General features: G+C 33.3%; 46 protein-coding genes and 1 other RNA gene (2 of these 47 cut by a window edge). 34 read left to right on the forward strand and 13 right to left on the reverse strand.

The window, feature by feature from the left end:
- The 6 genes from abc-f to secA form a co-directional block, all read left to right on the forward strand.
- On the forward strand, positions 1–876 hold the 3' portion of the coding sequence (gene abc-f, locus Q361_RS07250; protein WP_103726061.1) for a ribosomal protection-like ABC-F family protein. Its footprint begins 987 nt before the window's first position; only the last 876 of its 1,863 coding nucleotides appear in the window; its start codon lies beyond the left edge, outside the window; its stop codon occupies positions 874–876.
- Positions 877–933: 57 nt separating this feature from the next.
- Positions 934–1,713 (forward strand): O-methyltransferase, encoded by a 780-nt coding sequence (locus Q361_RS07255; protein WP_103726062.1) that lies wholly within the window; start codon positions 934–936, stop codon positions 1,711–1,713.
- Between the two features lie 77 nt (positions 1,714–1,790).
- Positions 1,791–2,489, forward strand: a complete 699-nt coding sequence (locus tag Q361_RS07260; protein WP_103726063.1) for an ABC transporter ATP-binding protein — start codon at positions 1,791–1,793, stop codon at positions 2,487–2,489.
- Positions 2,490–2,626: 137 nt separating this feature from the next.
- Complete coding sequence (locus Q361_RS07265; protein WP_103726064.1) at positions 2,627–3,196, forward strand: cob(I)yrinic acid a,c-diamide adenosyltransferase; 570 nt, start codon at positions 2,627–2,629, stop codon at positions 3,194–3,196.
- A gap of 129 nt (positions 3,197–3,325) precedes the next feature.
- Positions 3,326–3,547 carry a DUF2795 domain-containing protein gene (locus tag Q361_RS07270; RefSeq protein WP_073362738.1) on the forward strand — a complete coding sequence of 74 codons (222 nt, stop codon included), beginning with the start codon at positions 3,326–3,328 and terminating at the stop codon, positions 3,545–3,547.
- 85 nt (positions 3,548–3,632) lie between these two features.
- Positions 3,633–6,986, forward strand: coding sequence for a preprotein translocase subunit SecA (secA, locus tag Q361_RS07275; protein ID WP_103726065.1), 3,354 nt, complete (start codon positions 3,633–3,635; stop codon positions 6,984–6,986).
- Between the two features lie 67 nt (positions 6,987–7,053).
- On the opposite strand, the gene Q361_RS07280 is transcribed toward secA, so the two are convergent.
- Positions 7,054–8,292, reverse strand: coding sequence for a porin (locus tag Q361_RS07280; protein WP_103726066.1), 1,239 nt, complete (start codon positions 8,290–8,292; stop codon positions 7,054–7,056).
- A gap of 91 nt (positions 8,293–8,383) precedes the next feature.
- Here Q361_RS07280 and prmA point away from each other — a divergent pair, with 91 nt between their 5' ends.
- Positions 8,384–9,217: a 50S ribosomal protein L11 methyltransferase gene (gene prmA, locus Q361_RS07285; protein WP_103726067.1), complete on the forward strand. Its 834-nt coding sequence runs from the start codon at positions 8,384–8,386 to the stop codon at positions 9,215–9,217.
- A gap of 34 nt (positions 9,218–9,251) precedes the next feature.
- Positions 9,252–9,527 carry an ATP-dependent Clp protease adaptor ClpS gene (locus Q361_RS07290; protein WP_103726068.1) on the forward strand — a complete coding sequence of 92 codons (276 nt, stop codon included), beginning with the start codon at positions 9,252–9,254 and terminating at the stop codon, positions 9,525–9,527.
- Between the two features lie 24 nt (positions 9,528–9,551).
- Here Q361_RS07290 and Q361_RS07295 read toward each other — a convergent pair whose 3' ends face one another.
- The 3 genes from Q361_RS07295 to Q361_RS07305 form a co-directional block, all read right to left on the reverse strand.
- Entirely contained in the window at positions 9,552–9,821 is a 270-nt protein-coding gene (locus tag Q361_RS07295; RefSeq protein WP_103726069.1) for a heavy-metal-associated domain-containing protein, read from the reverse strand.
- A gap of 73 nt (positions 9,822–9,894) precedes the next feature.
- The gene (locus Q361_RS07300) at positions 9,895–10,308 is read right to left on the reverse strand and encodes a DUF6691 family protein (RefSeq protein ID WP_103726070.1); all 414 of its coding nucleotides are present in this window, start codon (positions 10,306–10,308) and stop codon (positions 9,895–9,897) included.
- 7 nt (positions 10,309–10,315) lie between these two features.
- The gene (locus Q361_RS07305; protein ID WP_103726071.1) at positions 10,316–10,873 is read right to left on the reverse strand and encodes a YeeE/YedE family protein; all 558 of its coding nucleotides are present in this window, start codon (positions 10,871–10,873) and stop codon (positions 10,316–10,318) included.
- A gap of 89 nt (positions 10,874–10,962) precedes the next feature.
- Here Q361_RS07305 and Q361_RS07310 point away from each other — a divergent pair, with 89 nt between their 5' ends.
- From Q361_RS07310 to Q361_RS07325, 4 genes are all read left to right on the forward strand, one after another.
- Positions 10,963–11,406, forward strand: a complete 444-nt coding sequence (locus tag Q361_RS07310; RefSeq protein ID WP_103726072.1) for a 2-dehydro-3-deoxyphosphooctonate aldolase — start codon at positions 10,963–10,965, stop codon at positions 11,404–11,406.
- Between the two features lie 82 nt (positions 11,407–11,488).
- Positions 11,489–12,307, forward strand: a complete 819-nt coding sequence (gene kdsA, locus Q361_RS07315) for a 3-deoxy-8-phosphooctulonate synthase (RefSeq protein ID WP_103726073.1) — start codon at positions 11,489–11,491, stop codon at positions 12,305–12,307.
- Positions 12,308–12,369: 62 nt separating this feature from the next.
- On the forward strand, positions 12,370–13,215 hold the full coding sequence (locus Q361_RS07320; RefSeq protein WP_103726074.1) for a hypothetical protein: 846 nt from the start codon (positions 12,370–12,372) through the stop codon (positions 13,213–13,215).
- A 64-nt stretch (positions 13,216–13,279) separates the two neighbouring features.
- Positions 13,280–20,062: a choice-of-anchor L domain-containing protein gene (locus Q361_RS07325; RefSeq protein ID WP_103726075.1), complete on the forward strand. Its 6,783-nt coding sequence runs from the start codon at positions 13,280–13,282 to the stop codon at positions 20,060–20,062.
- A 334-nt stretch (positions 20,063–20,396) separates the two neighbouring features.
- Here Q361_RS07325 and Q361_RS07330 read toward each other — a convergent pair whose 3' ends face one another.
- Positions 20,397–21,764, reverse strand: a complete 1,368-nt coding sequence (locus Q361_RS07330; RefSeq protein ID WP_103726076.1) for a M28 family peptidase — start codon at positions 21,762–21,764, stop codon at positions 20,397–20,399.
- Between the two features lie 87 nt (positions 21,765–21,851).
- On the opposite strand from Q361_RS07330, the gene Q361_RS07335 reads away from it, so the two are divergent.
- Genes Q361_RS07335 through creD form a run of 6 tightly spaced genes read left to right on the forward strand, consistent with a single transcriptional unit; the run spans position 21,852 to position 25,569 of the window.
- Positions 21,852–22,457, forward strand: coding sequence for a hypothetical protein (locus Q361_RS07335; protein WP_103726077.1), 606 nt, complete (start codon positions 21,852–21,854; stop codon positions 22,455–22,457).
- 33 nt (positions 22,458–22,490) lie between these two features.
- On the forward strand, positions 22,491–22,787 hold the full coding sequence (locus Q361_RS07340) for a winged helix-turn-helix domain-containing protein (protein WP_103726078.1): 297 nt from the start codon (positions 22,491–22,493) through the stop codon (positions 22,785–22,787).
- 42 nt (positions 22,788–22,829) lie between these two features.
- Entirely contained in the window at positions 22,830–23,327 is a 498-nt protein-coding gene (locus Q361_RS07345; protein ID WP_103726079.1) for a hypothetical protein, read from the forward strand.
- A gap of 1 nt (position 23,328) precedes the next feature.
- Positions 23,329–23,988: a DUF1361 domain-containing protein gene (locus Q361_RS07350; protein WP_103726080.1), complete on the forward strand. Its 660-nt coding sequence runs from the start codon at positions 23,329–23,331 to the stop codon at positions 23,986–23,988.
- Complete coding sequence (locus Q361_RS07355; protein ID WP_103726081.1) at positions 23,972–24,274, forward strand: hypothetical protein; 303 nt, start codon at positions 23,972–23,974, stop codon at positions 24,272–24,274. Before Q361_RS07350 ends, Q361_RS07355 begins: the two co-directional genes overlap by 17 nt.
- Positions 24,275–24,291: 17 nt before the next feature.
- A complete protein-coding gene (gene creD, locus Q361_RS07360; RefSeq protein ID WP_103726082.1) occupies positions 24,292–25,569 on the forward strand; it encodes a cell envelope integrity protein CreD in 1,278 nt (425 codons plus the stop codon).
- 103 nt (positions 25,570–25,672) lie between these two features.
- Here creD and Q361_RS07365 read toward each other — a convergent pair whose 3' ends face one another.
- The 3 genes from Q361_RS07365 to Q361_RS07375 all read right to left on the reverse strand — a co-directional run bounded on the left by Q361_RS07365 (position 25,673) and on the right by Q361_RS07375 (position 29,645).
- Positions 25,673–27,511, reverse strand: a complete 1,839-nt coding sequence (locus Q361_RS07365; protein ID WP_103726083.1) for an MFS transporter — start codon at positions 27,509–27,511, stop codon at positions 25,673–25,675.
- A gap of 23 nt (positions 27,512–27,534) precedes the next feature.
- Entirely contained in the window at positions 27,535–28,374 is an 840-nt protein-coding gene (locus Q361_RS07370) for an endonuclease/exonuclease/phosphatase family protein (RefSeq protein WP_146046990.1), read from the reverse strand.
- A 68-nt stretch (positions 28,375–28,442) separates the two neighbouring features.
- A complete protein-coding gene (locus tag Q361_RS07375; RefSeq protein WP_103726085.1) occupies positions 28,443–29,645 on the reverse strand; it encodes an NAD(P)-dependent oxidoreductase in 1,203 nt (400 codons plus the stop codon).
- Between the two features lie 264 nt (positions 29,646–29,909).
- On the opposite strand from Q361_RS07375, the gene Q361_RS07380 reads away from it, so the two are divergent.
- A complete protein-coding gene (locus tag Q361_RS07380) occupies positions 29,910–31,109 on the forward strand; it encodes a serine hydrolase domain-containing protein (protein WP_103726086.1) in 1,200 nt (399 codons plus the stop codon).
- Positions 31,110–31,193: 84 nt separating this feature from the next.
- Positions 31,194–31,592: a transfer-messenger RNA gene (ssrA, locus tag Q361_RS07385) on the forward strand.
- 50 nt (positions 31,593–31,642) lie between these two features.
- Here the strand turns inward: ssrA and Q361_RS07390 are convergent.
- Positions 31,643–31,954: a rhodanese-like domain-containing protein gene (locus Q361_RS07390; protein ID WP_103726087.1), complete on the reverse strand. Its 312-nt coding sequence runs from the start codon at positions 31,952–31,954 to the stop codon at positions 31,643–31,645.
- A 109-nt stretch (positions 31,955–32,063) separates the two neighbouring features.
- Here Q361_RS07390 and Q361_RS07395 point away from each other — a divergent pair, with 109 nt between their 5' ends.
- The 8 genes from Q361_RS07395 to Q361_RS07430 all read left to right on the forward strand — a co-directional run bounded on the left by Q361_RS07395 (position 32,064) and on the right by Q361_RS07430 (position 39,167).
- A complete protein-coding gene (locus Q361_RS07395) occupies positions 32,064–32,522 on the forward strand; it encodes a MarR family winged helix-turn-helix transcriptional regulator (protein ID WP_103726088.1) in 459 nt (152 codons plus the stop codon).
- 8 nt (positions 32,523–32,530) lie between these two features.
- The gene (locus Q361_RS07400; RefSeq protein WP_103726089.1) at positions 32,531–33,163 is read left to right on the forward strand and encodes an NAD(P)H-dependent oxidoreductase; all 633 of its coding nucleotides are present in this window, start codon (positions 32,531–32,533) and stop codon (positions 33,161–33,163) included.
- A 29-nt stretch (positions 33,164–33,192) separates the two neighbouring features.
- On the forward strand, positions 33,193–33,756 hold the full coding sequence (locus Q361_RS07405) for a YceI family protein (RefSeq protein ID WP_103726090.1): 564 nt from the start codon (positions 33,193–33,195) through the stop codon (positions 33,754–33,756).
- Positions 33,757–33,831: 75 nt separating this feature from the next.
- A complete protein-coding gene (locus Q361_RS07410) occupies positions 33,832–34,413 on the forward strand; it encodes an anthranilate synthase component II (RefSeq protein WP_103726091.1) in 582 nt (193 codons plus the stop codon).
- A 114-nt stretch (positions 34,414–34,527) separates the two neighbouring features.
- The gene (locus Q361_RS07415; protein ID WP_103726092.1) at positions 34,528–35,148 is read left to right on the forward strand and encodes a TetR/AcrR family transcriptional regulator; all 621 of its coding nucleotides are present in this window, start codon (positions 34,528–34,530) and stop codon (positions 35,146–35,148) included.
- Positions 35,149–35,168: 20 nt separating this feature from the next.
- Positions 35,169–36,491 carry a TolC family protein gene (locus Q361_RS07420; RefSeq protein WP_103726093.1) on the forward strand — a complete coding sequence of 441 codons (1,323 nt, stop codon included), beginning with the start codon at positions 35,169–35,171 and terminating at the stop codon, positions 36,489–36,491.
- 3 nt (positions 36,492–36,494) lie between these two features.
- Complete coding sequence (locus tag Q361_RS07425; RefSeq protein ID WP_103726094.1) at positions 36,495–37,580, forward strand: HlyD family secretion protein; 1,086 nt, start codon at positions 36,495–36,497, stop codon at positions 37,578–37,580.
- A 3-nt stretch (positions 37,581–37,583) separates the two neighbouring features.
- Positions 37,584–39,167 (forward strand): MDR family MFS transporter, encoded by a 1,584-nt coding sequence (locus Q361_RS07430; RefSeq protein ID WP_103726095.1) that lies wholly within the window; start codon positions 37,584–37,586, stop codon positions 39,165–39,167.
- A gap of 2 nt (positions 39,168–39,169) precedes the next feature.
- Here Q361_RS07430 and yaaA read toward each other — a convergent pair whose 3' ends face one another.
- Positions 39,170–39,931: a peroxide stress protein YaaA gene (yaaA, locus tag Q361_RS07435; RefSeq protein ID WP_103726096.1), complete on the reverse strand. Its 762-nt coding sequence runs from the start codon at positions 39,929–39,931 to the stop codon at positions 39,170–39,172.
- A gap of 228 nt (positions 39,932–40,159) precedes the next feature.
- Here yaaA and Q361_RS07440 point away from each other — a divergent pair, with 228 nt between their 5' ends.
- The 3 genes from Q361_RS07440 (at position 40,160) to Q361_RS07450 (ending at position 47,433) form a co-directional block, all read left to right on the forward strand.
- The gene (locus Q361_RS07440) at positions 40,160–40,696 is read left to right on the forward strand and encodes an IS1096 element passenger TnpR family protein (RefSeq protein WP_103726097.1); all 537 of its coding nucleotides are present in this window, start codon (positions 40,160–40,162) and stop codon (positions 40,694–40,696) included.
- A 49-nt stretch (positions 40,697–40,745) separates the two neighbouring features.
- On the forward strand, positions 40,746–41,804 hold the full coding sequence (locus tag Q361_RS07445; protein WP_103726098.1) for a nucleoid-associated protein: 1,059 nt from the start codon (positions 40,746–40,748) through the stop codon (positions 41,802–41,804).
- A gap of 544 nt (positions 41,805–42,348) precedes the next feature.
- Positions 42,349–47,433 (forward strand): T9SS type B sorting domain-containing protein, encoded by a 5,085-nt coding sequence (locus Q361_RS07450; RefSeq protein WP_103726099.1) that lies wholly within the window; start codon positions 42,349–42,351, stop codon positions 47,431–47,433.
- Between the two features lie 39 nt (positions 47,434–47,472).
- Here the strand turns inward: Q361_RS07450 and miaE are convergent, their stop codons facing one another.
- Positions 47,473–48,054, reverse strand: coding sequence for a tRNA-(ms[2]io[6]A)-hydroxylase (miaE, locus tag Q361_RS07455; RefSeq protein ID WP_103726100.1), 582 nt, complete (start codon positions 48,052–48,054; stop codon positions 47,473–47,475).
- A gap of 84 nt (positions 48,055–48,138) precedes the next feature.
- On the opposite strand from miaE, the gene Q361_RS07460 reads away from it, so the two are divergent.
- Positions 48,139–49,359: a glycosyltransferase gene (locus tag Q361_RS07460; protein ID WP_245874616.1), complete on the forward strand. Its 1,221-nt coding sequence runs from the start codon at positions 48,139–48,141 to the stop codon at positions 49,357–49,359.
- Here Q361_RS07460 and Q361_RS07465 read toward each other — a convergent pair.
- Positions 49,351–50,640, reverse strand: coding sequence for a UDP-N-acetylmuramoyl-tripeptide--D-alanyl-D-alanine ligase (locus Q361_RS07465; RefSeq protein ID WP_103726101.1), 1,290 nt, complete (start codon positions 50,638–50,640; stop codon positions 49,351–49,353). The two genes, Q361_RS07460 and Q361_RS07465, sit on opposite strands and share 9 nt — an antisense overlap.
- 103 nt (positions 50,641–50,743) lie before the next feature.
- Positions 50,744–52,462, reverse strand: coding sequence for a gliding motility lipoprotein GldJ (gene gldJ, locus Q361_RS07470; protein ID WP_103726102.1), 1,719 nt, complete (start codon positions 52,460–52,462; stop codon positions 50,744–50,746).
- Between the two features lie 189 nt (positions 52,463–52,651).
- Here gldJ and porU point away from each other — a divergent pair, with 189 nt between their 5' ends.
- The gene (gene porU / locus Q361_RS07475; protein WP_103726103.1) at positions 52,652–56,506 is read left to right on the forward strand and encodes a type IX secretion system sortase PorU; all 3,855 of its coding nucleotides are present in this window, start codon (positions 52,652–52,654) and stop codon (positions 56,504–56,506) included.
- 35 nt (positions 56,507–56,541) lie between these two features.
- Positions 56,542–57,671, forward strand: the 5' portion of a protein-coding gene (porV, locus tag Q361_RS07480) for a type IX secretion system outer membrane channel protein PorV (protein WP_103726104.1). The gene runs 34 nt beyond the window's last position; the window shows 1,130 of its 1,164 coding nt (coding positions 1–1,130); its start codon is at positions 56,542–56,544; its stop codon lies beyond the right edge, outside the window.

Below are 57,671 nucleotides of genomic sequence, written 5' to 3' on the forward strand. Positions count from 1 at the left end.
AGTTTTGATTACACTTTTAATCGTAACGAACGAGTAGGTATTATTGGAAAAAACGGAACAGGAAAATCTACGTTTTTAAATATACTAACACAAACGATAAAACCCGATTTGGGCAAAGTTGTAGTTGGCGATACTATAAAAATAGGCTATTATACCCAAAGTGGCATTAACCCAAAACCACAACAAAAAGTAATTGATGTTATTAAAGAATTTGGCGAATTTATTCCACTTACCAAAGGGCGAACTATTTCGGCAGGCGGACTTTTGGAACGCTTTTTATTCGATAGAAAAAAACAACACGATTTTGTAGAAAAATTAAGTGGTGGAGAACTTAAACGCTTGTATTTATGCACTGTTCTTATCCAAAACCCAAATTTTCTAATTCTTGATGAGCCAACCAACGATTTGGATATTGTAACATTAAATGTATTGGAAAGTTTTTTATTGGATTATCCTGGTTGTTTGTTGGTGGTGAGCCACGACCGCTATTTTATGGATAAAATTGTAGATCATTTATTTGTTTTTAAAGGCAATGGAGAAATTGAAGATTTCCCTGGCAATTATTCCGATTGGCGTATTTATGAAGATTCTAACGAACCTGTTGGTTCCAATGCAACAGAAAATAAAGAGAAAAACAACTGGAAAGAAAAACAAGTAAAAGACGGATTAACATTTGCCGAACAAAAAGAATTCCAAAAAATAGAACGAGAAATTAAAGATTTGGAATACCAAAAAAAACAAATTGAAAATCTTTTTGCTTCAACTGAATTAAGCCATGAAGAAATCGAAAAAAAATCGACCGAATTACAGAAAATAATTCAATCACTTGAAGAAAAAGAAGAACGTTGGTTTGAACTTTCGAGCAAAATGGAATAAAATAACCACTAAATATGAACCAAAAAATGGTATTTAGTAAGTGCTAAATATTGGAAAATGTTACAAAATATTAAATCATATATACACTTTCTTTGGAACTCCAAAAACCATCACGGGGTACACTCTCCATTTGTTTTTAATTTGGTAACAAAGTGTTTTTATGATAAAAAAAAATATGAAGAATATACTGTTTTAAATAAGTATCGAAAATCATTTTTACTAAATAAAGACAGCCTAAAAGTAACCGATTTTGGTGCTGGTTCTAAAGTTTTTAAAAATGATATAAGAAAAATTTGTGCTATTGCAAAAAATGCTGGAATTTCGAGAAAAAGAGCGCAATTATTATTTAGACTTACACACTATTTCCAACCCGAGCGTATTCTTGAAATAGGCTCTTCTTTGGGGTTAGCAACCTCGGCTATGGCTTTGGGAAACCCAAATGCAAAGATTACAACACTCGAAGGTTGCTTTCAAACAAGTCATCTATGCGAAATTCAATTACAAAAATTTCACATCAATAATGTTGAATGTATACACACAAAATTTGAAGATTATCTAAATTCTTTCGACTTTCAACTTTCGACTTTCAACTTCATTTATTTTGATGGAAATCATACCAAAAAAGCTACATTAGACTATTTTAACTTGCTTTTGCCAACAATTACCAACGATACTGTTTGGATTTTTGATGACATACATTGGAACAATGACATGCAAGAAGCTTGGCAAATAATAAAAGATAATCCAAAGGTAAAAGTTACTATAGATACTTTTCAATGGGGGATTGTTTTTTTTAGAAAAGAACAAGAAAAAGAACATTTTACAATACGAGTGTAACAAAAGAATTGTATCTTCTACTAATATGTAAATAGTACAATTTGTAAAAGTAATTTTCTTGTAATTCATACTAAAAAATGGCAGCATTAATTGATATTTCAAATATAAAACGTGATTTTCAACTCGGTACAGAAACTATTCATGTTTTAAAAGGCATTGATTTACAAATAAATAAAGGTGAATATGTTGCTCTTATGGGACCTTCTGGTTCTGGAAAATCTACTTTAATGAATCTTTTGGGCTGTTTAGACACACCTACATCAGGAAACTATATATTAAACGGTAAAGATGTTTCGCAAATGCACGACGACGATTTGGCAGAAGTGCGCAACAAAGAAATTGGTTTTGTGTTTCAAACCTTTAATCTTTTGCCAAGAACAACTGCGCTAGACAACGTAGCTTTACCTATGATATATGCTGGCTATGGCAAGCAAGAACGTACCCAGCGCGCTCAAGAAGTACTTACGCAAGTAGGACTTGGCGATAGAATGGATCATCAACCCAATCAACTTTCGGGTGGACAGCGTCAGCGTGTTGCCGTTGCAAGAGCGTTGGTAAACAAACCTTCTATTATTCTTGCCGATGAACCTACAGGAAATCTAGATAGTAAAACTTCTATAGAGATTATGAAACTTTTTGGCGATATACATGCCCAAGGAAATACTGTAATTTTAGTAACACACGAAGAAGATATTGCTGCGCATGCTCACCGAATAATTCGCTTAAAAGACGGACTTATAGAAAGTGATTATCAAAATACAGATATTGCAAAGTAAAATCGAAATCATCTTTCATCTCAAAATATTGCTATGCTGTTTATTGGCTCTAATCAATAAAAACCAGTAGAATAGATAATTGGATTGGTAAACCACTTTCTTTGTATTACCTTTGAGGCTAATTTTTCTATAAAACCATGAAAATATATACCAAAACTGGCGATACAGGCACTACAGCACTATTTGGAGGCACAAGAGTTCCTAAACATCACATTCGTATAGAAAGCTATGGAACTGTAGACGAACTTAACTCACATATTGGGCTTATTCGTGACCAAAATATAGCATCAGATTATAAAACCGTTTTAGTTGAAGTTCAAGATAGATTGTTTACTGTTGGAGCCATTTTGGCTACTCCTCCAGAACAAGAAACTTTAAAAAATGGAGAAAAAAGACTACAAAATTTAGGCATAATACCTTCGGATATAGAATTTCTCGAACAAGAAATTGATAAAATGGATCGCTCTTTACCACCTATGACAAACTTTGTGCTACCTGGAGGCCATACCACTGTGTCATATTGTCATATAGCACGCTGCGTATGCCGTAGAGCCGAGCGATTGGCTGTGCATTTGAATGACATAGAACCTGTAAATGAACTGGTAATTGCTTATTTAAACCGACTTTCTGACTATCTTTTTGTATTGGCACGAATGTTGTCCAAAGACTTAGAGGCACAAGAAGTATTGTGGATACCTAGAAAATAAAATTTTAACAATATTCTATTTTAGAATTTGAATAATAAAACGTTCTTAATTTTAATAAAAAATAATTATTTTTTTCTTGACTTTTTCAGTTAAAAATTTATTTTTGCATAAACCAAAATCAGAAAGAAGATGTATTGGACTCTAGAATTAGCATCATATTTAAGTGATGCACCATGGCCAGCAACAAAAGATGAATTGATAGATTTCGCAATAAGAACAGGCGCTCCACTTGAAGTAGTAGAGAACCTACAGTCTATTGAAGACGAAGGCGAAATTTACGAATCTATGGAAGAAATTTGGCCCGATTATCCAACTGACGAAGATTACCTTTGGAACGAGGATGAATATTAAAAAATAAAAATAACACTAGAAAAAAAGTCTCCTTTGGGGCTTTTTTTTTATGTAAATTTGCACACCATAATTAAAATTACACAGTATGAGTATCATAACTAGTATACTTAAAGTTTTTGTAGGCGATAAGTCGCAAAAAGATATAAAAGCTATTCAGCCAATTATTTCTAAAACAAAAAGTTTTGAAAACGAATTTCAAAGTTTGTCAAATGATGAATTGCGAGCAAAAACTACAGCTTTCAAAATAAAAATAAAAGAAGCACGCGCCGACAAAGACAATAAAATAACTGCTCTTAAACAAGAAGCCGAGCAAACGGAAGATATAGATAAAAGAGAAGCCATTTACAATGAAATAGATAGTCTTGAAAAAGAAGCTTATGAGATTTCAGAAAAAGTGCTAAATGAAATTCTTCCAGAAGCTTTTGCCGTAGTTAAGGAAACAGCTCGTAGATTTAAAGAAAACCCTCTTATTACAGTTACTGCAACACCAACAGATAGAGAATTATCTGCAACAAAAAGTTATATCACACTAGACGGCGATACCGCTATTTGGGCAAACCAATGGAACGCTGCTGGTAAAGAAATTACTTGGGATATGATTCATTATGATGTGCAACTTATAGGTGGTGTGGTATTGCATCAAGGTAAAATTGCCGAGATGCAAACTGGTGAAGGTAAAACCTTAGTAGCTACCCTACCATTATACCTCAATGCACTTACTGGAAATGGAGTACATCTTGTAACCGTAAACGACTACCTAGCCAAACGTGATAGCACTTGGAAAGCACCTCTTTTTGAATTTCATGGATTAACCGTAGATTGTATCGACAATCACTCTCCAAATACTGCCGAAAGAAGAAAAGCATACGAAGCAGATATTACTTATGGTACAAACAATGAGTTTGGTTTTGACTACCTTCGTGATAATATGGCACATTCGCCAGAAGATTTGGTACAACGCAAACATAATTTTGCAATAGTAGATGAGGTAGACTCTGTATTGATTGATGATGCTCGTACACCACTTATTATATCTGGGCCTGTTCCCGATGGCGATCGTCATGAATTTAATGAGTTAAAACCAAAAGTTGAAAACCTCTATAATTTACAAAAACAAATTTCCAACGGATTTCTAGCCGAAGCAAAACGCTTGTTTAAAGAAGGAAATATGAAAGATGCTGGCTTTAATTTATTGCGTGCGCATCGTTCGCTTCCAAAAAACAAAGCCTTAATTAAGTTTCTTTCGGAAGAAGGTGTAAAACAATTACTCCAAAAAACCGAAAATCATTACATGCAAGACAACAACAGAGAAATGCCAAAAGTTGATGAAGCCTTGTATTTTGTAATTGAAGAAAAAAATAATCAAGTAGAACTTACCGATAATGGTATTAAATACCTATCGCACGATACAGCCGAAGACTTCTTTATTTTACCAGATATTGGTACAGAAATAGCCAATATAGAAAACAAAAAACTTTCTAAGGATGAAGAAGCCGAAGCAAAAGAACATTTATTCCAAGATTTTGCTGTAAAAAGCGAACGTATACATACCCTTACTCAATTACTTAAAGCTTATACACTTTTTGAAAAAGATACCGAGTATGTAATTATGGACAATAAAATTTTGATAGTAGACGAACAAACAGGTCGTATTATGGATGGTCGTAGATATTCCGATGGATTACACCAAGCCATAGAAGCTAAAGAAAATGTTACTATCGAAGCAGCTACCCAAACTTTTGCAACCATTACTCTCCAAAATTATTTCCGTATGTATAATAAATTAGGCGGAATGACGGGTACTGCTGTTACAGAAGCTGGAGAGTTTTGGGAAATATACAAACTTGATGTTGTAGAGATCCCTACCAACAGAGGTATTTCTAGAATGGATAAAGAAGATTTAATATACCGCTCGGTTCGTGAAAAATTCAACGCCGTTATTGAAGATGTAACCCAACTTTCTCAATCTGGGCGACCAGTGCTTATTGGTACAACTTCGGTAGAAATTTCAGAAAAGTTAAGCCGTATGCTTAAAATGCGTGGTGTAGCACACAATGTTTTGAATGCCAAAATGCACAAAAAAGAAGCCGAGATAGTTGCCGAAGCTGGTAAACCTGGTGTAGTAACCATTGCTACCAATATGGCTGGTCGTGGTACAGATATTAAACTAACGCCAGAAGTAAAAGCAGCCGGCGGATTGGCCATTATAGGTACTGAGCGTCATGACTCTCGAAGAGTAGACAGACAGTTGCGTGGTCGTGCAGGACGTCAAGGTGACCCAGGAAGCTCTCAGTTTTATGTATCATTAGAAGATAATTTAATGCGCTTGTTTGGCTCTGAAAGAGTAGCAAAAATAATGGATAGAATGGGCTTAAAAGAAGGCGAAGTTATCCAACATTCTATGATGACAAAATCTATAGAAAGAGCACAAAAACGCGTAGAAGAAAATAATTTTGGTACTCGTAAACGATTATTAGAATACGATGACGTAATGAATTCGCAACGTGAAGTAGTTTACAAACGTCGTCGTCATGCTTTACATGGCGAACGTTTAAAACTCGATATCGCCAATATGATGTATGATACTTGTGAACTTATTACAAGCACAAATAAATTGGCAAACGATTATAAAAATTTTGAGTTTGAGATAATCCGTTACTTTGGTATTACTTCGCCTATATCTGAACAAGATTTTGCTAAAAGTAGTGATATGGAAATTACAGGAAAACTGTACAAAGCCACTATGCAATATTATATTGAAAAAACAGAGCGTAGTGCTAGAGAGGCTTTCCCGATAGTTCAAAATATTTATGAAAATCCAAACAACCAATATGAAAGAGTTATTGTACCTTTTTCAGATGGAATAAAAACTCTTAATGTTGTAACCGATTTGAAAAAAGCCTATGAAACTCAGGGCGCTCAATTGGTTGCCGATTTCGAAAAAAATATTACTCTTGCCATTGTAGACGAAGCTTGGAAAAAGCATCTTCGAAAAATGGACGAATTAAAACAATCGGTTCAATTGGCCGTTCACGAACAAAAAGACCCTTTGCTTATTTATAAGTTCGAAGCATTCAATTTGTTTAAAAATATGATTGACGGTGTAAATAAAGAGGTTATTTCATTTTTATTTAAAGGTGATTTACCTCAGCAAAATAATACTATCGAAGAAGCCAAAGAAGTTAAACGAAAAGAAAACTATACCGAAAGTAAAGATGATGTTCTAAATACTGAAGAACTTGCAGAACGTAATCGTGAAGCTGCAAGCCAACAACAGCAACAACCCAAACAAGAAACTATAGTAAGAGATCAGCCAAAAATAAACAGAAATGATAATGTTACCATAAAACATATCATTAGTGGTAAAACCGAAACCATGAAGTATAAAAAAGCTGAATTACTACTTGCTGGTGGCGAATGGGTTTTGGTAAAAGAATAATATTTCTTATATAATATTGTAAAAAGGCTGTTTTACAAATGTAAAACAGCCTTTTTATTATTTTGAGCTATATACCTAATTCTACCTGAAACCGTAAATACCAATTATTTTTACTGGTATTGTCGTAAAAAGTTTGTTTTTCTTGAGTAAATTCTGCTTGAAGTTTTAAGGCATGTTCCCAAATATATTTGTTTACTCCAAAGCTAAATTGATTAATATTTGGGTAATATAACGATACTTCTTTGCTGATTTTTTGAAGTGAATATCTTCCAATAATTTCATATTTTGATGGAAAAATATAGCTACATTGTATATCACTACCATAACCATTAAATACAGCCCTTTTTAATGTAGATTCTGTAGGATTGGTAGTTATTGGATTTGTAGAATTTCTATTCATGTAAGTAGACATAAAAGCCCAACCTCTATATTTTGCAATAAGGTCAAGAAAAACCGAAGTTACATCTTTGGTTTCATACAATAAATCTCCCATTTGCCCTTGTGTTTTACGCGCTTTATTATTAAAACTATATACACCCGAAAGCATTACTTTGGGTTGAGGCTCACGCAAAATATCTCCTTCAAAATAGTGCCCATCATTTTTAAACTTACCTAAGGGTAATACTTCTAATTTTGCTGTATAGCATAAACCATTATTGTCTTTTAAATTAGAATTTGGATTGTTGGTAGTCCAATTTCTACCTTCTCCCAAGCTAATAGCTCCTTTAAAATTGTATGAAAATTTATCTTTAAATTCATTAATATTGGCAAAATGAACTCCGAAATCTCGATCAATGCTAAATCTTGTATTGTTAATAGATCGATCTGTAAGTTGTATTGCTCCCGATGAATTTACTGTTTGTCTTGTTCCTGGCAGTTTAGTTACTCCAAATCCGAATTGCCAAGAATTGGTTGGTCTATAGTAAAATACTGCATCACGAATAACATTTAGATTCTCTCCTGCTTTTTCTGCCCCTACATCGCCAGCACCAAAAGAGAGTTGCAAAACATACAAAAACTTTGGATTTCCTACAAAACCATCAAAACGCAAACGCAATCTTCTTACTTGAGCTTCATAATATGGATCTGCATTTTCATTATTATAATAACTCAATCTATTTTGCATTCTAAACCTAATATTAAATTGAAATAAACTATCTGGCGAAGTTATTCCTAATCCTTTTCCATAACTGTAATAAGGTAGAGATGCGAGCTTTAAATCGTTATCTTTTTTTGAAAACTTAATTTCTTGAGCAAATGTTATAGCACAAAATAAAGTCGCTAGTAATAAAATTTTTTGTTTCATATTATTTTAATGTTGTGTTGGTGCAAACTTAACATTATAATAGCGTTATCTATGTTATGTAAATGTTACTTTTGCAAAAAAAATAATCATTATGAGTAATTGTTACTTAGCCTATCATTTTACAATAGAACCAAAAGAAATAGGTTCTGAAATTTTAATAGCCGAATTAGGAGAAAAACCGTTTGAAAGTTTTATAGAAACCGAAACTGGTATTACTGCTTACATACAAAAAGATTTACATACAGATTTTATTTTGTCGGATATAGCAATTTTGCAATCTAATGAATTTAAAATTTCTTACAGCATTGAAGAAATTGAACAAGTAAATTGGAACGAAGAATGGGAGAAAAACTTTGAACCTATTGATGTTGATGGGCTTTGCCATGTAAGAGCACCTTTTCATGAACCCACAAAAGCTTTATACGATATTGTAATAGAGCCTAAAATGAGTTTTGGAACCGGACATCATGAAACAACCCACATGATGATTCAACATTTATTAGACATGGATGTTACCAATATGAAAACACTCGATATGGGTTGCGGAACTGCAATTTTAGCAATTCTCGCCGAAATGAAAGGTGCAAAACCTATCGATGCTATTGATATAGACAATTGGTGCTATTTAAACTCTATGGAAAATGCAGAAAGAAATTTGTGCAAGCATATTACTGTATATGAAGGTGATGCAAGTTTATTAAAAAACAAAAATTACGATTTAATTATTGCAAACATAAACAGAAATATCTTACTTAATGATATGCAAGCCTATGTAGATTGCTTAAACCCAAATGGTGTATTGCTTTTAAGTGGTTTTTATGAAGAAGATATTCCTTATTTAACAGATGCTTGTACGAGAAAAGGATTAAAATTTGTTAAAAAATTACAACGAAATAATTGGGTATCATTAAAATTTATAAATTAGTGGCGATAAATTTTAAATCTTAATTCTCATTTTAATGGCTACCAAAGAAAAAATTCAAGAAGAAGTAGATTTATTAGAACAACTTTCTAAAAATTTTGAAATTGTTTTGTTTAATGACGATTACAATACTTTTGACCATGTAATAGAAACATTGGTAAAAGTATGCAAACACGATTCATTGCAAGCCGAACAATGTGCTATTTTGGTGCATCATACAGGAAAATGTGGTGTAAAAACAGGCTCTTATGATGAACTCGAACCTATGTGTACCCAACTCTTGGACGCAGGTTTAAGCGCAGAGATAAATTAAAAGCACTTTAAAAAAGTGCTTTTTTTATGAAGTTATTTTTCCAACGGCACAACTCACAAACGATTTGGCTTTGGTAGTAAACGAATTCTCATCTCCAATTTCGGGATATCCTATTTCTTTTAATGTATTTTTTACCAACTCTAAATCTTTTTCTTCTAAATATTGAAAAGTAACCGAATCTTCATTTGGGTTGGCTTTTATTTCAGAAATATTGTCAAGATTTGCTAATTTGGTTTCAATGGTTTTTGCACAACCACCACATTTTAAATTTTGGATAGAAAGCGTAATCTTCATAGTTGTAACTTATTATTTAAACAACAAAATTACACTTATGCAGCCGGTTGTTTTGTGACATTTGTCACACTTATTAATGTGGCAATTTGTCTTTTACAATACCATAAATATAAGTCCCTAATAAAGCTCCGCCTAAAACTACAAGTATAGAAACCAAACCTGTACTTAACAATATAAATATTGGCCCAGGACAAGCGCCTACCAAACCCCAACCCAATCCAAACATAATTCCTCCAAATATGTATCGAAAAAATGAACGTTGCTTGTCGTGAATTTGTATAGGTAAGCCTCTGTAATCTTTAAGTTCTTTTTTCTTAATGAGTTTTATTCCCAATACGCCTGTGGCTATAGCAACGCCAATAATACCAAACATATGAAACGACTGAAAATGAAACATTTCAAATATTCTATACCATGAAACGGCCTCCGACTTTGTAAGTACTATACCTAAAACAACCCCTACTATAAAAAAACGCAATAGTTTCATATCTATTCTAAAAAATTAAAGGTATAATTACATGAACCATAAGTAAACCTCCAAGAAAAAAACCAATTACAGCTATTAATGAAGGTAATTGCAAATTACTTAATCCTGATATAGCATGGCCAGACGTACAACCTCCAGCATATGGGGTACCAAAACCTATTAAAAAACCACCACCTAATAAAATTAAAAAGCCTTTGAGGGAAAAAACAGAACTTAAACTAAAAATAGTTTCTGGTTGTAGATTACCATTGGGATTATCTATTCCGATTTCTTGTAACAAAGCAATTGTTTTGGGGTTTAATTGTAGAATATTTTCACTCGATAAAAAATGTATAGCAAGATAACCTCCTACTATAGAGCCAAGTACTACAGCTAAATTCCATTTTTGTTCTCGCCAATCAAAATTAAAATAATCAGAAAATTTTTTACCACCAAACATAGAACACATTGTCCTTAAATTGGAAGACATTCCGAAGGTTTTTCCAAAATAAGTAAGCACCAACATAATCAAGCCAATCAAAAAACCAGATATAGCCCAATGCCAAGTTCCTGTAAATAATTCCATCACAAATATTTTTGCAAATTTAAAAATTGTGGTTCGATATTTGCTTAATTTTATGCTAAAAAGCTATCTTTAAAGTCAAATTTTACAAAATGAAAAAACTTTTTTTCTTGATACTTGTTATTTGTAGTACGCTTGTATCTTGCATCAGTACAAAATCTACGTTAAAAAATGTAGACAATACAGCTCCAAAACCTGTTATTAAAAATAATGCTTTTGTCATTACAGAAAACACACCCGAAGCAAAATATGGGTATCATCAAGACTATCCAATTAATCTTGGTTTTGAAAATGAAAAATTATCCGAAAAAAATATATCCTTGTTTTTCAATGCTCTTTTAGGGAAAGAAAATCAAAATTTTACTTACAAAAAACTAGAAGATTGTTGTCCTTTTCCTAGCAAAAGAAATGTAATGGGAGCTGGTATGTTAAGTGTATATGAAATAACTTTTCAAGATACGAGTACAGCAAAATTATATATTAATTTGTTTGAGCGAGGTAAAGTATATTGCCCTAAAGGATTTAGTATAAAATAAATGTTATATTCAACAACTTATTTAACCTTTTGAGAGTATTTTTAGAAGGTTTTTTCTTAGTATATTTGCAAAAAAAATTCGCATGGATATTAACAATATACCTCAAATAAAACATACTCATTCCAATAACTTTTTTCTACTTGCTGGCCCTTGCGCTATAGAAGGCGAAGAAATGGCTTTACAAATTGCCGAAAAACTTGTTAAAATTACAGATGCTTTACAAATACCGTATGTATTTAAAGGTTCTTTTAAAAAAGCAAATCGTTCTAGAATAGACAGTTTTAGTGGAATTGGCGATGAAAAAGCATTAAAAATACTTAGAAAAGTATCTGAAACTTTTCATATTCCAACAGTTACCGATATTCACACCAACGAAGATGCCGAAAAAGCTGCTCAATATGTAGACATTCTTCAAATTCCTGCTTTTTTAGTAAGACAAACCGATTTGGTAGTTGCTGCTGCCAATACAGGAAAGGTTGTAAACTTAAAAAAAGGACAATTTATGAGTCCAGAAAGCATGAAACACGCCGTTCAAAAAGTATTAGATTGTAATAATACCAATGTAATGGCTACCGATAGAGGAACAATGTTTGGTTATCAAGATATGGTAGTAGATTTTAGAGGAATTCCTACCATGCAACAATTTGCTACAACAGTACTAGACGTAACACACTCATTACAACAACCTAATCAAACTATTGGGGTTACAGGAGGCAGACCCGATATGATAGAAACTATAGCCAAAGCAGGAATAGCCGTTGGTGTAGATGGAATATTTATCGAAACCCATTTCGACCCTGCCAACGCAAAAAGTGATGGTGCTAATATGCTTCATTTGGATTATTTTGAAGACCTAATGAAAAAATTAGTAGCTATTAGAAAAACCATTACTCAATTTTAAAAGTTAAAATAATCAATAGCTCTCTTAAAACGATTATTTTATAACACATGATTATCAAAAAAATGAAAAAAATTACTTTTTTAGCTCTAGCTTTATGCTACAATTTACTTACCGTTGCACAAACTAATACAACTACAACACCTGAAAAATATACATCGCATAATAAAGGCAAATTTTATATTTTTTGGGGAGGAAACCGCGAGTCTTACTCAAAATCAGATATAAGATTTAGAGGCGATAACTACGATTTTACATTATATAATGTCATTGCTGATGATAAACCAAAAGGTTGGCATGTTGATTATGTAAACCCAAAAAGAATGACCATTCCACAAACCAATTTTAGAATGGGGTATTTTTTAAATGATCATTACAACATTTCTATTGGGCTAGACCACATGAAATATGTTATGCGTCAATTTGAAACCGTAAATTACTCAGGTACTTACCCTAACCAAGGTAGTTATGGAGAAACAATATCAGCTAATGAAGTATTACTTACAGAAGAATTTTTAACATTTGAGCATACAGACGGCTTAAACTATATCAATTCAGAATTCAGTAGAGTAGATGATATTTCTAAAATTTTTGGTATACAAAACACCGATAAATTTCAGATAAATCTTACAGAAGGTTTAGGAGCAGGTATTTTATACCCAAAAACAAATGCTAAACTTATGGGTATGGAAAGACATGACGATTTTCATGTAGCAGGTTATGGAGTTTCTGGAAAAGTAGGTTTAAATTTTACATTTTTTAAATACTTTTTTGTACAAACCGAGTTAAAAGGAGGGTATATTAATATGCCAAATATACAAACTACATATAGAGAAAATATTGATAAAGCTAGTCAAGACTTTCATTTTTTACAAACTGTAGTAGCATTTGGAGGAATTTTTAGATTATAATTCGTTTATTTTTATTTTTTTTCTATTTTTGGTAAATTATCTATAACATAATCATAAATAAATTATGAAGAAATTTACCAAATTACTTTTATTATTTCTTTTTTCATTTACAGGCTTTGCTCAGCTTTCATTAGAAGGTTTTGAAAGTACTACAGGTCCAGATGCTTTACCAGCAACCAATTGGACTTTGGGTACGGGCAATTGGGCTGTATTTGATAACGGAGTTGGTTTGGCCAAAAGATGGACTGTCAATACGACAACCGGAACTATTTACAATGGCACACAAACTGCCTTTGTTGATAGAGAAAATATAGGCCAAAATAATACTTCGGAAGATTATCTAGCTACCCCACTCGTAACAGTACCTGCAAATGGTCAATTACGTTTTTGGACTAGATTAGGTTACAACGGAGATGCTGGAGCAAAGCTACAAATTAAAGTGGCACCCTCTACTGCTCCATCACAGACAAATGTTGCTTCCTACACGACTATTCAAGAATGGACAGAAACAAGTTTGGTAACTACCTACAATGTATACGAAGAAAAAGTTGTAGATTTTTCTGCTTACGCAGGCACGCAAGTTTATGTGGCATTTGTAATGAAATTTACACAACCTTCAACAACCCTTTCTGGCGATAGATGGTATGTTGATGATGTGAAAATAATTGCACAATGTTTAGCTCCTACGAACTTAACAGCAACAAATGTTACTAATAATTCTGCTAGTTTATCTTGGAATCCAAATGGTTCTAACTCTTGGGAAATTGAGGTTGTTCCTTCTACTAGCACGCCAACTGGTACTGGAACTGTTTATAATGGTACATTACCTTATATAGCTTCTGGTTTAACCTCAAATACAACTTATAATTATTATGTAAGAGCTTTATGTTCTCAAGGAAACAGTATTTGGGCAGGACCATTTTCTTTTAGTACTACTACACCTGGTGTAAGTTGTACAAACCCGATAAATATAACATCTTTACCGTACAGTACTACAAATAATACCTCAAATTTTTCTGATAACCCGTCTATTGAAGGTAGTCCAGGAAGTAGCTGTGGTTCTACTAGTTCATATCTTAATGGTAATGATGTAGTATACTCTTATACTGCTCCTGCTACAGGAATTATTAATGTACAAATGACTCCTACTGCTACATACTCTGGAATATTTGTTTATAATAGCTGTGCGAACATTGGTGTAAGTTGTTTGGCTGGTGTAGCTAATAGCAATACCAATATAAGAAACTTTGATTTGAATGTAACCGCAGGACAAACCTATTATTTTGTAATTTCAACTTGGGCAACTCCTCAAACAACTGGGTATACACTCAATATACAACAAGTAAATTGCGCGCCTCCAGCTGCACTTACTGCCTCAGGTATGACAATGACTACGGCCAATTTATCGTGGTCAAATCCTAGTGGGGCAACATCTTGGCAAGTAGCAGTACAAGCTGCTGGATCTTCTGTTCCTACAGGAGCAGGAGCTACTGCTAATACCAATACAAATTACCCTGCAAATGGCTTAACTGCAGGAACTGCTTATCAATATTGGGTAAGAGCCGACTGTGGCAATGGTACTTTTAGTGCATGGAGCGGTCCTTTCCTATTCAATACATTACTTTGCAATACAGGTTGTACTTATTCTTTTATAGTTAAAGACTCTTTTGGAGATGGTTGGAATGGAAACACTATAAGCATCAAACAAAACGGTGTAACTATAGCTACTTTAACAGGACCAACTACTGCAAATGGGCAAAATCCTGTTACAGTACCTGTTGTATTATGTCCAGGAACATTTGATGTTTTTTGGAATGCTGGTGGATCATTCCCAACTGAGGTAGGTATTACCGTTGTAGATCCGTTTGGAGAACAATTATACCAACACAACCCAGGTACAAGCTTACAAAATACGCTTTTGTATTCTGGAACCGTTACTTGTATACCTCCTACTTGTCCAAAACCAACAAATATTCAAATATCGGGTATTACTCAAAATTCTGCTACAGTAAGTTGGACAAATAATAGCTCTGCTACAAGTTGGGAAATTATTTTACAACCTACTACAGCCCCTGCTCCAACGGCTACTTCTACTGGAACTATTGTTACTCAAAACCCTTATACATTTAACAATTTACCATCGGGAACATCATATAGTGTATATATTAGAGCTATTTGTGGTACAAATGACTTATCTACTTGGTCTGGACCAGTAAACTTTACAACAACCATAGCAAACGATAACTGTGCTAATGCAATAAATGTACCTGTTAATAGTGGAATTACTTGTGCTCAAACAGTGGCAGGAACCGTAATTGGCGCTACTGCTTCTCCAGAAGGCAATACATGTACTGGAACAGATGATGACGATGTATGGTTTCAATTTACAGCAACAAGTACAACGCACATCATATCTCTTAATAATGTTACAGGAAGTACTATCGATTTATTTCATGTATTATATACTGGTACGTGTGGTAACTTAACGCAATTATATTGTAGTGATCCTAATCAAAGTACTGCAAATAATTTAGTTGTAGGACAAACTTATTTTATAAGAGTTTATACTTGGACAGCTACTGCCAATCAAACATCTGCATTTACAGTATGCATAGGAACACCTCCTCCTCCTATTTCAACATCTACTACTCAATACACCGTTAATCAATTGGTTACAGATGTGTTAGTAAACTCTCCGTGTGCAACTATTACCAATATTACTTCATCTACTGGAACAAATTTTGGCTCTACGAATGGTATTGGATATTTTAATAAAAATGGTTCAAACTTTCCTTTCAACGATGGTATTATTTTATGTTCTGGTAATGCAAACAATGCACCTGGACCAAATTCTACTATATTAAGTGACGGAGCAGGTTGGCCTGGAGATGCCCAACTAGAAGCTACTATACTAGCAGCTACAGGAAATGCTATGAACTCTAAAAATGCTTCTAAATTGGAGTTTGATTTTATTCCAATTGATGATAATTTAAGTTTTAATTTCATATTTGCTTCTGAAGAATATGGTACTTTTCAATGTGATTTTTCTGATGCATTTGCTTTTTACTTAACAGACTTAACAACAAATGTTACAACAAACTTAGCTCTAGTACCAAATACTACTTCTCCTATCTCTGTTGTAACAATAAGAAACCAATTATACAATACCACATGTGCTTCTGTAAATCCTCAATATTTTGACAAATATTATCAATTGCCTCAAGGATTAAATCCTCTAGGTGCTCCAATAAACTATAACGGACATACAGTACCAATGACTGCATCTTCTATAGTGGTTCCTGGACATCAATATCATATCAAATTGGTAGTTGCCGATAGATCTGATACTGCTTACGATTCAGCAGTATTTATCGAAGGAGATAGTTTTAATATTGGTCAAGTAAACTTAGGAAGTGATTTCTTGGTTTCTAATGGAAATGCCATTTGCCCTGATGCAACCACAACAATTAATAGTGGTCTAGATCCTGCTGCATACACATTTACGTGGATGTTAGGCACAAATGTAATTCCAAATGCAACAGGACCTACTTTAACGGTAAATCAACCTGGTGTATATACTATAAATGCTACTTACAATAATACTACATGTACGGCATCAGATACCATTACAGTAGAGTATTTTGCTCCTATTGTTTTAGGAACACCAAATAATTTGGTAGCTTGTAGTAATACAGGGTTTAGTTCATTCAATTTAACATCAAACAACGCATCGGTATTAGGTACTTTAAGCGCAACAACGTATACTGTTTCTTATTTTGCTTCATTAGCAGATGCCCAAGCAAACACAAATGCTTTACCAGCTACTTATACAAATACAGTTCAATACCAACAAACTATTTGGGCTAGAGTAGCTAACTCTGCTGGATGTTTTGCTATTAGTCAATTTAACTTGATTGTTACCGATTTAATTACTCCAACCTTTACAATACCTGCACCAATATGCCCAGGTAGTACAGCACCTGTTTTACCAACAACTTCTTTAAATGGAATTACAGGTCAATGGAATCCTTCTACAGTAAGTAATACTGCTTCTGGTCAATACACTTTTACTCCAAATGCTGGACAATGTGCAGAACCTGTAGTTATGAATATTACTGTATACAGTGATTGTAACTTTGGTAGTCATGCAAGTGCAGTATGGCTTACAAATTGTGCTACTTCAAATTTTTATAACACTATAGGATCTGGAACAGATATTATTGGACCTGCTTCAAACATATTTACAAATGCTGATTTAGGTACTTACGTTCAAAATTCAGGTGCATTAAAATTGAGAGGTGCAGAAGTAAAAACCTTTAAATCTACAACCGCAAATGTTTGTGCAGCCAATTTATATTATAGAATATACTTACAAAGTTCTACACCAGGTAGTTTCTCTGTTATGAATTTACCATTCTTTGACAACTGTAATAGTGGAACATTCCCTTCTGGTGGACCTTGTAACACAGGCGATCAAAAATGGCAAAAAGTATTAAGTGATTCTCAATCACCTATAGACTTGACAGCTTTTGCTCCTGGAAATTATATGCTTGAAGTTTATTATGATGTAAATGGAGATTATAATTCTACTTCACAATGTGATGATACTATAATTATTAATAATGGTGGAGCTAACTTTATTGCATCATTTAAAATACAATTAAACCCAAGTTACACTTCTACAAATCCAAGTGCTTGTAATAGTACCGATGGTTCTATAAAAATAAGTGGCTTGGCATCATTAACAACTTATTCGGTTACATATACCAATGGCGCTACTACTGTAGGCCCATTAAATTTAGTAAGTAATGCTAATGGAGAAATTATTTTATCAAATTTAGGCGCAGGAAATTACAGCAACTTTATTGTATCTGCAAATAGTTGTACATATACAAATTCTAATACAATTACTTTAAGTATTCCTAATGCTCCTGTGGTAAGTGTAAACTCTCCTACAGTGTGTCAAGGACAACAAGCTACCTTAACAGCAACTCCTGCAACTACAGGAAACTACTTATACACTTGGACTGTACCTACTGGTGTTACATCTCCAGGCAATGTAAATTCGTTTACCACAACAGTAGCAGGAACTTATACTGTTGCTATTACAAATATTGATACACAATGTACAAGTATAGCCGCTATTGCAACTGTTACTGTACATAGTTTACCAACTGTAACAGTAGCAAATCAAACTATATGTCAAGGAGATAATGCTACATTAACTGCAGTAACAGGAAGTAGCACTTACAACTACTCTTGGGCAGTTCCTACTGGAGCTACAAATCCTGGAAATGTGGCTTCATTTACTACAAACGTTGCAGGAAATTATAGTGTAATTGTTACAGATACAGCAACAAGTTGCACAAATACAGCCAACGCTACAGTTACGATAAATAGTTTACCTATTGTAACAATAAACAACCTAACAATATGTGAGGGATCATCGGGTATTATATTAGCAAATGTAACATCTTCTGGAACATACTCATACAACTGGACAGTTCCTGCTGGAGTTACAAATCCTGGTGATGTACCTTCTTTATCTACAAGTGTTGCAGGAAACTATCAAGTAGTAGTAACCAATACTGTTACAAATTGTACGACTACAGTGTCTAGTACTGTTACTATTTTAACGCTTCCAGTTGTTACTGTAAACAATCCAAGTATCTGTGCAGGAACACCTGCTACAGTTACAGCTACAACAACCGTTACAGGTAACTATACCTATGCATGGACTGTTCCATCTGGGGCAACAAACCCTGGTAGTGTTGCAAGTTTTACTACAACAACACCTGGTACATATACCGTTGTTGTTACTACAGTAAACGGTTCGTGTTCTAGTAATCCTGCTTCTGGAGTAGTAATTCAAAATAATCCTCCAGTGGCGACTGTAAATAGCCCACAAGTATGTCAAGGTACAAACGCTACAGTTTCTGTTACGATTGGATCTGGAAATTATACGTATGCTTGGACAGTTCCTACTGGAGCTACAAGTCCTGGAAACGTAAATTCTTTTAGTACAAACGTGGCTGGTAGTTATAGTGTTACAATTACAGATAATGTAACTGGTTGTTCTACAACTTTAACAAGCAATGTTACTATAATTGCCAAACCAACAGTTACTGTAAATACTCCTACTGTATGTGCTGGTAGCAACTCTACGATTACGGCTACACCAAATGGTTCTAGTACTTATACTTACACATGGACAGTTCCAACGGGAGTAAATAATCCTGGTAATGTAGCTAGTTTTGCAACGAATGTTGCTGGTGTGTATAGTGTACAAATTACAGATACAGCTACTGGGTGTACAAGTAATGCTGTACAAAGTACATTAGTATTAAATGCTTTACCTGAGTTTGAATTACTAGGAGGTTGTGATGGTACACAATATGTATTATCTGTAGAGAATGCTAGTTTTAATACAAATGGAGCTACTTATACTTGGTTATCTTCTACAAATACCAATATTGGTCAAACAAGTTCTGTAGTAGTAAGCAATACGGGTATCTATACTTGTACTGTAACAGATGTTAATGGCTGTTCTCAAACTAAAAACATTACTGTATCTACTATAAATTGTGGTGTACAAAAAGGTATTTCACCAAATGGTGATGGTAAAAATGAGTTTTTTGACTTGAGAGGCATGGGAGTTTCTCAACTTCATATCTATAACAGATATGGCACCAAAGTTTATGCGAAATCTAACTATAGCAATGAATGGATTGGTCAATCTGATAAAGGAGATGAACTACCAGACGGTACTTATTATTATGTAATAGAATACAACAGTGGTGGCGCTGCCAAAACAGGTTGGATTTACATAAATAGAGAAATAAAATAAATTAAAAAGAAGGAAAAAGAGGTTCATATTGAACCTCTTTTTTTATTCTTGAAATTAATAGAATCTCTTTTATAATCTTGTACGGAATAATAAGCTAATGTCTTTAGGTATTTCTCTATTTTTAGCTACTAAAAATTCTTGGTCATTTTTAATTTGGAAACCTTTTATAAATTTCACAAAACATATTTCTTATGATTTAGGAATAAATATAATGATAACCTATTTGTATTCTATATTAAATTAAGTAAATATTCTGTATTTCCTCGAATTATATACAACACAAAAAATTAATAATATTGGATTGCTTTAGTATAATTCTTCAGTTTTGGATTTATTATTTAAAATAAGTATCAAATAAGTACATTAATGACGCCATGGTAGCAGTACCTAATTCTAACTCTCTTTTGTTTACAGAATCAAATGTATCGTTGGCAGCATGGTGGTAGTCAAAATAGCGTTGTGAATCTGGGTGTAACCCTACTTTAACTATTTTTTCAGATTGTATTGGGCCTATATCGGTACCCGAATGACCTCTCTCAAAAATATGAATGAGATAAGGTTCAAATAGATTTTTCCAACCAGCGATTTTAGCATAACTCTCATCATCAGATTCGATAGAAAATCCTCTAGGCGAAAATCCGCCCGAATCACTTTCCATAGCAAAAATATGATTCTCTTTGCTTGCAGATGCTAGCTCACCATATCTTAATCCTCCTTTTACACCGTTTTCTTCATTCATAAACAATACTACTCTTATTGTATTTTTAGGTTTATAATGCAACTTTTTAAAAATTTCTAAAACAGACATACTTTGTACACATCCAGCACCATCATCTTGAGAGCCATCGCCCAAATCCCAAGAATCTAAGTGTCCGCCAACTACCATAATACGTTCGGGGTGTTCTGTACCTTTAATTTCTCCAATAACATTGTACGATTTAACATCGGGAAAGGTTTCGCATGATTGGTTAAAATAAAATTGCAAATTAGGATTATCCTTTAGCATTTTACTAAGTAATTCTGCTCCATTTGTACTGATAGCAGCAGCAGGAATTCGTTGTTCTAGTGGAGTATCTTTATAATTAGTCATGCCTGTATGTGGTAAATCGTCTAACCTAAGATTCATAGATCTCACAATTACTCCTAGAGCACCCAAAAGTCCTGCTTCGCGTGCACCCGAAGAGCGTTGATCTACACAACTACCATAGGCATGAAAAGTTTCTATATATTCAGGATTCATAGGTCTGTTAAAAAAAACTATCTTACCTCTTACTTTTTCTTCACCCAATACTTTTAGCTCTTCTAAACTTTTTACTTCAATAATAGAGGCTTTTAATCCATTTTTTGGCGTAGCTACAGATAATCCTAAAGCACAAATAGGAAAACTAGTTTTTGTTTTTCCTACCTCTGCATAAGCTACCTCTTGAGCACCTCTAACCCACTTTGGCACCATAACTTCTTGCAAATACACTCTATCTAAGCCTAATTTTTCAAGTTGAGTTTTGGTATAAAGTACTGCTTTTTCTGCACCATCAGAACCCGATAATCGATGGCCTATTTTGTTGGACAAGTCATCGAGCCAATAATAGCAATTAACATCTGTAAGCGCTGTTTTATAAATTTGTTTTAGCATGTGCTCATCTGTGGTTTGAGACCACGAAACTGCTGTAACAAATAGTAAAGTATAGATAAGATTTTTCATTGTAACTATTTTTATCAAAAATAAATGAAATTTTATTTGGTTTTAAAATTATTTTTAATTTAACTTTGCATATCAAAGTACTTTTATATGAAAAATCAAAATTACTTAAATGACTTAAAAGACATTAAAGAGCTCATGTCGCGCTCTACTCAATTTGTATCGCTAAGCGGGTTATCTGGTATTTTAGCAGGACTATATGCTCTAATTGGCGCTGCCGTTGCAAAAACAATGATAGATGCAGAAAGACAAGAATACATAACTCTAGAAAGCACTACTTTTAGAAATTTAATTATTTTAGCCTTTCTTGTATTGGTATGTTCTGTGGGTACGGCTTACTTTCTTACTGTAAAAAAAGCAAAAAAAGCCAATGAACATATTTGGAATGCTACTTCAAAAAGATTAATAATAAACTTTTGCATTCCACTGGTTACAGGCGGGATATTTAGCATACTCTTATTAAAAAATGGTTATTTCGGACTCATTGCTCCTATTACGCTCATTTTTTACGGAATGTCGTGCCTAAATGCGAGCAAGTATACCTTGCGCGATGTAAGGTACTTAGGCATCACACAAATTATTCTCGGGCTTATTGCAGTAGAATATTCTGGGTATGGACTTTACTTTTGGGTAATAGGATTTGGTATTTGCCATATTGTTTACGGAAGTGTAATGTATTATAAATACGATAGATAATGTATATATTTTAAAAAAAATAAATAGCAAACCATGAAATCCATCATACAAAATATAAATAAAACTTTTGACCACCGTATAAGGTTGGGCATTATGTCTATATTGATGGTAAACGAAGAAGCCGATTTTAATACGCTAAAAGAGTTACTTGGGGTTACCGACGGAAACTTAGCAAGTCACATTAAAGCACTCGAAAATGAGAGCTATATAAGAATTGAAAAACAATTTATTGGTAAAAAACCCAATACAAAATATGCCGCTACTCTAGAGGGTAAAAACGCATTTCGCCAACATTTGGAAGCATTAGAAAAACTCATACATAAAACATAAAATTTTTTATTTTTTAACTTTGAAAAACAAAGTACTTTAAACATGATAGCAACACTTATTAAAAAACAAGAAAACACTCTTGAATGGAGAGAAATTATAATAGAATACATATATAAGTCTATTAAAAATCCATATCAAAAACAATTTAAAAAAAACAAGCCCTGGAATATTACAATTCCTATACTGCTAGACTACCCTAGCCTAAGTTTAGGGCATCAATTGGGGCTTTTTTTACAAGAAAATGGTTTAGAAATACAACCTCAGCTTGAAGACCATGATGTTTTTCATGTGCTAACCCGTAGCGGATTGACGGTAAAAAACGAAATTGAGTTACAATTCTACCTACTGGGTAACGGAAAAAGAAGTCTCTTTCTTTTTATTGTAATTGCTACAGGCTTATTTTTTTATCCCTTGTCGTACAAATGTTTTAAAGAGCAATACCAAAAAGGTAAAAAAGCGCATACGTTTTACAACCTAGATTTTGAAAAATTACTCAGCATTCCGTTACTACAATTGCAATTTACTTTTAATATAAACTAATATGAAATATTTATGGCTAATGAGTATGTTGTACCGAAAAGAACGTACTACTCTTTTTTTGTTATTAAGTTATTCTATCTTGCTATTGCTATGTAGAGCGACACTTACACAAAGTATTTACTTGTTTTTTCTTGTGTGGAACACTTTTTTAGGAATAATACCTTTACTAATAAGCTCTTACATTCATTTTACAGGAGAACTCTTATCTAAAACAAAGCTAATCATACTTTTGCTGATATGGCTAGTATTTTTACCCAACTCATTTTATATTATAACAGATGTTGTGCATTTGCCAAAATCTAGTAAACACCTATTTTGGTTAGATGCTACTATTATACTAAGCTGTGCTATTACAGGATTCTACGCCGGTTTTATTTCTATCAACCAAATAAGCCAAGTAGTGCAGCTTAAATATGCTATCAAAATACAACAATGGCATTTGGTATTACTAGCTATTCTTAGCGGTTTTGGCATCTATATTGGAAGAATATTACGATTTAATAGTTGGGATATTATTCTGCAACCCACTTACCTTATAGAAACACTATTCCAACAAATTATAGATTTAAAACCTGTTTTATTTTCTTTTCATTTTGGCCTATTTATATACCTAACGCTGTACTGTTTTAAAAAAATTACCACACATGAACACACTTTTTAATTTCAAAACATTGCCTTTATCAACAAAAATAGCCTTATTATCATTTGTAATGGGTACATTACTATTGATATCCTACTTGCTTTTTAAAACATCCTTTTTAATAAATCTAGGTTTTTGGTATGTAATTATTGCTATTATAATCAATAGCATCATGTTTATGTACCTTATTTTCAAGCTTTTATTTTCAAAAAACAATAAAGAAGATATTGTTATAGAAATGTTTTTACTCTTATCAAACATTCCTGTAACAGTACTTTATTTCACTATAGTAGCATCAATACATTAATTTAATATTACATCATTATGGAAAATCAAGAAAAACAAACCTCATTTTTTCAAAACACATCAGTAAAAATGTTTCTCATTGGCTTTATCGCCTTAGTGCTGCTAATACCTTTGGTATTTGTACAAAATTTAATAGACGAAAGAAGTCAAAGACAAAAAGAAGTCGTAAGCGAAACTACAGATAAGTGGGGAAATGCTATTGAGTTATACGGACCAATAATTCGTATTCCTTACAAAGACAATTTAAGCAACACGCTAAATTATGCTTATTTCTTTCCGAATCAATTAAAAAATAGCATTACTACACAAATGGAAAAACCTTTGGAACGAAGTATTTATAAATCGAATGTGTTTAGTGCTGTATTTCAAATAAAAGGGAATTTTTCGGCACCCAATTTTGCCAAAAACAGTATTCCAACATCTGATATTTATTGGAATAAAGCCAAAATAATTATACAAACCAACAATTTAAAAAGTCTTAAAGATTCTGTTTCAATGAAATGGGGAAGTTACCAACTTAACTTTGAGCCATCTACCAACAATACTGTAGAATATTTAGAATCTGATTATATCGATTTATCGAAAGCGGTTTTTCCTATATCTTTTTCTTCTACAATAAAAATTAATGGAAGCGAGTCTATCTCTATTATTCCTATTGGTAAAACCACCAATATTGTTATGAAATCCAATTGGAATTCGCCAAGTTTTAACGGATTTATAGCTCCTACAAGTAGAAATGTATCGGCAAAAGGGTTTGAAGCTACATGGAAAATATTACATTTTAACAGACCATTTACCCAAGAGCAATTTAAAACCCTACCCGATTTAAAAAAATACAGTGTACAAACCCAATTTATTACTCCAGTAGATCAATACCAACAAAACGAACGAGCTGCTAAATATGGTTTCTTGGTAATCGGACTTACTTTTTTGGTGTTTTTTTTAATACAAACTTTAAGTAAAATCAACATGCATGTTTTTCAATATTTTATGATAGGTATTGCACTTGTAATGTTTTACACGTTGCTTATAGCTATTACCGAGCATAGTAGTTTTAGTACAGCTTATATAATAGCAGGAGTAGCTGTGGTTGTTGTAATTTCGTTATACTCACGATCTATATTACAGCAAAAAAAGTTTGCTTTATTTATAGCGACCTCTCTTACAGCTTTGTACGCTTTTATTTATGTAATTATTCAACTAGAAGATTATGCTCTACTAGTAGGCAGTATTGGTTTGTTTGCTATTTTAAGTGCTGTAATGTATTTTTCTAGAAAAATAGAATGGAATAAATAAAAGTTTAATCACAGTAAAAAACTCCGAAAGAAAATTACATTTCAATCGGAGTTTTTTTATTTAATATCGTTACTGCGATATATTACTAAGCGTAATTCTCGCATTAATGGCTAGTTGCTGTTTCAATAACATCAACATCTATATTTTGTTTTTTTAGTATGCGCTTAACCAAAACAGCAAATAAAGTTAAATATGCAAAACAAACTACCGCAATTATATACGATTGATGAATACCAATAATATCAGATAATTTACCCTGAATTGGCGGAATAATTCCACCACCTAAAATCATCATAATTAAAAACGCAGAACCTTGCGAAGTATATTTTCCTAATCCAATAATAGACAAACTAAAAATAGAAGGCCACATAATACTACACGCCAAACCACCAGCCAAAAAGGCATATATGGCTATAGTACCTGTTGTGAATAATCCTACCAGCATGGCTACAATTCCAAAACTTCCAAAAATCATTAAAGTTCTTGCAGGTTTGTCTTTACTTAAAAAGAATGCTGCAATTTGAACAAGCACACAAACTACATAATAATATAGAGGCTTCATATCTTTGCCCGATAAAATATTTACCGCCAAAATAACACCAAAAGCAAGCAACGGAACTACAATTAAAGCAGCCGTTTTTTTGATTCCTGTAAGATTAAATACACTTATTGAGCCAGCCCAACGCCCTATCATTAAACTTCCCCAATACATCGAAATATACGGGGCTATTTCTGAAGATACCAAGCCTCCAAAATCTTTCATCTTGAGTAATTCGCCTAAATTACTACCAATAGCTACTTCAACACCCACATAGGTAAATATTGCCAACATACCCAATATTAATTGCGGATATTGCATTGCTCCCCAACCTTCAGCGTTTTTTTGGGCAGATGAATACGAAAACAACAAAACAATTATCACCACAAGCAATGCTCCAGATAGCCAATACATTCTATATTTTTCTAAAGGCATTTTTAATGTGGTTATTTTATCTGTTTGAGGTTTTATTGTAAGTTTTAGCGTTGCTATTTTTTCTTCTAAAGTACTTTTTTTAGCTAATCTTTCGGGTTCTGTTAGCTTTTCGTTGTGTTTTACTTCTATTAATGTATCGACTAACTTATTCATTTTTGTGGTAGTAGGCTCTATGTTTTTTTCTATAGAGGCAATTTCTTTGGCCTCATCAGAACTATAACTAGCAAATACAGGGCTAAACATTATTGCCAAAATACCTGTCATTACAACCAATGTTCGTAAAGCCTTATTTGCCTTTTCCATAGGCTCGTTGGCAATACCGCTCGGTACTTTTTTAGAAAAATAAAATAATGCTGCGGCAGCCAAAAACAACAATCCAACACCTATGTACAACAACACTACTTTATTGAGTGCTAAATGTTTAATTTGTTCATCTGAAATTGTTTTGGCTGTACCAAACAACGCTAAAGCCACTACAATAGGGCCAATTGTAGTACCAAATGAGTTGATACCTCCACCTAAATTTACCCTACTCGCTCCTGTTTTTGGATTACCTAATAATATAGCAAACGGATTGGCAGCTGTTTGTTGCAACGAAAATCCTAATGCTACAATAAATAAACCAACGAGCATTCCGAGATATAAATTAGATTCTACAGCAATAATCATAGCGCCTGCACCAAGTGCCGAAAATAATAAACCGTATACAATACTTTTTTTGTACCCCCATTTTCCTACAATATCCTTTCCGTTCATATCGCCAAAGGCAAATAACACTAAAGCTCCAATATAGTATGCTGTATAAAAGGCAAAATCTACCAATTGAGACTGAAATTGATCTAAAGAAAAATAGTTTTTACAAAACGGAATAAAAACACTATTTCCTGCTGCAATAAATCCCCAAAAGAAGAAAACGGTAATTAGGGTATATAATGCTGGATAATTTGTTTTTTGTGATTCTAAACTCATAAAATTATAGTTTTGGTTGATTTTTAATGAATTATAAAAGATGCCATAATGGGCAAATGATCTGAAGGGTATTTAAAATTGTAAAAATCATCAATTGTATGGTACTTTTGTACTGTGATACTGCTGTTTTTATCAAAAAAAATGTGGTCTATTTGTTCTGTAGGTTGTTTTTGAAAATCAAAAGCATTCCATGTTCCAGAGTTGCCATAAGGTTTGGTTTTTGATTGTTCAAAGGCTACGTACAAATTGTCTTTTAAAGTTTGTAAACAAGTGTCGGCAAGTGTGGCATTAAAATCGCCCGAGAGAATAACGGGAACTTTTTTTTGTGTTTGCAATTGTTGTATTAAAGTACTGAGAAAATTTGCCGAATTATTTCTAGCCTCAATACCTTGATGATCAAAATGGGTATTTAAAAACCAAAGTTTTTGTTTTGTTTTTCTATTTTGAAATAATCCGTAGGTTACAATTCTATAGCACACAGCGTCCCAACCTTTCGACATTTGCATAGGCGTTTGCGAGAGCCAAAGCGTTTGATCTTCCAGCACCTTATATTCATTTGCATTGTACAAAATACACGAATATTCTGCCAAATCTCTATATTCTCTTGGTTTACCAATAGCTTTGTAATTTGGCATGTTTTGTAAAATATAATCTATTTGAAATTTTTGAGCTTCTTGGATACCTATCAAAGGGGCTTCGTAATACGATAGTAAGGCAACTAATTTTTCTTTTCTTTTATCCCAATTATTCTCACCATCGTTGGCAGAACCAAATCGTATATTGTACGACATGACAGACAAACTTGTTTGCGCCTGTATTATTGTGCAAAAGAATATTAATAAAATAGCATAAGTTTTTTTCAAACGCTTAACATTTTAGTACTCAAATATATTAAATTTTATATTAAAAAAAATCGTTACTTTTAACAGTGTTACTTGCCTTCTACATAATCTTGCAAATAGCTAAATCTAGGGGTAAGTTTACCCTGTTCGGTTATTTTAGCTCGTTGTAAAATTCCATCTATATCATTATTAAAAAATGCAGGAATTACATGTTGCATAAACATTTCTCCAAAACCTTCGCTCGCATCTTTGGGTAGTTCGCAAGGCAAATTGTCTACGCTCATTACCACTATTGCTGCTGGGTGTGTGTAAGGAACTTCTTTTTGTTCTGAAGGTAAATAACCAAAAATTGGATCTGCTATGGTAGAAGCCTTAATTGTACAAGCTATAGGCCCATTTACATCGCACGATATATCGGCTACTACTTTAATTCTATTATCGGGGGCTTTTAGCATATCGTTTGAGAGAATTACGGGAGCACCGTTACCATGAAAATGCCCTGCCATAAAAATATCGGATACTTTGGTAAATCGCTCAAAATTGGAAATATAATCTTGCGGGTTTTTGTAAAAATCTTGAAAATCAATTACTTGTCCGTCCATTCTTTTATTATAATCCAATACATCTATTTGTACATAAACGGGTTGGCTATAAGTTTTAGATAAAAAATCTTCTACAGAAACTTCTTTAAATTTAATTCCATCTAGAATTTCCTTAATCCCCATACCTACTTTACCATGTCCTGTAACTACAATTTTTATTGGTGGGAAAATTTGTTTTTTTAGCTTGGCTATCAAATCTTCTTTGTGCGCTAGGGTTTCTGCTTTGGGCAGAGTAAACAATTCATATTTTATCCCAAAAGCTCTAAGCCCATTGTATGCACCTACAATACCAGCATACCTACCAAAACCTATAAGCCTTTTATGATTTGCATCTACAATGGTTTCGTGGTCGTACAACTCTATGTTTTTCTCCAATATAGCTTGTAATAATTTTCTATTGTAGGGTTGCTTTTTTATGGTATGCGAAAAGAAAAAATACTTTTTATTTGGAATAAGGGCCTCTGCAGGCACTTCTTTTACACCAATTAATACATCACAATCGCTTAAATCTTCATGCACTTCAATTCCCAAATCTGTATAAGCATGATCGGGAAATACTCTTATATCTGAAGGTTCTACCTTTATTTGTGCCTCTTTAAAATTTTCTTTTAATTTTACTAATTCTTGTGGAGTAAAAACTACCCTTCTATCGGGTGGTGTTTTTCTTTCTTTTATAATACCAAATTTCATTGTATGAAGTCTTTTATATTTACTAGCTGTTCAAAAAACATTTATATTGCTGTAGCACAACAAAAAAACAGCTTTTTTAAAACAGTTTCCAAAAATACATTTATTAAGTAAGTAGAACAAAATAAATAGTTCAAATTAAGAATCTGTATATTTTTGTTTTTCAATATATTAAGAAATTTAGTATGTTTTTATTGATTTTTTTTAACTCTTTTTTACAGAAAATAATAAAAAGGTAGCCTATTTTTGTTTTTTAACATCAAATTCATGAATCTCGTAAAGCAAACTATATACTGCATACTATTAGCCATTTTGGTACAGGGTTGCAAGGATACTGTTTTTGAAAAAAAAGCTAAAAAAAATCGTTCAAATTTGGCGTATGCTATGCTTCCGCCCGATGAAGATTTACCAAAACTTTCACCAGAATATCGAGCACAAAAGCACAAAGAGATAGAAACATTTTTTGATGCCAATTTTGGCACAAGCTTTGAAAATATTAGTTTTCTTGTGGCAAAAAACGGGCAAATTATCTACGAAAAATATGAAGGTTATGCCAATAAAGAGCAAAACGAGTTAATAACTGCCAATACTCCTTTACATATTGCGTCTGTAACCAAAGTCTTTACAGCATCGGCGATATTAAAATTAATAGATGCTAAAAAGATTGGATTGGACGATAATTTTAAAAAATATTTTCCTCAATTTCCGTATGACGATGTTACCATACGAACGCTGTTAAACCACAGAAGCGGACTTAAAAAGTACAATTATTTTTGCGATGATGCCGCTATATGGGGAAGAACCAAACAACTCACCAACAACGATTTACTTCAAGTAATTTATACCAAAAACATTCCGAAAGAATACAAAGCAGATACCCACTTTAGTTACAACAATACCAACTATGCCCTACTAGCATTGCTTATTGAAAAAGTAACGGGTATGAAATACAAAGAAGCAATGAAAAAAATAATTTTTGAGCCTCTAGAAATGAACAACACTTATGTTTTTGATGAAAATTCGTCAGAAAACTTAATGACTCCTTCCTACAAAGGAAATTACCGAAAATTTGGTGTCGATTTTCTAGACCATGTATATGGTGATAAAAATATATACAGCACCCCTCGCGATTTATTAAAATTTGACAATGCGAGAAATGCTAGCCATTTTTTGAGTACTGCATTACTAAAAGAAATGTACAAAGGTTATAGTTACGAAAGCAAAGGCATTAAAAACTATGGGCTTGGTATACGCATGCGCGAATGGGAAACTGGGCAAAAACTTTACTACCACAACGGTTGGTGGCATGGCAATACGTCTTCCTACATTACCATGCCCAAAGAGCATGCAGTAATTATTGCACTTTCAAATAAATTTAATAGAAAAACCTACCAACTCAAAAAATTATCAGTTTTATTTGGCGACTATCCTTTTACATTACACGATTCTATTGTAAAAGAAGAATAGTTTTTTACAAAATAGAAAATTTAGGTATATTTGCAAGCTGTAAGTATATAGAATTACTGTGTACAGCATAACTATACTACACACGGGGTCGACTGGTTTTGACAGCGAGTGGAATTGAAAAGTAAGCACGTCGAGCATTGTATTTTTGGCTCGTAAATATCAAAAATACGAACTTATAAACGGCGAAAATAATTACGCTTTAGCTGCTTAATCCGAAGTTTAGTACGATTTGCCTAGTTCCTACAAGGTAGGAAAGCTAGATTCACCTCAAAAGCCTTGGTTTACGGCGGTTGATATAGGTGAACCGAAAAAGTAACCCTAAGAAAGGTAAAGCTTTAAATCCTTTCTGACATATATAAAGCTAAGCAAAAAGTGGCTGTTTTTGGCCTTGCTTTTTGTCGAAAATTCAATCAAAAACTAAGCGTGTAGAAAGCTCTTTGATTGCTTGTTTGGACGAGAGTTCGATTCTCTCCGACTCCACAAAAAAACCTGTGTTATAAAACACAGGTTTTTTTTACTAAATTTTTTCCTCGTTAAGGATTTACAATTTCTCCTTCCCAGTTCATAATACCGCCTACTAAGTTGTATACATTTTCAAAACCCATTTGTTTCATAATTGAGCATGCTTGTGCACTTCGAGCACCCGCCATACAATACACATAATAGTTTTTGGTTTTGTCTAGTTCGTCTAAGCGATAAATAAAGCCTTGCCCTTTGTAAATATCGTTATGAATAGCGTTGGGTATAATACCATTTTGGTATTCTTCGTCTGTACGCACATCGAGCACAACAGCATTTGTATCGGCAGCCAATTTTTGTTGCCATTCGTTTTGAGATAAGTCCATGTTTAAAATTTTTCTTCAAAAATAACTTTTTGAAAATTTTAACACAACATTTGTATATACAAATAAAATAATTTATACATTTGTACCTACAAATATTGTAAATACATATATGAAGATTGAACAGATAACCAAGTCTACTATAGAAATGCAAATGGCACGCAAAGTCATTTTAAATATATTGTATACAAATGGTTTGATTAACGAGAATATGAGCGAGATGTTAAAGCCATTTGATCTTTCTACAGAGCAATACAATGTGCTTAGAATATTACGAGGTCAAAAATCTTGTCCTGCTAATATGTGCGTTATACAAGAACGAATGATTACCAAAAACAGCAACACTACCCGTTTAATAGACAAGTTATTACTAAAAGATTTGGTAACTAGAAATGTATGTCCAAACAACAGAAGAAAAATTGAAGTATCCATTACCCAAAAAGGACTTGAAATACTTGAACAACTAGACCCTAAATTAATAGAACACGAAAACTTTTTTGCCCAAAATCTTACATCAAATGAACTTTCATTACTTAATGAATTATTAGAAAAAATTAGAACTAAAAATTAAATTTTATTATGAGCAATTTTATTGAAAACGCACAATGGCGTTACGCTACAAAAAAATACGATAGCACTAAAAAAGTTTCCAACGCCGATTTGGAAACCTTAAAAAAAGCAGTACAACTTTCTGCATCATCATTTGGTTTACAACCGTACAAAGTAATTGTTGTAGAAAATCCAGAACTAAGAGAACAACTTGTAGAAGCTTCTTGGGGGCAACAACAAATTAAAGAAGCTTCGCACTTATTTGTATTTGCAAATATTACGGATCTTGACAATACAGACCTAGATGCATTTTTTAATAATGTACAAACCACCAGAGGATTAAAACCTGAAGATGTTGAAGGATATAAAAATTTTGTGGCTGGTTTTGTAAACAATTTACCTACAGAAATAAAAAACACGTGGACTTCCAAACAAACTTATATTGCACTAAGCAATTTACTTAATGCTGCTGCCGAACTAAAGATAGACGTTACACCTATGGAGGGTTTTGAACCTCAACGCTATAACGAGATATTAGGGTTAGACAAACTTGGGCTAAATGCTTCTCTTGTAGCACCTATTGGCTACAGAAGTGAAGAAGATGCAACCCAGCATTTTGCAAAAGTGAGAAAACCACTAGATGAACTTTTTATAACACTTTAAATAATTCAACAACTAAATTCAATACAAAAATGAAAACAATCAAAACCATTGCTCTAAGCTTATTAATTGCTTTTACTACAGTAGCAACTGCGCAAACCAAACAAATTAATACCTCAAAAAGTAAAATTAACTGGGTAGGTAAAAAAGTTACAGGAAAACATGAAGGTACTGTAGATTTAAAAAGTGGCGCATTAGTATTTAAGAAAAATAAATTAAAAGGTGGAACTTTTGTAGTAGATATGACTACTATTTCATCGACAGATTTACAAGGTGATTACAAAGCGAAACTTGACGGACACTTAAAAGCAGACGATTTTTTTGGAACTGAAAAATACCCTACAGCAAAATTAGTATTCAAAAAAATTGGAGATAAAGGAAACGGCGTTTATGCTGTAACTGCCGATTTGACCATTAAAGATGTAACCAATTCTGTATCTTTTTTAATCACTGTAAAAGGTAACACTGCTACAACCTCATTAAAAATAGATCGTACAAAATATGGTATTAAATATGGTTCTGGAAGCTTTTTTGATAATTTAGGGGACAAAACAATCAACGACGAGTTTGAGCTTGAAGTTTCTCTTGCTTTCTAAAAGAACAAACCAAAACGTATTAAAATCCGCACCTAAAATGCGGATTTTTTGTTTAAAATAAGTTTATTTTGCACTATGACTCAAAAGCGAATTTTACTTATAGATAATTACGATAGTTTTACACACAATATTGTTCATTATTTAGAATCACAATCGTGTACTGTAGAAGTATGGCGCAACGATGAGTTTGATATAGAAGAAGTAAACGATTTTCAAAACATACTTCTATCGCCTGGACCAGGTTTACCTCAACAAGCTGGTAATACGCTAAAAGTGCTTGAGCAATACTATACCCATAAAAATATATTAGGTATTTGCTTAGGTCATCAAGCTATGGCGGTGTTTTTTGGCGCCACCTTAATCAATTTAACCAAACCTTATCACGGAAGGCAATCTTCAATAAATATTATTGAACCTAATACGGTTTTATTTAAAAACCTACCCAATACTTTTAATGTAGGTCGCTACCATTCTTGGTCAGTAGATCCAAACTCTGTACCCAGCACTTTACAAATTACCGCTGTTGATACTGAAAACCACATTTTAGCTTTACAACATAGTTTGTACCCAATTATGTCTGTTCAATTTCATCCAGAGAGTATACTTACTCAATACGGCAAACAAATTATGGCAAACTGGGTAAATAGTCTACCTTAATTGCTAATTACCTCGTGTTTGTAGTGTAAAAAAATTGTTAAACCGAAATTAAACACTTGTTTAATTTAAACATTTGTTTAATTTTGCATTGTTATTTTAAATTTAAATTTAGCAATGGATTTTAATGACAAACAAATAGAAATTATTGATATCGCAGAACAATTATTCGCGCTACAAGGTTACGATGGTACTTCGGTAAGAGATATTGCATCTAAAGCAAACATCAATGTAGCAATGATTTCTTATTATTTTGGTTCTAAAGAAAAGCTACTCGAAGCCATACTGATTTATAAAATGAGTGGAACAAAACTAGAATTAAAATCTGTTTTAGATAAAAACATTTCTCCGCTTCAAAAAATTGATGAGCTAATAGCGTACTATATCAAAAAAATATATTCCAATGTAGCCTTATATCAAATTATGCATACCGAAATTATGCACAAAAAAAGAGAGGCTCATATGCCCGAAATAAGTAAAATAAAGAAACAAAATCTAGCCTATATCCAAGCTATTGTTGATGAAGGATTTTTGCAAGGCGTATTTAAAAACAAAATAGATACGGCAGTAATTCCAAGTATGATTATAGGCACATTTATGTATTTTGTAAACAATAAACACCACATGATGGATATATTACAATTGCAAAATGACACCGCTTTTAATCACTATGTTGAAAACCAATTGGTACAACACATACAGCAATCTGTAAAAGGATTATTATTGTATACTACTTAAAAACAAACAATTACCACTATATGAAAATAACATATAAAATAATTCTCTTTTTTTTAATTTCAGCGCCTATTGTTTCAGCTCAAGAAACAAAAAAGCTTTCATTAAAAGAAGCTATTGTATTAGTAACAAGTCAAAGTAAAGAAGTAGCCTTGTCAAAATTACAAACGCAAGCATCTCTACTCGAATTACAAAAAATGAGAGATAATCAATATCCTAATCTAAAAATTTCGGGAGAATATTTACGTCTTACCAATGCTAATGCAAGTTTAAAAATCCCGATGAGTTCTTCGGGCAACTCGCAAAATGGCAGCGGAGTATCGGTAAGCAGTTTACTTTTGGGGCAGGCTAATGTAAACATGCCTGTTTTTGCTGGATTCAAACTTCAAAATAGCATAAGTGCGTCAAAAGCTATGTACGAGGCAGAAAAACTGACAGCTCAACAAACCAAAGAACAACTTGCCTTGCAAGTAACAAAACTTTTTGCACAATTATACCAAGCAGATCAAACCATAATGCTGATTGCTGAAAATATAAAAAGTGCTCAGCAAAGAGAAAAAGATTTTGATGCCTTAATGCAAAACGGATTGATCACAAAAAATGATTTGTTAAAAGTGCAACTTCAAGTTTCCAATTTACAAATTGCTCTTGATACTGCTCAAAAAAACAGAAATGTTTTAAATTACCAATTATCAAAACTTCTCGATTTACCTCAACCTACAACAATAGAAATTAATATTGATGCTGTACAAAAAGACATGCAAGAGTCTTTACTCCGTGCCAATCAATCCAACAGAAGCGATCTAGAAGCTCTACAACAACAAATAAAAGCATCAGAATATGCCATTAAAGTTGCTAAATCCAACTATTACCCTGCTCTAGCGCTTACAGGTGGCTACATTGCTTTTGATTTGCAAAATGTATTACGTGTTTCTAATGCTATGAATTTTGGAGTAGGCATTTCTTATGATGTGGCTTCTATTTTTAAAAACAAAAAAGAAGTCAATCTCTCTAAAACCAAGTCTGAACAACTTAAAGTATCGAGCGAAATACTAAAAAATAAAATCGACGAAGAAATACAAGCTGCTTCAGAAAATTACAATTTATCTCAAAAGCAAAACAAAGTTTATCAAAAATCTGTAGAGCAAAGTACCGAAAACTATAGAATAATCAACGATAAATACACCAATGGCCTAGCCAATACAACAGATTTACTAGATGCCGATGTATTACAACTTCAAAGTAAAATTAATTTAGCTTTATCTCAAGCTGATATTGCTTTAAAATATTACGAATTACAATTTGCACAAGGAAATTTGCTAAACTCACTCAATATATCTAAGTAAATTATGAAAAATTCAAATACAAAAACAAATAAAAAATTCATTACCATTTTTGCTACATTACTAATCGTAGGCGGAGGTTATGGAATATACAAGTACCTACATGGTCAAGCACACGAAATTACAGACGATGCTCAAATAGAAAAAAACATCAGTCCTGTAGTACCAAAAGTAGGCGGATATGTAAACAAAGTATATGTAAAAGACAACGATATTGTAAAAAAAGGCGATACCCTTTTTGTTATTGACAATAAAGATTATTTGGTAAAACTAGAAGAAGCCAAAGCAGCCTATATAGCCGCACAAGATAGTTACGAAGCATCAAAAGCAGATATCGGCACAGCAGAAGCTACAGTTTCTGTATCTGATGCAAATGTAAAATCGGCAACAGAAAATATTGAATCGGCCAAAATACGACTTACTAGAGCCACAAATGATTTTGACAGATATGCCAATCTATACAAAAACCATTCTATTACCAAACAACAATACGAGCAAGCCGAAGCAACAAAACTAGAAGCTCAAACACAATTGCGCATCTTGCAAGAACAACAAAAGGCAAGCTCATTTCAAAAGAAAGTGGCTTCAAATCGCACAAATGTAACTTCCAAACAAACAAAGGTTGCTTTAGCCAACATTAGCCGTGCCAAAGCCAGCGTAGATGCCGCACAACTCAATGTAAACTACACAGTTGTTGTAGCTCCATACGACGGGCAAGTATCTAAAATAAATGTGCAACCAGGACAATTTATTCAGCCAGGGCAATCGCTATTTTACATTATTGGAAATCATGATATGTGGGTGGTTGCAAACTTCAAAGAAACACAACTTAACAAAATGCTTGAAGGCCAAGAGGTAAAAATTCATGTAGATGCATTTCCAGATGATGAGTTTGAAGGCAAAATTGTTTCTTTCTCTCCAGCAACTGGTGCAAAATTTTCTATTCTACCTCCTGATAATGCAACAGGTAATTTTGTAAAAACAATTCAACGTTTGCCTGTAAAAATCTCATTTACAGAACAAAATGACAAAAATAAACTGAGCAAGTTACGACCAGGAATGAATGTAACTGTAGATGTACATACCAAATAAACTATGGCAATTACGCAACAAGAAGATTTAGTTGAATACGGTTTTAGAAGGGTAATTATTACAATTACTGCCGTTTTATGCGCGCTTCTAGAAATTGTAGATACTACTATTGTAAATGTAGCTTTAACCAACATGAGAGGTAGCCTTGGGGCTACTCTAACCGACATTGCATGGGTAATTACAGCCTATGCTATTGCAAACGTTATTATTATACCCATGACGAGTTGGTTGTCGCAACAATTTGGTAGACGAAATTATTTTGCTGCATCAATCATACTGTTTACAGTTGCCTCATTTTTATGTGGTAATGCTTCTAACATTTGGGAGCTGGTAATATTTAGGTTTATTCAAGGTTTGGGCGGAGGGGCTCTTTTGGTTACTGCACAAACTATTATTACTGAAAGTTACCCTACAGAAAAAAGAGGAATGGCTCAAGCCATTTATGGTATGGGGGTTATTGTTGGTCCAACCCTTGGTCCGCCATTGGGAGGATATATTGTAGACAATTTTTCGTGGCCTTATATTTTTTATATCAATATTCCTATTGGTATTGCAGCAACTTTTTTAACATTAAGCTTTGTAAAAAGTCCAAAATATGGTAATAAATTGAGTGCAAACCAAGTAGATTGGTGGGGTATTATTACTTTATCGGCTTTTATAGGTTCGTTGCAATATGTACTCGAACATGGACAACAAGATGATTGGTTTAACAACACAACCATTGTAACATTGTGTATTGTTTCTTTTGTAGGACTATTGCTCTTTTTGTGGAGAGAACTTACCTATGAACACCCAATAGTAAACTTGAGCGTACTTAAAGATAGTAATTTGCAAATTGGTATTTTACTTGGTTTTATACTTGGTTTTGGTCTTTATGGCTCTACACTTATTATTCCTATTTACACACAATCTATATTGGGTTGGACAGCTACAGATGCTGGGCTACTATTAATACCTGGTTCAATCACTACCGCATTTATGATGCCTTTTGTAGGTAGAATGATACAAAAAGGTGTACCGCAAAAGTATATGGTAGCGTTTGGTTTTGGTGTGTTTTTTTTATTTACCTATTGGATGTATACTGTAATGACGCCAGACACTGGGGTAGAACATTTTTACTGGCCATTAATACTAAGAGGTGTAGGTTTAGGATTGCTTTTTGTACCAATAACCACTCTATCGCTATCGTCTCTAAAAGGAAAAGAAATTGGCGAAGGAGCTGCCTTTACAGGTATGATGCGACAATTGGGAGGTTCGTTTGGGGTAGCTATTATCACTACTTTTATTTCTAGGTTTACACAAAAACACCGCATCGATTTAATTGGTAATATAGACCCGACCCGACCCGAAGTACAACAAAAAATAAATATGCTCCAAAAATCATTTGTAGCAAAAGGCTATACGCCCAATGAGGCACTAGCCAAAGCGCATCAAATATTTGAATTTTCAATTATAAAACAAAGTACTGTAATGTCTTACATGGATATATTTTTGTACTTAGGGGTAATCTTTTTATGTTCAATACCACTTATATTTTTAGCCAAAAAAACAAAGAATAAGATAAACCCAGCAGATGCTATGCACTAATGCTATCTGGTAAATACAAGTGTATTTCCTTTACTTAGGTTTGCATCAAAAGCATAGCCTTCGTAGTTAAAGAGCTTGAGTTCTTCTAGTGTATTTACGTTTTGATCCAAAATGTAACGCACCATAAGTCCTCTAGCTTTTTTGGCAAAGAAAGAAATCATTTTCAATTTGCCATCTTTATAGTCTTTAAATTCTGGAGTAATGATGGTGGCTTTTATTTTTTTTGCATCTACAGCCGAAAAATATTCTTTGCTTGCCAAATTGATAAACAATTCACCTTGATTGAGGTTTTTATTCAGTTCTTTGGTAATGCTATCTTTCCAAAATTCGTATAGGTTTTTATTTTTACCTATTGCCAAATGTGTGCCCATCTCAAGGCGGTAAGGTTGTATTAAATCGAGTGGTTTGAGCAACCCATATAAACCCGAAAGTATGTAGAGTTTATTTTGCAATTCTGTAATTTTTTCTGGTGGTAAAGTGTAAGCGTCCAAACCAGTATATACATCTCCATCAAAAGCAAAAACAGCTTGCTTAGCATTGTTTACGGTAAGCTCTAGTACATTGCGTTCTTGGTTGCGTTGCCAATTAAGTTCTGCCAATTTATCAGAAATATCCATCAAATTTGACAGCGCTTTGGGTTTCAATTTTTTTAGTACTTTATCTACGCTGTGCGCCTTTTTTTCAAACACAAAATGTGTAGCTTGTGTTGTGGGAGCTGGCGTTTCAAAATTGAGCGATTTTGCCGGAGATACTACAATTTTCATAGTCGATAATTCTTTGTTATTCTAGGTTTGTTCGTTATAGCCTATCGGTATTGGCAATGGTTTACCAAACGTAGTGCTGATGCAATTTTATACTAAACTGCTAAAAAATAAACAGTCAAAAATAGGTCTCAAAATTAACCTTTTTAGCGCAAAAAAATATAAGTAGTGCAAAGCATTTTATAAAAATTAACTTTACCTTTGACCTCTCAAAAAAAATACACAATCAATATGGTTTACAAGTTTAGAGTTATTCTCGACACAGAGGAAGACATCTTTAGAGATATTGCTATACAAAGTCAAGATACCCTAGAAGATTTACACAACACAATAGTAAATGCTTTTGGGTTTGATGGTAAAGAAATTGCCTCTTTTTATACTTGCGATGACAACTGGAATCAAGAAGATGAAATTTCGCTTTTTGACACTGGCGATGTACCTGGCGAACAGCGCACTATGGCAGACTTTGTACTCGAAGATATTTTGTATGAAGAGCAAACCAAAATTATTTACGTATACGATTTTATAAGTATGTGGACATTTTTGGTAGAACTTGCCGCTATAGAACCCGAAGTTGCTGGAGAGAGCTACCCTGCCCTATTGTATTCGCATGGTGAAATGCCAGAAAATGCACCCGAAAAAGAATTTGATGCCGAAGACGACCATTTTCACAGTGAATTTGAAGATGATTTTGATGAAGACGATTTTGATATGTTTGACGGCGATGATAGTTTTGAAGATTTCGGATTTGAAGAAAACTGGAATTAACACAACACACAAACTTATTTACACCAACAACTTTACATTTTTTATATAGATGATTAATTTATTTAATGCACACATAGAATCGCTATCGATACACCGCGTAGGGAACAAAAGTAGAAACGAAGCCCTATTCTTATCGGGGCAACCCTACCCGCTTCAAGACGAAATTACCCCATTGCTTAAAGAATTTTTCTTTAAACCTTTTAGAGATAAAGAAGAAAACTATTTTCAATTTGCTCACGATGTAGATTTGGAATACAATGAAATGTATATGTATGCCCAAGAAATTTTTACAAACCCAAGTAATATTCATGAGGTATCCAAAAAAATTACAACACATTTATACGAGCAATCCAACCATCCGCACATTAAAAACGGAGAAGTGTATGTAACCTATCTTACACACATAACCATAGATAATAACCCTGTAGATGCTATTGGAATTTTTAAAAGCGAATTAAAAACCGATTTCTTACAATTTGAAGAAAAAGAAAGCCACCTCGAAATGATACTCCAACAAGGTATCAATTTAAACCGATTGGACAAAGGTTGCATTATCTTTAATTTTAAAAAAGAAGAAGGATATAAAATACTTACCGTAGATAGTAACAAGTACGATGCGCGCTATTGGCTTGAACATTTTCTATCTGTAGATGCTTTTATCGACGAAAACTACATGACAAAAAAATATTTAAAATTTTGTCAAGATTTTGCCAAAGATGTAGTACTACCTGCCGAAGACAAGCGCGAAGAAGTGTTGTTTATGAACCGTGCTATAAACCATTTTGCAAAAAATGACGAGTTTGAAGAAACTAAATTTTTGAACGAAGTGATAGACAACCCCGATTTGATACCCGAATTTAAAAACTACAAAGTAGACAAAGGTGAAAAATACAGCATAGAAGATGTAACCAATTTCCCGATTGCCAATGCCGCCGTTACCGATGCACGTAGAAAAATAAAAAACACCATCAATTTAGACACCAATATTCAAATAAAACTCGACTTTGTAAACCCCGAAAGCGCCGAAAAATTTGTAGAAAAAGGCTGGGACGAAGAAAAGCAAATGTACTATTATTTGGTTTATTTTAATAAAGAACAAAAATCGTAAACAATACCTGCGGTTGCCTCACACAAAGGCAACCGTTTTTTTATGCTCAACATGGCGCAATACACTACCCTACTTGTAGCAAAACGCCTTTTGTAGTAAAAGACTACATACTATACAATGTTTTGCTATCAAACAGTAATGTTTATAGTGTATAGTATACAGCATTATAATTAAAAGTATATCGTGTAATACTACACAAAACATAGTATTTTACTACTTTCTATTGGTTGTTTTAGCCAATACTATATGGCGTTTTGCATAACTATACACCGTGTTTTACTATACAGCTTAATGTTTTATACTATGCAGTATACAGTATAACTATTCATTCTAATGGTAAAACTAAATTGTTTTGCGCAGCATATTGTTTATAAAAAACACGAAGGTAATTTTTGGTATAATAAAAACCCAAACTAAAATATCTAGAAAGCTTCAAAGGTAAAATGCTCAAAATATGCATTAATAATGAGTGTTTTTTATGTTAAAATTAGCTTAAAACAAAATATTAATTTTAAATAATTTAAAGATTTAGTAACTTTATCAAATGAAAAAATACCTCATATTTAATTTTGTTTTTTTACTATTTAACCATCTGGGAAATGCCCAATTTAGTAAAACACATTATATCCCTCCTATTTCAAACGCTATAAGTTTACAACCTCAAAATCAGTTTATCTATGTATCGTGTCCAAGTATTACTCCTATTGCTGTAGAAATTAAAGAAATAGGCGGAACAACATTTACAGGAACTGTAAGTAGAGACAACCCTTTGGTATATGATATTGGTTTTGGGCAAAACACCCAGCTTATGGTAAGCGATAGTAATGCAGGGTCTGTATACAATAACAAAGGCTATATTGTACAAGCCAGCGATTTGATATATGTAACGGTAAGGCTTGTAGCAACACCTCAACGTTATCAAGCTGGAGGCTTAGTTTCCAAAGGTATTGCATCTTTGGGTAAACAGTTTCGCGTAGGGGCTATGGTAAACACACTCATTGCGAGTACAAGTAGCATACATTATACATTTGCCTCGATATTGGCAACCGAAAATAATACTACAGTTTCTTTCTCTGATATTAAACCAGGCGTTACCATAAAAAACTTAGAATCGTTTGGAAATAGTATTCCAAATATTACACTCAACGCAGGCGAAAGTTATGTAATAGCCGTAAATTGTAGCAACTCTACCGCCAATAGAGATGGTTTGATAGGTGCTCTTATTGCTGCCGACAAAAACATTGTAGTTAATTGTGGCTCATTTGCAGGTTCCAATGGTAATACTTCAAACATTGATTTGGGTTTCGATCAAATTGTATCTACAGATCGTATTGGCAATCAATACATTTTTATTAAAGGAAATGGTGTAGATGTAGTAGAAAAACCACTCATTGTAGCCCACGAAAACAATACAGCCGTTTATTTAAATGGTAATACTACTCCAACGGCAACATTAAATGCTGGAGAATATTTAGCCCTAAATGGTGCTAATTTTACCACAAACAATAATTTGTATGTAAGTACCAGCAAAAATGTATTTGCATACCAAGGTATTGGAGGTAGTAATAATCAAGCCAATCAAAATATGCACTTTTTGCCGCCTTTAAGTTGTCAAACACCAAAAATTATTGATAACATTCCGTACATAAATTCGGTAGGTAATGACGATAGTTTTACGGGTACGGTGTGTATTGTAACCGAAACGGGTGCTACCCTAAATTTTATTCTCAACGGTACTACTTATCCTATTACTGGTTTGCCTACAGGAATTGTTGTAAACGGGCCTTTTCCCGTAACTGGAAATCCAAATTATGTAACCTATTCTTTTGAAGGGCTTACAGGAAATATTTCTGTACTAGCAGACAAGCAAGTGTATCTTTCTTATTTTGGAACTAGCGGTGCTGCTACCTACGGAGGCTTTTATTCTGGTTTTACTTTTAAACCCGAAGTTGCATTTCAAACAGTAGATATTACCCAAACCAATTGTATACCCAATGTAAATTTAAACATAAGTTCTGTATCGGGTTTTGATACTTACCAATGGTATAAAGATGGTGCTATTATGCCTGGAGAAACCACTGCAACCTTGCATCCTACGCAACCTGGCTTATACAAAGTGAGAGCTACATTAACCTCTTGTAACATCGATTTATATTCAGACGAAATACCCGTAAGCAAATGCCCAACAGATACCGACAACGATGGTGTAAACGATAACATAGATTTGGATTGGGATAATGATGGTATTACAAATTGTAACGAATCATTGGGCGATACCGTTATCAACATAAGTAATCCCACTGCTGGCACTATTGTAAATAGCACATACACAAATACATTTACAGCAAACGTAACAACTTCTACCACAGCAAGTCCAACACCTTTTGTAGGTGCTACAGATGGTAGTTTTGTAACACACATTCCTGCAGGTAAAGGCTATTTTGTTCAATACACCAACACATTTACCAATCCGTTAGCATTAGGAATTGAGTATGTATCGAGCGCAAACAGCACCGATTTGCTCAATGCCAACGCAGAATACGAAATAAGTGTACCTACATCAACTACAATTACGGTTTTAAACCCAAACAATCAATTATTAATTGATACTAATTACGATGGCATTTATGAAAGTGGTGTTACAGAATATTCTTCGTTTAATATTAGGTTTAGATTGAACAGTACAACGCCTCTTGCTGCTGGAACTGGAACTTTTAAGTTTTTAACTAAAAATGTTACGTCTATCACTATTTTGCATAGAAACCTAACCGATGAACTAGACAACAAATCGACATTTAAGCTATACGCAGAATGTGTACCAAAAAACTCTGATAACGATACAATACCCGATGCCGAAGATTATGACAGCGATAACGATGGTATTCCAGATGTGATCGAAGCAACGGGTACAAACGCTATCGTGCCACTTGGTACCGACTCTAACCATAATGGTATTGATGATGCTTTTGGCAACGGAATAACACCACAAGATTTTGACAACGACGGCATTCCAAATTATCTAGATTTAGATGCCGATAATGATGGAATATTTGATGCTGTAGAAGCAGGCAATACACTTAATGCAGCGAGTATTACCGGTATATCTTCTGGGCCTAACTATGGCACAAATGGTTTAGACAACAACCTAGAAACAGCTACCGATAGTAACATAGTAAACTATACTGTAGCCGATACAGATAATGACGGTGTTTACAACTTTTTGGAACTAGACAGCGACAACGACGCGTGTTTTGATGTTGTAGAAGCAGGTTTTACAGACGTTAATCAAAACGGATATGCAGACACCACCAGCACTACTATCAATTCAAACGGAACCGTACCTACCACAAGTGGCTATACCCTACCTAATAGCAACTACATAATAGCCGCTCCTATTACTATTACTACACAACCTATTAATGTAACTGTTTGCGAACTTGAAAATGCTACTTTTACTGTAGCTTCTTCCAACTCTATTGATAGTTATCAATGGCAAATTTCTACCGATAATGGTTTAACTTACACTAATATTACCAATAACGCTACTTATTCTGGAGCTACAACAGCTAGTTTACAAATTACAAGTGTTACCCCTGCCATGACCAGTTATAAATACAGAGTATTTTTAAACCGAAATGGAAATAGTTGTGGTAAATACTCTCAAGATGCCATGCTTACCACCTATGCACTACCTGTTGTAAACACCCCTATTACTCTGAAACAATGTGATGACAATACCGATGGTATTAGTGTATTTAATTTAACCCAAATCAACCCGCAAATAGCAGCAAATTATACCAATTATCAATTCTCCTATTTTACCACATTTGCTGGAGCCGACACCAACGATACCAATACTAAAATTACAAATGAAACAAGCTACACAACAGGTAGCACAACACTATATGTAAGGGTTGTTACTGCCAATAATTGTAAAAAAATAGTAACCTTGCAATTGCTTGTAAGTGTATCTCAAATTCCGAACACATATCATAAAACACTTACCAAATGTGATGATTATATTGATGCAACCCAGAATAATTACGATGGTGTAGCTTCGTTTAGTTTTGCGCCATTGTTATCGGAAATTGCAGCTATGATGCCCAATTCAAATTATACAGTTACTTTTTACCCTACTTTGCTCGACGCTCAAACCGAAACCAACGAGATAACCAACACAACAAATTTTAGAAATACTACATCTCCCAACACACAAAATATTTGGGTGAGAATTGATAGTACTATAGATAATTCTTGCTACGCCATGAAAGATTATCTCACCCTAGTAGTAGAACCAACCCCTGTAATACATAGCGTTGGAGTAAATAATACCATTCGTCAATGCGACGATAACACCGATGGTATTTATGCATTTGACACATCTACACTAAGCAACCAAATTTTGGGCGGGCAAACTCATGTTGATGTAAGTTATTACGATAATGGAACCTTACTTAATCCTCTACCCAACCCATACACCGTAACTACAAGTAAAACACTCACAGTAAGGCTTACCAACAATCCGTCTGTGGCTTCAGATGGGCCTTGTTATGTAGAAGGTACTATTACGTTTATTGTAGACAAAGTGCCTTTTGCACAAACCATTCCTGCTTCAACTTATGCTCTTTGCGACAATGAAGATAATCCGTTACTACAAAACGGCATTTTAACTTTTAATACCGCTACTTTACAAAGTACAATACTTGCTGGACAAACTGATATGCAAATTAGTTACATCAATTCGGCTACAGGAGCAACAATAGCAAGTCCATTTCCTCCAACATTCACCACGAGTACGACTACTATTATTGCTCGAGTATTTAATCCGCTCAATCCAAATTGTTATGCCGAAACAACCGTATATTTCACGGTATTACCAATACCTAGAATTGATTTGAATACCAACGGAAATGATGATGAAATTGTATGCACCAATTTGTCTGCAACGAGCCCTATATACATTAATGCCGGTGTACAAAATGCCAATTTAATAAATACCTACACATACCAATGGTATCAAGATGGTATTCAAATTACAGGAGCCACCCATTATACATTACAAGTCACTACAGGAGGAAATTATAGTGTTGTTGTAACCACTAGTGCTGGGTGTAGTAGAACAAGAACTGTAAAAGTTACAGCTTCACAAATAGCTACCGTAGAACAAATTATTATAAAAGACTTGTCAGAAAACAACAGCATTGAAGTAATTACGTCTGGTAATGGCGTTTATGTATATGCACTAGACGATATCAACGGAAATTATCAAACCTCAAGCCTCATTACCCCTGTTGATATGGGCATACACACGCTTTATGTAAAAGATATAAACGGTTGTGGTATTGTGCAAAAAGAAGTTTACGTATTGGGCGCGCCTGCCTATTTTACCCCAAATGGAGATGGCTACAATGACTACTGGAATTTAAAAGGATTAGAACCAAATAAATACCCAAAAGCAGAGATACAAATATTTGACCGCTATGGCAAATTGCTCAAACAATTCTCTCCTTACAAAACAGGTTGGGATGGCTATTACAATAACCAACAATTGCCTGCCGACGATTATTGGTATGCTATTAGACTCAATGACTACAGAACTGCAAAAGGGCATTTTTCTATAAAAAGATAAAAATAAAAGGGACTTTTGTTAAGTCCCTTTTATTTTTTGCTATCCGTGTACGGTTTCTTTTTTACCGTAATTTTCCATAATGCTAGCTTCATAATCCAACCATTCTTTCCAACGTTTATCTACATCTACTTTTTCAGAATATTTTCGGGCAAAGCCTAAAAATGTAGTATAATGATTGGCTTCGCTTACCATTAAATCATGGTAAAATTGTGCTAATTCTTTATCGTCTATATTGGTAGATAATACTCTAAAACGTTCGCAGCTTCGGGCTTCAATCATCGCCGCAAATAATAACCTTTCTATTAAAGCATCATTTCTGCTACCATCTTTTTTCATAAATTTTACCAAATCTCCTACATAGTCATCTTTGCGTTCTCTACCAAGCTCTAGTCCTCTTTGTTTTATAATTTCGTGAACCAATTGAAAATGCTCTATTTCTTCTTTGGCAATTTTAAGCATTTCTGTAACTAAATCTTCTTTTTCAGAATTGTTAATAATGATATATATTGCATTTGAAGCTGCTTTTTGTTCACACCAAGCGTGGTCTGTAAGTATTTCAGAAATATTAGACTCTACAATATTTACCCAACGTGGATCGGTAGCCAATTTTAAACCTAACATGATTATTTATTTTAGTTCAAAAATACTTCATTTATCTGAAATGCTAAAAAGAAATAGTACTTTTGAAATACAAAAATTACTATTTTGAAAAGAAAAATTCTCATTTTAAGTGCTGTTAATATTGAGCCTAATTCATCTGCTGCTGGAGGAAGAATGTTGCAATTGCTAAATCTTTTTCAAGAAATGGATTTTGAAATACATTATGCTACCACTGCTGTTAAAACTGAATTTTCGGTAAACATTCCTTATGTTTCATTTCACAACATTGTAATTAACGATTCGAGCTTTGACAACTTTGTAGCAAATTTGAATCCTGCTGTTGTAGTTTTTGATAGATTTATGCTAGAAGAGCAATTTGGATCTAAAATATCAGAAAATTGCCCAAATGCTTTAAAAGTTTTAGATACCGAAGATTTACATAGCCTAAGGCAAGCTCGGCAAAATTGTGTTAAAACAGAAACACCTTTTACCCTAGATACTTGGAAAAATAGCGACTATACCAAAAGAGAAATAGCTAGTATTTATAGATGTGATGTAACATTAATTATATCAGAATATGAGTATCATTGTTTAGTACAAGATTTTAAAATACCAGAATCAATTTTATTTTACATACCCTTGTTTGCCAAAAAACAAGAAAATATAAAGAATTTTTCCGAAAGAACAGATTTTGCATTCATTGGAAATTTTCTGCACGAACCCAACTGGGATGCCACACAACAACTTTACAAAACAATATGGCCTTCTATAAAACAAAAACTACCTCGTGCAAAAATGAAAATTTATGGAGCCTACCCTACACAAAAAGTGCTTGAATTACATCAGCCTGGAAAAGGATTTTATATACAAGGCAGAGTAGACAATGCGCTAGAAGCTATTGCCTCTGCCAAAGTATTACTAGCACCTATTCGTTTTGGAGCAGGAATAAAAGGAAAATTACTAGATGCTATGCAAACAGGCACACCTTCTATTACCACAAAAATTGGTGCAGAAGGCATGGAATATAAAGGTTGGAACGGATTTGTATGTGATGACAATGAAAGTTTTATTGAAAAATCAATTCTTTTATATTCCGATGAAAAACTGTGGCATACGATGCAAGAGAAAGGATTTGAAATTATAGAAAAAAAATTAAATTCTCTATTTTTTGCAGATGCATTCAAAGAAAAAATAAACCGTATGATTGATGATTTAGCTTACTATAGAAATGATAATTATATAGGGAAATTGCTAAACCATCATACCACAAATGCTTACTATTATATGAATAAATGGATTGAAGAGAAAAATAAAAAGTTACAATAAATCTAAAATACGCTCCAAAGCCATACCTCTAGAACCTTTGATAAGTAATAATTGAAAACTATCATCATTTTTAAATTGTTGCTTAAAATCTTCAAAATCATGGCAAAAAACCATTCGAGAATCAGAGATTTTATGGGTATAAAAATCTTTTCCTACAAAATATACTAAAAAATCTAGACTAGTAAATTGGGTTAGTTTATCGAGTATAGCTTTATGTTCTTGTAGACTTTCGTTACCCAATTCAAACATATCGCCCAAAACCAACATTCTTTTTGTAGCGTGCAATTGCATAAAATTATCGATAGCCAATGCCATACTACTTGGGTTAGCATTATATGCGTCGAGAATAATTTCACGATTTTGTTTTCTAATTATTTGTGATCTATTATTCTCTGGTATGTACGATTCGATAGCTTCTTTACATTGCTCAAAAGATACGTTAAATAAATAACCAATAGTTATTGCCGCCGCCACATTTGTAGCATTATAGAGCCCTATTAATTGAGAATGAATAATAATATTTTCTACAGTTAATGATACAAATGGCAAAGCAATACTATTTGTAAAAATAATATCGGCTTGATTATTTTGAAGTGTAAAACTATATGTGCTACCAGCTTTTGTTTTTTCTACCTGAATAGTATCATCGGCATTTACAATTACTTGCTTATTATTTTCGAGCAAATAATCATACATTTCGCTTTTGCCTTTTATCACGCCTTCTACTCCACCAAAACCTTCCAAATGAGCCTTACCAAAATTTGTAATATAACCATAATCTGGTTGCGCAATAGAACACAAAAATGCAATCTCTTTTTGATGATTGGCTCCCATTTCTACAATTCCCATTTCTGTTTCTTTGGTAAAAGACAAAAGCGTTAGTGGCACACCTATATGATTGTTTAAATTACCTACTGTGGCTTGCGCTTTGTATTTTTTTGATAATACTTGATAAATGAGTTCTTTGGTAGTTGTTTTTCCGTTACTTCCAGTAAGAGCTATTATAGGAATTTTTAAATAATTTCTATGAAACTTTGCTAACTCTTGCAACGTATTTAAAGCGTCTTCTACAAGAATTGTTCTTTGATCTACAAAATATTCTTTTTCATCAATAATAACATAATTTACACCTAGATCTAAGGCTTTCTTGGCAAAAGTATTTGCATTAAACTTTTCTCCCTTTAAAGCAACAAATAAAGAGTTGGATTTAATTTTTCTAGTATCTGTAGCAATACCTCCTGTACATGTAAGATACAATTGATGAATTTCATAAATATTCATGCGTTGAAATAATATTGGTTAAAAAGATTGGTTATCATATCCTCTCTTTATACAAAAAAGAAAGAGCCCTAAAAAGGGCTCTCAAATATACTATTTTTCTCGATTATCTTTGTCTTCTATTTGTAGGAGATTTTTTGATATCTGATTTTGGACCTACTCTAGACATAGCACATCTAAATCCGATATAATCTGTAGCCATATCTTGTGGGAAGTATCTTCTTTGTGCAGGATCTAACCAATAAGCTCTATCTCTCCAAGAACCTCCTTTGTAAACTCTCACATCATCATTTACTAAAGTTGTTCTTTTTGAAGATTTATCATATTTTCTAATCATTTTACCAATACTATCTACAGAAACGTTGTGTTTCGGAGAATCGTACATTCGTTTAGAATCATCTACTTTAGCATTATCCTCAGAGTCTCCAAATTTAAACCATCTTGTAGATTGTTTATCACCATCGCGATAGTTTCTTTCATCACTCTTATCAAAGTTTTGTCTTAAATAAGTTTCTTTATCATCTACTGGAACTTGAGCTATTTGACCAATAAAGTTTCTAGCAATTACTTTTCCATTTGGTAAAGTATCCATTTTTTGAGATTCAGCGGTAACCAACTCTACTTTACCATCTTCACCTATTTTATTTTTCATGTAAACGTTACCTCTATAGTAGTTGAAATCGTTAGCTTCATCATCAACCATAGGTCTGTAAACATCGGCAACCCATTCTGCTACGTTACCTGCCATATCATACAACCCAAAATCGTTTGGAGGATATGATTTTACTTTATTTGTAATATCTGCATTATCATCAGACCAACCAGCAATTCCACCGTAGTCTCCTTTTCCTTGCTTAAAGTTAGCCAATTGATCACCTTTTACTTGACGTCTATTGGTACGCGTATATCTACCAGACCAAGGATATTTCTTTTGACCTTTGTATAAATTGTATTGTCTTTGACCTACATCGGCAGCTGCTGCATATTCCCATTCTGCTTCTGTTGGAAGTCTATATTCTGGCAAAATTAAACCCGATGAACGTTGAGCATAAACATTTTTAGAAGCAGAACTTCCGCCATTGGCACCTGCAGTTCCGTTATTTTTTGCTCCTCCTTTTTGACCTTTTTGTAATACAATATTACTATCTCCTCCGTATGTTTTTGTAGGAGCAGCTAAATATGTTTCTGTGTCAAAAGTAGATTCTGCTTTTGCATCTGTAACTTTAGCATCTTTTTTCAAGAATTTTTCTCTTTCTAAAATTGCTTCATTCACACGATTGGTTCTCCATTTTGAAAACTCGGTTGCTTGAATCCAATTTACACCAACTACAGGATATTCTGCATAAGCAGGATGTCTTAAATAGTTATTAGTCATCGTTTCATTATAACCTAATCTATTTCTCCAAACTAGAGTATCAGGAATGGCTCCTTCATAAATATTAGCATAGCTTTCTTGATCTGGAGGAAAAACTCTTTTTAACCAATCTAAGTATTCCATATACATCATATTGGTTACCTCAGTTTCATCCATGTAAAACGATTGAACGTGTTGTTGGTTTGGTGTGTTGTTCCAATCGTGCATTGGGTCGTCTGCTACTTTACCCATGGTGAAGGTCCCTCCTTCTACAAGTACTAATCCAGGACCAGTTTCTTGTTTTTTAAAGTTAGACGCATACTGAAAACCTCCTTTTTTATCGTTGATTTTCCAGCCTGTTGCACGAGACCCTCCTTTTGAAGAAGATCCACCTTTGCTACAACTTGTAAACCCAACCATTACTGCTGCTACTAACAGTAATTTTACGGCAAAAACCTTGTTTACTTTCATACTCATACTTAGGTAATAATTTTTAGTGGCGCAATATAGTAATTAACCATTAAATTGCAACAACTTTTTTGAATTAAATTTAATTTTTACTTTCAATTGTTTTATACAAACTCCTTTTTGTTGTATTTATTGTGTAAAAATATTACTTTTTTTAATAATATTTGCAATGAATAGCCGTTATGACCTATAATGAAAAAGATATATATATTATTTTGTTTTTTGATATACCAGATTGTACTGAGTCAAACTTCTGGAAACATTGCCATTACATGGAATTCTGACAACCGATATACTATTGGCGATGTAGATTTTAATATTCCTAATTTCCCTGTTAATATGAGTTACAATTCTATAGAAAACAGGATTTTTTATATTTCTAAAATCTCAACTAACAATTCCTTAATCAACGAAAACTCTTTGGTTATTACCAACTTAATTACTGAATCTGTTACTGAAAGTAATTTGGGTATGCTAAACAAAAAAGTAATTCCTACTACAATTGAAGCATCTATAAAAAATAATATAGCTCGTGATGATTTTAGTGCGATACTACAATTTAATCCTATTTATTATGAAGACAATACTTACAAAAGAGTAGTGTCTTTTAGTTATAGCTTTAATCAAGCTCTGGTAAACAAGAGTTTTTCTACACAAAATATTGTCAATTCGGTATTAAAAACAGGTTCATGGTATCGTTTTTACGTGCAAAAATCGGGAGTTTACAAACTAGATAAAACATTTATAAAATCGTTGGGGATGGATGTAGATAAAATTGACCCTCGAAAAATACAAATTTATGGCAATGGAGGAAGAATGCTTCCTATTACAAATAATGAATATTACCCTAACGATTTAGCTGAAAATGCAATACAAGTAATAGGAGAAGATGACGGCGTTTTTAACAACGAAGATTACATATTGCTTTATTGTGAAGGGATGGATAATTGGAGTGAAGATAATTTGACACACTTAAATTTATATTCAGATAAATCATACTATTATATTACATACAGTCAAAACAATGGTAAACGAATAGGTACTTTTACACAACCAACAGGTTCGTCATCTTACACATTTACAAATTTTGATGACTATCAGTTTTATGAAAAAGATTTAACCAATATAGCTCGTTTGGGAAAAGTTTTTGTAGGAGAAAGTTTTTATCTAGACAATGAACAAGAATTCAATTTTAATTTTCCTCAAATAGACACTACAAATCCCGCTTCGGTAAAAGTGCAAGTAGGTGATGACAGTAGTGTGAATACATCGTTTGATATTAGTATAAATGGAGGTAGTACTCCTACTTTAAATTTAATACATATAGCAGGAGCCAATCTAACTCAATATGTAGAAGCTGCAAGTTACAATAGTGTGTCAGCATCGCAAAATTTTAACATCAAACTTAAATACAATAACAATGGTGTACCTTCGGCAAAAGGCTACCTCAATTATATAGCCATTACTGCAAAGAGTAATCTTGTGGGTTATAATAAACAATACCGATTTAAAACTGCAAATGCTACTAATATAAGTGGTATAGCACAATATAATTTTAGCAACAGCAGTAGCATAAGTCAAATATGGGATGTTTCTGATATTTGGAACGTGAGTGCTATCGCTACAAACAATACACCAAGTTTTAACTTTAAAACCAATTTAGGAATAAGTAAACAATTTATTGCTGTAGACCCAAGTGATTATTACACTCCTCAAAAAGAACAAACTACAACGATATCCAATCAAAATTTAAAAGGTGATATTTTTTACGATAAATATGGCATATTTAGAGATATTGATTATCTTATTGTTTGTCCTTCTTTTTTAAATCCGCAAGCCGAAAAACTAGCAGAATTTCACCGAAATTACAACAACTACAATGTAAAAGTAGTTACTTTAGAAAGCATATATCAAGAATTTGGTGGTGGCAAACAAGATGTAGCAGCTATAAGAAACTTTGTGAAATATGTATATCAAAATGCTTCATCGGCTAGTAGTAGAGTAAAATTTTTAAATCTATTTGGAGACGCATCGTTTGACTACAAAAATAGAATACCAAACAATACTAATATTGTACCTATATTTCATGCTAAAAGTAGTTTTACAGAAGCAGCCTCTAGCTCTTTTGCCACAGATGATTACTATGGAATGATGGACGATAGCGATCCGAATCCAGAAATGAACTTATACGGAATAGACGTAGCTGTAGGCCGTATGATTGTATCGACCAACCAGCAAGCCGACGAAATGGTTACAAAAGTTATCGAGTACCACGATATAAAATCGTATGGAAATTGGCGCAACAATTATGTAGCGATTGCAGATGACCCAGATGCTTTTAAAACAGCCGACAATCAATTGCAATATTATCAAAATAAAAATGTTGATATGTTGTACCAACAAAAACCTTTTGTTAATTACAAAAAAATATTTCTAGATGCCTATCAGCAAGAAACAACCGCTGGTGGAACTCGGTATCCAAAAGTAAATGAAGATATACAAAATGCTTTTGAAAAAGGCGCTTTGGTTTTTAACTATTTAGGTCATGGAGGCGAAGAAGGTCTTGCCAATGAACGCATTTGGAACAAATTTGATGGGTATAATTTTTACAATCAATACCGTTATCCCCTATTTATAACACTAACATGCGATTTCTCTCGATTTGACAACCCATACAAACAAACTTCTGGAGAATATACTTTTTGGAATCCAAAAGGAGGAGCTATAGCAATGGTAACGACTATAAGGCAAATTCCTCAATCTGGAGCACAATATTTCAATGAAATTTTCACTTCGTATTTATTCTCTTACGGTAGTACCAATTATGGTTCTATAGCTGAAGCCCTACGAAAAAGTAAGAATGATTATACTGATGGTTCTACAACCCGAATAGTATCGCTATTGGGCGATCCAGCTTTGGCTCTTGCTATCGCTAAGCCTAATGTAGTATTAACCAAAGTAAACGATATTCCTATATCGCAACCCATAGATGATTTTAAAGCCTTAAGTTATGTAAAAATAACAGGAGAAGTTCGAGACGAAACAGGCTCGCTATTAAACAATTACAATGGTGAATTGGCCGTAACAATTTTTGATAAAGATTATACCAAAAATACACTTAGAAACGACAATTACGATGCCATAATATCGCCTACAGCAACAGCCACGTATTTTCCTTTTACTAGTTTGGGCGAAGCTATTTTTAGAGGAAACGCATCGGTTACAAATGGCTCGTTTGAATTTGGTTTTGTTGTACCTCGCGATATTAAAATACCTCTAGGAAATGGTAGAATTAGTTTTTATACCAAAAGAAACCAAACACGTCTAGACAAAACAGGATATAATGTAAACATTAAAGTTGGTGGTATAAACACAAACGCTCCAGCAGACACAACTCCGCCCAAAGTACGTTTATATATGAATGACGAAACTTTTTTAAATGGAGGAAACACCAATCAATCTCCTTATTTTTTAGCTTTTTTAGATGATGAACATGGTATAAATACAGCAAGTGGTATTGGGCATGATATTGTTGCTGTTTTAGACGGCAATGAAAGTAATCCTTATAATTTAAACGATTATTACGAAACCGAACTTAATAATTATACCAAAGGAAAAATTAGATTCCCTTTTAGAAATCTTAGTGTAGGTTTACACACTATCACATTCAAAGCTTGGGATGTTTACAACAATTATGTAACTTCAGAACTACAATTTGTTGTAGTTGGAGACGAAGATGTAGTGCTTACCAATGTGCTAAATTATCCAAACCCATTTGTAAACTATACCGAATTTTGGTTTACTCACAACAAACCTTACGAAAATCTTGATGTTCAAGTTCAAATATTTACCATTACCGGAAAAGTAGTAAAAACTATCAATCAAAGTGTTATTACAGAAGGATTTTTATCAAGAAGTATTACTTGGGATGGCTTAGATGACTTTGGAGAAAAAATAGGAAAAGGAGTTTATGTGTATAAACTCACTGTAAAATCTCAAACTACAGGAAAAAAATCAGAAAAAATAGAAAAACTTGTTATACTATAAGAAAACATTATATTTGTAAACTTTATTAATTTGTTATGAAAAAAATAATAATACTAATTTCATTATTAACTTTAACAACCAATTTCGCTCAAGATAGAGTCATCACTACTGGAGTTCCGTTTTTACTTGTAGCTGCCGATGCTCGTGCTGCTGGACTTGGAGATCAAGGTGTTGCAACATCTGCCGATACTTATTCGCAACAGTGGAATCCTGCAAAATATGCTTTTGCGCTAGACAAACAAGGTTTCTCTTTTAGTTACACGCCCTACTTAACCCAATTGGTAAATGATATTTCTCTTGGACAAATTACCTACTATAATCGCATTAATGAAAGAAGTGCTTTTGCGGGAAGTTTACGTTATTTTGGTTTAGGAGAAATAGAATTAAGAGAATATTACGACAGTACTCCAAATGTTGTAAAACCCAACGAATTAGCTTTAGACGGGTCGTATTCCTTAAAACTAGACGAGAATTTTTCTATGGCTGTAGCGGGTAGATATATACGCTCTAACTTAAAAATTGCAGATGCAAATACAGATGCTACACCAGGAAAAAGTTTTGCTTTTGACGTAGCTGCTTATTTTCAAAGTGAAGAAAAAGCATTTACCGATTTTGATGGTCGATATAGAATAGGTTTGAATTTACAAAACTTAGGTCCAAAAATAAGTTATGATAACAATCAAGAAATAAGCTCTAACTTTTTACCTGCAAATATGCGTTTAGGTGGTGGTTTTGATTTTATTTTTGATGAATACAACAAAGTAACGACGTCTGTCGAGTTTACGAAACTTTTAGTTCCTACGCCTCAAAATCCAGACTTAAACGGAGACGGTGTTATAACTAGTGATGAAAGAAGTACCAACAATACCAATTATAGAAATATAAATTGGGTTTCAGGTATTTTTAAATCATTTGGCGATGCACCCGATGGTTTTTCAGAAGAATTAAAAGAAATTACCTATTCGGCTGGAGTAGAATATCAATATCAAGACTCTTTTGCTATGCGCTTGGGATATTTTAATGAAAGTCCGTTAAAAGGAGCTCGCAAATTCTTTTCGCTAGGAGCAGGTTTTAAATACAATGTAGTAAAAGTAGATGTATCTTATTTATTCTCTGCTTCCAAAGTAAAAAATCCGTTAGAAAACACATTGCGTTTTTCACTTAC

Origin of the sequence: Flavobacterium croceum DSM 17960, assembly GCF_002917885.1 — a bacterium.
Classification (GTDB): Bacteria; Bacteroidota; Bacteroidia; order Flavobacteriales; family Flavobacteriaceae; genus Flavobacterium; species Flavobacterium croceum.

What these genes read in the sequence shown, in the direction of transcription:
- Q361_RS07255 (WP_103726062.1), top strand. Translation starts at nt 934, where the DNA reads ATGTTACAAAATATTAAATCATATATACACTTTCTTTGGAACTCCAAA.
- Q361_RS07260 (WP_103726063.1), top strand. Translation starts at nt 1,791, where the DNA reads ATGGCAGCATTAATTGATATTTCAAATATAAAACGTGATTTTCAACTC.
- Q361_RS07265 (WP_103726064.1), top strand. Translation starts at nt 2,627, where the DNA reads ATGAAAATATATACCAAAACTGGCGATACAGGCACTACAGCACTATTT.
- Q361_RS07270 (WP_073362738.1), top strand. Translation starts at nt 3,326, where the DNA reads ATGTATTGGACTCTAGAATTAGCATCATATTTAAGTGATGCACCATGG.
- secA (WP_103726065.1), top strand. Translation starts at nt 3,633, where the DNA reads ATGAGTATCATAACTAGTATACTTAAAGTTTTTGTAGGCGATAAGTCG.
- Q361_RS07280 (WP_103726066.1), bottom strand. Translation starts at nt 8,292, where the DNA reads ATGAAACAAAAAATTTTATTACTAGCGACTTTATTTTGTGCTATAACA.
- prmA (WP_103726067.1), top strand. Translation starts at nt 8,384, where the DNA reads ATGAGTAATTGTTACTTAGCCTATCATTTTACAATAGAACCAAAAGAA.
- Q361_RS07290 (WP_103726068.1), top strand. Translation starts at nt 9,252, where the DNA reads ATGGCTACCAAAGAAAAAATTCAAGAAGAAGTAGATTTATTAGAACAA.
- Q361_RS07295 (WP_103726069.1), bottom strand. Translation starts at nt 9,821, where the DNA reads ATGAAGATTACGCTTTCTATCCAAAATTTAAAATGTGGTGGTTGTGCA.
- Q361_RS07300 (WP_103726070.1), bottom strand. Translation starts at nt 10,308, where the DNA reads ATGAAACTATTGCGTTTTTTTATAGTAGGGGTTGTTTTAGGTATAGTA.
- Q361_RS07305 (WP_103726071.1), bottom strand. Translation starts at nt 10,873, where the DNA reads ATGGAATTATTTACAGGAACTTGGCATTGGGCTATATCTGGTTTTTTG.
- Q361_RS07310 (WP_103726072.1), top strand. Translation starts at nt 10,963, where the DNA reads ATGAAAAAACTTTTTTTCTTGATACTTGTTATTTGTAGTACGCTTGTA.
- kdsA (WP_103726073.1), top strand. Translation starts at nt 11,489, where the DNA reads ATGGATATTAACAATATACCTCAAATAAAACATACTCATTCCAATAAC.
- Q361_RS07320 (WP_103726074.1), top strand. Translation starts at nt 12,370, where the DNA reads ATGAAAAAAATTACTTTTTTAGCTCTAGCTTTATGCTACAATTTACTT.
- Q361_RS07325 (WP_103726075.1), top strand. Translation starts at nt 13,280, where the DNA reads ATGAAGAAATTTACCAAATTACTTTTATTATTTCTTTTTTCATTTACA.
- Q361_RS07330 (WP_103726076.1), bottom strand. Translation starts at nt 21,764, where the DNA reads ATGAAAAATCTTATCTATACTTTACTATTTGTTACAGCAGTTTCGTGG.
- Q361_RS07335 (WP_103726077.1), top strand. Translation starts at nt 21,852, where the DNA reads ATGAAAAATCAAAATTACTTAAATGACTTAAAAGACATTAAAGAGCTC.
- Q361_RS07340 (WP_103726078.1), top strand. Translation starts at nt 22,491, where the DNA reads ATGAAATCCATCATACAAAATATAAATAAAACTTTTGACCACCGTATA.
- Q361_RS07345 (WP_103726079.1), top strand. Translation starts at nt 22,830, where the DNA reads ATGATAGCAACACTTATTAAAAAACAAGAAAACACTCTTGAATGGAGA.
- Q361_RS07350 (WP_103726080.1), top strand. Translation starts at nt 23,329, where the DNA reads ATGAAATATTTATGGCTAATGAGTATGTTGTACCGAAAAGAACGTACT.
- Q361_RS07355 (WP_103726081.1), top strand. Translation starts at nt 23,972, where the DNA reads ATGAACACACTTTTTAATTTCAAAACATTGCCTTTATCAACAAAAATA.
- creD (WP_103726082.1), top strand. Translation starts at nt 24,292, where the DNA reads ATGGAAAATCAAGAAAAACAAACCTCATTTTTTCAAAACACATCAGTA.
- Q361_RS07365 (WP_103726083.1), bottom strand. Translation starts at nt 27,511, where the DNA reads ATGAGTTTAGAATCACAAAAAACAAATTATCCAGCATTATATACCCTA.
- Q361_RS07375 (WP_103726085.1), bottom strand. Translation starts at nt 29,645, where the DNA reads ATGAAATTTGGTATTATAAAAGAAAGAAAAACACCACCCGATAGAAGG.
- Q361_RS07380 (WP_103726086.1), top strand. Translation starts at nt 29,910, where the DNA reads ATGAATCTCGTAAAGCAAACTATATACTGCATACTATTAGCCATTTTG.
- Q361_RS07390 (WP_103726087.1), bottom strand. Translation starts at nt 31,954, where the DNA reads ATGGACTTATCTCAAAACGAATGGCAACAAAAATTGGCTGCCGATACA.
- Q361_RS07395 (WP_103726088.1), top strand. Translation starts at nt 32,064, where the DNA reads ATGAAGATTGAACAGATAACCAAGTCTACTATAGAAATGCAAATGGCA.
- Q361_RS07400 (WP_103726089.1), top strand. Translation starts at nt 32,531, where the DNA reads ATGAGCAATTTTATTGAAAACGCACAATGGCGTTACGCTACAAAAAAA.
- Q361_RS07405 (WP_103726090.1), top strand. Translation starts at nt 33,193, where the DNA reads ATGAAAACAATCAAAACCATTGCTCTAAGCTTATTAATTGCTTTTACT.
- Q361_RS07410 (WP_103726091.1), top strand. Translation starts at nt 33,832, where the DNA reads ATGACTCAAAAGCGAATTTTACTTATAGATAATTACGATAGTTTTACA.
- Q361_RS07415 (WP_103726092.1), top strand. Translation starts at nt 34,528, where the DNA reads ATGGATTTTAATGACAAACAAATAGAAATTATTGATATCGCAGAACAA.
- Q361_RS07420 (WP_103726093.1), top strand. Translation starts at nt 35,169, where the DNA reads ATGAAAATAACATATAAAATAATTCTCTTTTTTTTAATTTCAGCGCCT.
- Q361_RS07425 (WP_103726094.1), top strand. Translation starts at nt 36,495, where the DNA reads ATGAAAAATTCAAATACAAAAACAAATAAAAAATTCATTACCATTTTT.
- Q361_RS07430 (WP_103726095.1), top strand. Translation starts at nt 37,584, where the DNA reads ATGGCAATTACGCAACAAGAAGATTTAGTTGAATACGGTTTTAGAAGG.
- yaaA (WP_103726096.1), bottom strand. Translation starts at nt 39,931, where the DNA reads ATGAAAATTGTAGTATCTCCGGCAAAATCGCTCAATTTTGAAACGCCA.
- Q361_RS07440 (WP_103726097.1), top strand. Translation starts at nt 40,160, where the DNA reads ATGGTTTACAAGTTTAGAGTTATTCTCGACACAGAGGAAGACATCTTT.
- Q361_RS07445 (WP_103726098.1), top strand. Translation starts at nt 40,746, where the DNA reads ATGATTAATTTATTTAATGCACACATAGAATCGCTATCGATACACCGC.
- Q361_RS07450 (WP_103726099.1), top strand. Translation starts at nt 42,349, where the DNA reads ATGAAAAAATACCTCATATTTAATTTTGTTTTTTTACTATTTAACCAT.
- miaE (WP_103726100.1), bottom strand. Translation starts at nt 48,054, where the DNA reads ATGTTAGGTTTAAAATTGGCTACCGATCCACGTTGGGTAAATATTGTA.
- Q361_RS07465 (WP_103726101.1), bottom strand. Translation starts at nt 50,640, where the DNA reads ATGAATATTTATGAAATTCATCAATTGTATCTTACATGTACAGGAGGT.
- gldJ (WP_103726102.1), bottom strand. Translation starts at nt 52,462, where the DNA reads ATGAAAGTAAACAAGGTTTTTGCCGTAAAATTACTGTTAGTAGCAGCA.
- porU (WP_103726103.1), top strand. Translation starts at nt 52,652, where the DNA reads ATGAAAAAGATATATATATTATTTTGTTTTTTGATATACCAGATTGTA.